Source organism: Rhodococcus sp. 14-2483-1-2 (genome assembly GCF_002259405.1).
Lineage (GTDB): Bacteria > Actinomycetota > Actinomycetes > Mycobacteriales > Mycobacteriaceae > Rhodococcoides.
This window is the reverse complement of record NZ_NPFW01000004.1, coordinates 1-56,759: the sequence shown is the minus strand read 5'-3', so window position 1 is coordinate 56,759 and position 56,759 is coordinate 1. Positions and strand designations below refer to the sequence as shown.

Annotated in this window: 57 protein-coding genes and 2 tRNA genes (1 of these 59 running past the window's edge); 35 read left to right on the top strand and 24 right to left on the bottom strand. The window is 64.8% G+C overall.

Going from position 1 to position 56,759, the window contains the following annotated elements:
- The 11 genes from CH295_RS02855 to CH295_RS02810 form a co-directional block, all read left to right on the top strand.
- A protein-coding gene (locus tag CH295_RS02855) for a GNAT family N-acetyltransferase (protein ID WP_037191969.1) crosses the window boundary here: on the top strand, positions 1–80 show its end. 568 nt of this gene lie to the left of the window's left edge; only the last 80 of its 648 coding nucleotides appear in the window; the start codon falls outside the window, past its left edge; the stop codon is at positions 78–80.
- Positions 81–230: 150 nt separating this feature from the next.
- Positions 231–1,100 carry a divisome protein SepX/GlpR gene (gene sepX / locus CH295_RS02850; protein ID WP_037191973.1) on the top strand — a complete coding sequence of 290 codons (870 nt, stop codon included), beginning with the start codon at positions 231–233 and terminating at the stop codon, positions 1,098–1,100.
- A 55-nt stretch (positions 1,101–1,155) separates the two neighbouring features.
- Positions 1,156–1,228: transfer RNA gene (locus tag CH295_RS02845), tRNA-Ala, on the top strand.
- Positions 1,229–1,579: 351 nt separating this feature from the next.
- Entirely contained in the window at positions 1,580–2,422 is an 843-nt protein-coding gene (locus CH295_RS02840) for a glycosyltransferase family 2 protein (RefSeq protein WP_094739737.1), read from the top strand.
- Complete coding sequence (locus CH295_RS02835) at positions 2,419–3,063, top strand: acyltransferase (RefSeq protein WP_252341883.1); 645 nt, start codon at positions 2,419–2,421, stop codon at positions 3,061–3,063. The genes CH295_RS02840 and CH295_RS02835 overlap by 4 nt, the downstream gene beginning before the upstream one ends.
- Positions 3,064–3,229: 166 nt before the next feature.
- Positions 3,230–4,093 carry a glycosyltransferase family 2 protein gene (locus CH295_RS02830; protein ID WP_141216939.1) on the top strand — a complete coding sequence of 288 codons (864 nt, stop codon included), beginning with the start codon at positions 3,230–3,232 and terminating at the stop codon, positions 4,091–4,093.
- A gap of 384 nt (positions 4,094–4,477) precedes the next feature.
- Complete coding sequence (locus CH295_RS02825) at positions 4,478–4,930, top strand: GyrI-like domain-containing protein (RefSeq protein ID WP_037191977.1); 453 nt, start codon at positions 4,478–4,480, stop codon at positions 4,928–4,930.
- Complete coding sequence (locus CH295_RS02820; protein WP_094739802.1) at positions 4,930–5,364, top strand: effector binding domain-containing protein; 435 nt, start codon at positions 4,930–4,932, stop codon at positions 5,362–5,364. Before CH295_RS02825 ends, CH295_RS02820 begins: the two co-directional genes overlap by 1 nt.
- A gap of 189 nt (positions 5,365–5,553) precedes the next feature.
- Positions 5,554–6,228 (top strand): ScbR family autoregulator-binding transcription factor, encoded by a 675-nt coding sequence (locus tag CH295_RS02815; protein ID WP_037191979.1) that lies wholly within the window; start codon positions 5,554–5,556, stop codon positions 6,226–6,228.
- Between the two features lie 58 nt (positions 6,229–6,286).
- Positions 6,287–6,457, top strand: a complete 171-nt coding sequence (locus tag CH295_RS27660) for a hypothetical protein (RefSeq protein ID WP_170945719.1) — start codon at positions 6,287–6,289, stop codon at positions 6,455–6,457.
- A gap of 75 nt (positions 6,458–6,532) precedes the next feature.
- The gene (locus CH295_RS02810; RefSeq protein WP_037191981.1) at positions 6,533–7,435 is read left to right on the top strand and encodes an SDR family oxidoreductase; all 903 of its coding nucleotides are present in this window, start codon (positions 6,533–6,535) and stop codon (positions 7,433–7,435) included.
- On the opposite strand, the gene soxR is transcribed toward CH295_RS02810, so the two are convergent.
- Entirely contained in the window at positions 7,351–7,851 is a 501-nt protein-coding gene (soxR, locus tag CH295_RS02805; protein ID WP_082323715.1) for a redox-sensitive transcriptional activator SoxR, read from the bottom strand. The genes CH295_RS02810 and soxR overlap by 85 nt on opposite strands.
- A 64-nt stretch (positions 7,852–7,915) precedes the next feature.
- On the opposite strand from soxR, the gene CH295_RS02800 reads away from it, so the two are divergent.
- Complete coding sequence (locus CH295_RS02800) at positions 7,916–9,154, top strand: arginine deiminase (RefSeq protein ID WP_094633124.1); 1,239 nt, start codon at positions 7,916–7,918, stop codon at positions 9,152–9,154.
- Positions 9,155–9,158: 4 nt separating this feature from the next.
- Here the strand turns inward: CH295_RS02800 and arsC are convergent, their stop codons facing one another.
- Positions 9,159–9,506: an arsenate reductase (glutaredoxin) gene (arsC, locus tag CH295_RS02795; protein WP_037191985.1), complete on the bottom strand. Its 348-nt coding sequence runs from the start codon at positions 9,504–9,506 to the stop codon at positions 9,159–9,161.
- Positions 9,507–9,570: 64 nt separating this feature from the next.
- On the opposite strand from arsC, the gene CH295_RS02790 reads away from it, so the two are divergent.
- The 3 genes from CH295_RS02790 (at position 9,571) to CH295_RS02780 (ending at position 11,107) form a co-directional block, all read left to right on the top strand.
- The gene (locus CH295_RS02790; protein ID WP_094739735.1) at positions 9,571–10,239 is read left to right on the top strand and encodes an SDR family oxidoreductase; all 669 of its coding nucleotides are present in this window, start codon (positions 9,571–9,573) and stop codon (positions 10,237–10,239) included.
- Between the two features lie 10 nt (positions 10,240–10,249).
- Positions 10,250–10,618, top strand: coding sequence for a GntR family transcriptional regulator (locus tag CH295_RS02785; protein ID WP_037191990.1), 369 nt, complete (start codon positions 10,250–10,252; stop codon positions 10,616–10,618).
- Positions 10,619–10,684: 66 nt separating this feature from the next.
- Complete coding sequence (locus CH295_RS02780; RefSeq protein ID WP_094739734.1) at positions 10,685–11,107, top strand: DoxX family protein; 423 nt, start codon at positions 10,685–10,687, stop codon at positions 11,105–11,107.
- A 37-nt stretch (positions 11,108–11,144) separates the two neighbouring features.
- Here the strand turns inward: CH295_RS02780 and CH295_RS02775 are convergent, their stop codons facing one another.
- A complete protein-coding gene (locus CH295_RS02775) occupies positions 11,145–12,656 on the bottom strand; it encodes a dolichyl-phosphate-mannose--protein mannosyltransferase (RefSeq protein WP_094633224.1) in 1,512 nt (503 codons plus the stop codon).
- A 107-nt stretch (positions 12,657–12,763) separates the two neighbouring features.
- Between CH295_RS02775 and rsmI the strand changes: the two genes are divergently transcribed.
- Positions 12,764–13,588 (top strand): 16S rRNA (cytidine(1402)-2'-O)-methyltransferase, encoded by an 825-nt coding sequence (rsmI, locus tag CH295_RS02770; protein ID WP_252341882.1) that lies wholly within the window; start codon positions 12,764–12,766, stop codon positions 13,586–13,588.
- Between the two features lie 3 nt (positions 13,589–13,591).
- On the opposite strand, the gene CH295_RS02765 is transcribed toward rsmI, so the two are convergent.
- Positions 13,592–14,020, bottom strand: coding sequence for an SRPBCC family protein (locus CH295_RS02765; RefSeq protein ID WP_037191993.1), 429 nt, complete (start codon positions 14,018–14,020; stop codon positions 13,592–13,594).
- Between the two features lie 14 nt (positions 14,021–14,034).
- Positions 14,035–15,054: an alpha/beta hydrolase gene (locus CH295_RS02760; RefSeq protein WP_094739733.1), complete on the bottom strand. Its 1,020-nt coding sequence runs from the start codon at positions 15,052–15,054 to the stop codon at positions 14,035–14,037.
- Between the two features lie 171 nt (positions 15,055–15,225).
- Here CH295_RS02760 and CH295_RS02755 point away from each other — a divergent pair, with 171 nt between their 5' ends.
- A complete protein-coding gene (locus CH295_RS02755; RefSeq protein ID WP_037192253.1) occupies positions 15,226–16,605 on the top strand; it encodes a WS/DGAT/MGAT family O-acyltransferase in 1,380 nt (459 codons plus the stop codon).
- Between the two features lie 15 nt (positions 16,606–16,620).
- Here the strand turns inward: CH295_RS02755 and metG are convergent, their stop codons facing one another.
- Complete coding sequence (gene metG, locus CH295_RS02750; protein WP_094739732.1) at positions 16,621–18,165, bottom strand: methionine--tRNA ligase; 1,545 nt, start codon at positions 18,163–18,165, stop codon at positions 16,621–16,623.
- Between the two features lie 21 nt (positions 18,166–18,186).
- On the opposite strand from metG, the gene CH295_RS02745 reads away from it, so the two are divergent.
- The 3 genes from CH295_RS02745 (at position 18,187) to rsmA (ending at position 21,138) form a co-directional block, all read left to right on the top strand.
- The gene (locus tag CH295_RS02745; RefSeq protein ID WP_037191999.1) at positions 18,187–19,014 is read left to right on the top strand and encodes a TatD family hydrolase; all 828 of its coding nucleotides are present in this window, start codon (positions 18,187–18,189) and stop codon (positions 19,012–19,014) included.
- 102 nt (positions 19,015–19,116) lie between these two features.
- Positions 19,117–20,244, top strand: a complete 1,128-nt coding sequence (locus CH295_RS02740; RefSeq protein ID WP_094633130.1) for a resuscitation-promoting factor — start codon at positions 19,117–19,119, stop codon at positions 20,242–20,244.
- Between the two features lie 18 nt (positions 20,245–20,262).
- Positions 20,263–21,138 (top strand): 16S rRNA (adenine(1518)-N(6)/adenine(1519)-N(6))-dimethyltransferase RsmA, encoded by an 876-nt coding sequence (gene rsmA, locus CH295_RS02735; RefSeq protein ID WP_094739731.1) that lies wholly within the window; start codon positions 20,263–20,265, stop codon positions 21,136–21,138.
- An 8-nt stretch (positions 21,139–21,146) separates the two neighbouring features.
- On the opposite strand, the gene CH295_RS02730 is transcribed toward rsmA, so the two are convergent.
- Both CH295_RS02730 and CH295_RS02725 read right to left on the bottom strand, forming a co-directional pair.
- Positions 21,147–21,962 (bottom strand): DNA/RNA non-specific endonuclease, encoded by an 816-nt coding sequence (locus CH295_RS02730; protein ID WP_094739730.1) that lies wholly within the window; start codon positions 21,960–21,962, stop codon positions 21,147–21,149.
- Positions 21,963–21,974: 12 nt separating this feature from the next.
- Positions 21,975–22,964: a helix-turn-helix transcriptional regulator gene (locus tag CH295_RS02725; RefSeq protein ID WP_094739729.1), complete on the bottom strand. Its 990-nt coding sequence runs from the start codon at positions 22,962–22,964 to the stop codon at positions 21,975–21,977.
- Positions 22,965–23,114: 150 nt separating this feature from the next.
- Between CH295_RS02725 and CH295_RS02720 the strand changes: the two genes are divergently transcribed.
- From CH295_RS02720 to CH295_RS02705, 4 genes are all read left to right on the top strand, one after another.
- Positions 23,115–24,050, top strand: a complete 936-nt coding sequence (locus CH295_RS02720) for a 4-(cytidine 5'-diphospho)-2-C-methyl-D-erythritol kinase (RefSeq protein ID WP_094633226.1) — start codon at positions 23,115–23,117, stop codon at positions 24,048–24,050.
- Positions 24,050–25,846 (top strand): ABC-F family ATP-binding cassette domain-containing protein, encoded by a 1,797-nt coding sequence (locus CH295_RS02715; RefSeq protein WP_037192012.1) that lies wholly within the window; start codon positions 24,050–24,052, stop codon positions 25,844–25,846. The genes CH295_RS02720 and CH295_RS02715 overlap by 1 nt, the downstream gene beginning before the upstream one ends.
- 141 nt (positions 25,847–25,987) lie before the next feature.
- On the top strand, positions 25,988–26,671 hold the full coding sequence (locus tag CH295_RS02710) for a DUF4166 domain-containing protein (RefSeq protein WP_094739728.1): 684 nt from the start codon (positions 25,988–25,990) through the stop codon (positions 26,669–26,671).
- A 45-nt stretch (positions 26,672–26,716) separates the two neighbouring features.
- Complete coding sequence (locus CH295_RS02705) at positions 26,717–27,715, top strand: enoyl-CoA hydratase/isomerase family protein (RefSeq protein ID WP_094739727.1); 999 nt, start codon at positions 26,717–26,719, stop codon at positions 27,713–27,715.
- A 10-nt stretch (positions 27,716–27,725) separates the two neighbouring features.
- Here the strand turns inward: CH295_RS02705 and CH295_RS28200 are convergent, their stop codons facing one another.
- Positions 27,726–28,079 (bottom strand): hypothetical protein, encoded by a 354-nt coding sequence (locus tag CH295_RS28200; RefSeq protein WP_252341880.1) that lies wholly within the window; start codon positions 28,077–28,079, stop codon positions 27,726–27,728.
- A 70-nt stretch (positions 28,080–28,149) separates the two neighbouring features.
- Between CH295_RS28200 and CH295_RS28195 the strand changes: the two genes are divergently transcribed.
- Positions 28,150–28,374: a hypothetical protein gene (locus CH295_RS28195; RefSeq protein WP_252341879.1), complete on the top strand. Its 225-nt coding sequence runs from the start codon at positions 28,150–28,152 to the stop codon at positions 28,372–28,374.
- A gap of 163 nt (positions 28,375–28,537) precedes the next feature.
- On the opposite strand, the gene pnuC is transcribed toward CH295_RS28195, so the two are convergent.
- Together pnuC and CH295_RS02690 are read right to left on the bottom strand one after the other, a co-directional pair.
- Positions 28,538–29,191, bottom strand: coding sequence for a nicotinamide riboside transporter PnuC (gene pnuC / locus CH295_RS02695; protein WP_037192018.1), 654 nt, complete (start codon positions 29,189–29,191; stop codon positions 28,538–28,540).
- A gap of 24 nt (positions 29,192–29,215) precedes the next feature.
- Positions 29,216–30,910 carry a peptide chain release factor 3 gene (locus CH295_RS02690; RefSeq protein WP_037192020.1) on the bottom strand — a complete coding sequence of 565 codons (1,695 nt, stop codon included), beginning with the start codon at positions 30,908–30,910 and terminating at the stop codon, positions 29,216–29,218.
- Positions 30,911–31,056: 146 nt separating this feature from the next.
- Between CH295_RS02690 and CH295_RS02685 the strand changes: the two genes are divergently transcribed.
- Positions 31,057–32,691, top strand: coding sequence for a fatty acyl-AMP ligase (locus CH295_RS02685; protein WP_094633135.1), 1,635 nt, complete (start codon positions 31,057–31,059; stop codon positions 32,689–32,691).
- Positions 32,692–32,793: 102 nt separating this feature from the next.
- On the opposite strand, the gene pth is transcribed toward CH295_RS02685, so the two are convergent.
- The 3 genes from pth to CH295_RS02670 form a co-directional block, all read right to left on the bottom strand.
- Entirely contained in the window at positions 32,794–33,399 is a 606-nt protein-coding gene (gene pth, locus CH295_RS02680; RefSeq protein WP_094739726.1) for an aminoacyl-tRNA hydrolase, read from the bottom strand.
- 81 nt (positions 33,400–33,480) lie between these two features.
- Complete coding sequence (locus CH295_RS02675) at positions 33,481–34,143, bottom strand: 50S ribosomal protein L25/general stress protein Ctc (protein WP_037192026.1); 663 nt, start codon at positions 34,141–34,143, stop codon at positions 33,481–33,483.
- A gap of 179 nt (positions 34,144–34,322) precedes the next feature.
- Entirely contained in the window at positions 34,323–34,931 is a 609-nt protein-coding gene (locus CH295_RS02670; RefSeq protein ID WP_094739725.1) for a TetR/AcrR family transcriptional regulator, read from the bottom strand.
- A gap of 73 nt (positions 34,932–35,004) precedes the next feature.
- On the opposite strand from CH295_RS02670, the gene CH295_RS02665 reads away from it, so the two are divergent.
- Entirely contained in the window at positions 35,005–35,970 is a 966-nt protein-coding gene (locus tag CH295_RS02665; RefSeq protein WP_094739724.1) for a DMT family transporter, read from the top strand.
- Here the strand turns inward: CH295_RS02665 and CH295_RS02660 are convergent.
- Complete coding sequence (locus CH295_RS02660; protein ID WP_094739723.1) at positions 35,913–37,082, bottom strand: aminotransferase class V-fold PLP-dependent enzyme; 1,170 nt, start codon at positions 37,080–37,082, stop codon at positions 35,913–35,915. The two genes, CH295_RS02665 and CH295_RS02660, sit on opposite strands and share 58 nt — an antisense overlap.
- A gap of 146 nt (positions 37,083–37,228) precedes the next feature.
- On the opposite strand from CH295_RS02660, the gene egtA reads away from it, so the two are divergent.
- From egtA to egtD, 4 genes are read left to right on the top strand one after another with little or no spacing between them, the layout of a single operon-like run.
- On the top strand, positions 37,229–38,485 hold the full coding sequence (gene egtA / locus CH295_RS02655; RefSeq protein WP_094739722.1) for an ergothioneine biosynthesis glutamate--cysteine ligase EgtA: 1,257 nt from the start codon (positions 37,229–37,231) through the stop codon (positions 38,483–38,485).
- Positions 38,482–39,786, top strand: a complete 1,305-nt coding sequence (egtB, locus tag CH295_RS02650; protein WP_094739721.1) for an ergothioneine biosynthesis protein EgtB — start codon at positions 38,482–38,484, stop codon at positions 39,784–39,786. The genes egtA and egtB overlap by 4 nt, the downstream gene beginning before the upstream one ends.
- The gene (gene egtC, locus CH295_RS02645; protein WP_094739720.1) at positions 39,787–40,527 is read left to right on the top strand and encodes an ergothioneine biosynthesis protein EgtC; all 741 of its coding nucleotides are present in this window, start codon (positions 39,787–39,789) and stop codon (positions 40,525–40,527) included.
- A gap of 9 nt (positions 40,528–40,536) precedes the next feature.
- Entirely contained in the window at positions 40,537–41,502 is a 966-nt protein-coding gene (egtD, locus tag CH295_RS02640) for an L-histidine N(alpha)-methyltransferase (RefSeq protein WP_094739719.1), read from the top strand.
- 115 nt (positions 41,503–41,617) lie between these two features.
- Here egtD and CH295_RS02635 read toward each other — a convergent pair whose 3' ends face one another.
- The 9 genes from CH295_RS02635 to CH295_RS02595 form a co-directional block, all read right to left on the bottom strand.
- Positions 41,618–42,475, bottom strand: a complete 858-nt coding sequence (locus tag CH295_RS02635; RefSeq protein ID WP_094633145.1) for a DUF559 domain-containing protein — start codon at positions 42,473–42,475, stop codon at positions 41,618–41,620.
- Between the two features lie 205 nt (positions 42,476–42,680).
- Positions 42,681–44,063 carry an ABC transporter permease gene (locus tag CH295_RS02630; RefSeq protein WP_094739718.1) on the bottom strand — a complete coding sequence of 461 codons (1,383 nt, stop codon included), beginning with the start codon at positions 44,061–44,063 and terminating at the stop codon, positions 42,681–42,683.
- Positions 44,060–44,812 carry an ABC transporter ATP-binding protein gene (locus tag CH295_RS02625; RefSeq protein WP_037192041.1) on the bottom strand — a complete coding sequence of 251 codons (753 nt, stop codon included), beginning with the start codon at positions 44,810–44,812 and terminating at the stop codon, positions 44,060–44,062. The genes CH295_RS02630 and CH295_RS02625 overlap by 4 nt, the downstream gene beginning before the upstream one ends.
- Before the next feature lie 81 nt (positions 44,813–44,893).
- Positions 44,894–45,553: a response regulator gene (locus CH295_RS02620; protein ID WP_094739717.1), complete on the bottom strand. Its 660-nt coding sequence runs from the start codon at positions 45,551–45,553 to the stop codon at positions 44,894–44,896.
- A complete protein-coding gene (locus tag CH295_RS02615) occupies positions 45,553–46,749 on the bottom strand; it encodes a sensor histidine kinase (RefSeq protein WP_094739716.1) in 1,197 nt (398 codons plus the stop codon). The genes CH295_RS02620 and CH295_RS02615 overlap by 1 nt, the downstream gene beginning before the upstream one ends.
- Positions 46,750–46,767: 18 nt before the next feature.
- Complete coding sequence (locus tag CH295_RS02610) at positions 46,768–47,397, bottom strand: hypothetical protein (protein ID WP_230596310.1); 630 nt, start codon at positions 47,395–47,397, stop codon at positions 46,768–46,770.
- Between the two features lie 147 nt (positions 47,398–47,544).
- Entirely contained in the window at positions 47,545–48,528 is a 984-nt protein-coding gene (locus tag CH295_RS02605; RefSeq protein ID WP_032395699.1) for a ribose-phosphate diphosphokinase, read from the bottom strand.
- Complete coding sequence (gene glmU, locus CH295_RS02600) at positions 48,525–49,997, bottom strand: bifunctional UDP-N-acetylglucosamine diphosphorylase/glucosamine-1-phosphate N-acetyltransferase GlmU (RefSeq protein WP_094739715.1); 1,473 nt, start codon at positions 49,995–49,997, stop codon at positions 48,525–48,527. Before glmU ends, CH295_RS02605 begins: the two co-directional genes overlap by 4 nt.
- A gap of 52 nt (positions 49,998–50,049) precedes the next feature.
- Positions 50,050–50,120 (bottom strand) — tRNA-Gln (locus CH295_RS02595).
- 255 nt (positions 50,121–50,375) lie between these two features.
- Between CH295_RS02595 and CH295_RS02590 the strand changes: the two genes are divergently transcribed.
- The 4 genes from CH295_RS02590 (at position 50,376) to CH295_RS02570 (ending at position 56,668) form a co-directional block, all read left to right on the top strand.
- Positions 50,376–51,014 (top strand): TetR/AcrR family transcriptional regulator, encoded by a 639-nt coding sequence (locus CH295_RS02590; RefSeq protein ID WP_094633149.1) that lies wholly within the window; start codon positions 50,376–50,378, stop codon positions 51,012–51,014.
- A gap of 187 nt (positions 51,015–51,201) precedes the next feature.
- A complete protein-coding gene (locus CH295_RS02585) occupies positions 51,202–51,846 on the top strand; it encodes a ScbR family autoregulator-binding transcription factor (RefSeq protein ID WP_037192051.1) in 645 nt (214 codons plus the stop codon).
- Between the two features lie 326 nt (positions 51,847–52,172).
- Positions 52,173–55,751 (top strand): transcription-repair coupling factor, encoded by a 3,579-nt coding sequence (gene mfd, locus CH295_RS02575; protein WP_252341890.1) that lies wholly within the window; start codon positions 52,173–52,175, stop codon positions 55,749–55,751.
- A 2-nt stretch (positions 55,752–55,753) separates the two neighbouring features.
- Positions 55,754–56,668: a nucleoside triphosphate pyrophosphohydrolase gene (locus CH295_RS02570; RefSeq protein WP_094739713.1), complete on the top strand. Its 915-nt coding sequence runs from the start codon at positions 55,754–55,756 to the stop codon at positions 56,666–56,668.
- Positions 56,669–56,759 lie beyond the last annotated feature (91 nt).

The following is a 56,759-nucleotide window of genomic DNA, read 5'->3' as shown; positions in this document are numbered from 1 at the left end:
TCGTCGCGATCACCTCGGGTGAGGTGCAGGGAACCGTCGTCGATCGGTTGGTTCGCGCGGGTCGGGCTGCGTGGGCCTGATTTCCGCTGCTTCGGCACGGGCACTCGTGTTGTCAAAGTGACAGGAGTGTAATTCGGGTCGGCGCGTCTGCATGGTTCTCGTTCGTCTTCCGCATAGCCTGAGAACGTCTTTCACTGTCGCCGTCGCCGAAAGGGAGGAGAACAACGCCGATGCCGAACTCGATCATCTGGATCGGTCTCGTGGCCGTCTGGCTCTTCGTTCTTCTGCCCATGCTGATGACCAAGCGTCCGCAGATCATGCAGACGACGGACGCTGCGCTCGCCACACGCGTGCTGCATCGGGGTGGCACGAAGCGAAAGCAGCGCGGCCCCGCGACCGGCCACCGCAGTGATCCCGACTGGCGACCGGAGGACGACCTGAGAGTCTCCGCGCCGGCTCGCGAGATCTTCGGCCCCACGATTGCGACTGTTCGTCCAGACTCACCCGATCTACCCGGTACCGCGGAGGACCCGATGGACACTCACGCAGCAGACAGCGACCTCGATCGCGAGGCACCGGACACGGATGCACCGCGTGGAAGTTCGCCCGCGCACGAACCCGGTGTCGTCGACGACGATTTCGTTCCTCGCCGACGCGGTCGCGGCGGCTTCGATCCCGAGGCCGACGCGATTGCCCGGGCCGCGCGCTACGCATTTCGGCAGCGCGCAGTTCTCGGGCTCGTGTTCGCGGCGATCACCACCGCGGCCCTGGCCTTCATCGTCTCCCCGACGATCTGGTGGCTGTGTGGACTGTCCGTCGCCGTCCTCGCCGGTTACCTGTACTACCTGCGTCGTCAGGTGCAGATCGAGGAAGAGGTGCGCAGGCGTCGGCTCACCCGGATGGGCCGATCCCGCCTCGGCGTCGAGTCGGAAACCGACGACGAGCTCGAGCTCGTCCCGCAACGTCTGCGTCGCCCCGGCGCGGTGGTACTCGAGATCGACGACGAGGATCCCGAATTCGAGCATCTCGATCACTACGAGGAGCCGTTCCAGGCACGTCGTGACGAGGACCGGGACATGCGCAGAGCCCAGGGCGCGTAGACAACGCCGGAAACGGCTTTGCTAGAGTTACCCAGCCGGTCGGCACGACGGCAAAGGGGCTGTGGCGCAGTTGGTAGCGCGTCTCGTTCGCATCGAGAAGGTCAGGGGTTCGATTCCCCTCAGCTCCACCCACACGAAGACCGTCACTCACCCGAGTGGCGGTTTTTTCGTTGTCCGGCAACGGCGGGACGAGTGCGACCGCGAAGTGAATTCTGAATGCATTTGTATCGACCGAACTAGGTGGTCGGTTCGGGATTCGATTCCAGAAGACTCGACTCGATAAACCCCGATTGCAGAATTGCCGCGCGAAACCTTCTATTCGATTGCTTGAAGCGGCGCGACCCGACTTGCAGAATCTTTCAGGGCGGTGAGCTGCGGATATGCAATGGGGACATCTTTAGGCAATTACCGGAACATGTCGTAGGTTCGAAGCCGTTGCTGTGCAGAATTGAAATGTCGAAATTTGTCAGGGGATCGAAATGAACACTCTCAGTGTGGTAATTCCGGTACTCGATGAGGTCGACCATCTGGGCGAATGCTTGACGCTGCTGCTCGATCAGGGCGACGCTATCGACAGCATCGTCGTCGTGGACAACGGGTCGACCGACGGCACGCTCGAGCTGGTGAACAACATTCGCGCGGTGACGAACAAGGTCGTGTTGGTGCACGAGCCCAATCGCGGCGTGGTCCATGCTCGCAACACCGGATTCGACCTGGTGGACTCGTCGATCATCGGTCGAATCGACGCCGATACTCGTGTTCGACCCGGGTGGGCGCGCTCGATCGTCGATTTCTTCGACGAGCATTCCTCCGTCGCCGCTACCGGCGGCCGAACGTTCCTGTACGAATCCCCCTGGGCTCGACCGCTCGCGTGGATGCACTCGCGCGCCGAACGACGTGAGCCGTCGGTGCGCTCGGCCCTCGCGGTATCGGGCAACAACTTCGCGATCCGCGCATCCGCCTGGCGTGCGGTTCGCGGTGCGGTCAGTGAGCGAACCTGCGTGCACGAAGACATCGACCTGTGCCTGTGCCTGGCCGCCGAGCGTCTGCCTGTTGCTCAGAACGGGTGGATGAAGGCCGCGGTATCCGGTCGGCGCGCGACGACATCGCCGGCGAAGTACGTCCACTATGCGTTGGCGGGCTACCGCTCGTACAAGGCGCACGGTCTCGCGTCGCGCAAGCTCGGTCGCATCGTGGCCATGGACTGGCTGATGCACACACTGCGGTGGCCGATCTCACGACTGTTCGCAGCAGTACCGTGCCGGGCATTGCCGGTCGACGATCGAGCCGAGTCCGACGAACGGATGCGAGCCGCCGCGTGACGGCCGGCGCGCGTGTCCGCGACTGGATGCGTAGCCCGTCGGACGTCCGCTGGGCCCTGGCTCAGATGCGTCAGGCGACCTTCGTCTCGTTGGCAAATGTGCCGTTCCTGCCTGCTGTGCTGCGCGCATCGGTCATGCGGCCCGCCGGGGTGCGGACAACCGGTCCGTGCCTGATGTACGGCGGCTCGATGATTCAAGGACAGGCATCGGTTCGGTTGGGCACCGGCGTGTTCGTGAACTTCGGCTGCTACTTCGACACCGTTGCCGACATCGTGATCGGTGATCATGTCTTCATCGCGGATCACGTTCGCATTCTCACCAGTACTCACGAGACCGGGCCGTCGGGTCACCGCGCAGGCGCATTGCGGGGAGAGTCGGTGGTGATCGGTCCGGGAGCGTGGATCGGGTCCGGCGTCGTCGTGATGCCGGGCGTACACATCGGTGCCGGATGCATCATCGGGGCGAACTCGCTGGTGACGCGAGATTGTGAACCGGACGGTGTGTACGTCGGCTCTCCGGCGCGTCGTCGCCGAGAGTTGAACGACCTTCCCGCAGCGGAGCAATGGATCGGGGACAACGCCGATTTTCGCGATTGGGAGGCAATGCAAAGATTGATACTTCCGCCGAATTCTGAATTCTGATCCATAAAGTCCGAATAATTCGACGGGTTCTTTTCTTGAAGTAATGATGTAGCATCGTCAACGTCAGCGGCTCGAAATCAAATGCGTTCACCGTGTGAGGAAATCGAGCTACACGATTGCCAAAAATGTGTCAGGGGTTGGCGTTGTGAATAGTCTTTCCATTGTTGTGCCTGCGTTCGACGAGTCGGCTCATATGCGCGAATGCCTGGATGCATTGCTCGTTCAGCGCGAACGCATTCGCGAAATCATTGTCGTCGACAACAATTCGACCGACGACACCGCGGCCATCGTCGCAGAATACGCGCGGCGATTTCCGCAGGTGGTTCTGCTGCGGGAGTCCGAGCGCGGCGTCGTACACGCACGTAACACCGGTTTCGATCACGCTTCCGGGTCGATCATCGGCCGCATCGACGCCGATACCCGGGTCGAGGCCGGCTGGGTCGACTCGGTACTCGACTTCTTCGATCGCCGACTCGACTACGTCGCAGTCACCGGGCCGATCTACCTCTACGACTCCCCGTGGGCACGACCGTACCGGGCGTTCGTCGACCGTTCCGTCCGTAACAGGCCTTCCGAGCAGTGGGTTTCTGCCGCATCGGGCAACAATTTCGCGATCCGCAGATCTGCGTGGGAAGCCGTTCGCGGTCGTACGAGCCTGCGTACCGACCTGCACGAGGACATCGATCTGTCGCTGTGCCTGAACAAGGGAGGTCTGCGGATCGCGCAGATCGAGCCGATGCGCGTGAAGGTGTCCGGACGCAGGCTGCTGACGCCACCGCTCGAGTACCGGCACTACGTCCAGAGCTCGTATCGCACGTGGGCCCATCATGGGCTGGCCAATGGTTGGTTGCGCAGATTGCTGATTTCGGACCTGATTCTGCACACGGCGCATTGGCCACTGACACGAATTCTGTCCTCATGCGAATCTCGAATTCTCCCGGTCTCGCATTCCGAAGTTGGCGCTACATCTGTGGGCGATCTGTCAAGCATTCGCGACGAGAGTTATGCTGCCGCGGCGCGCGGAAAATAAATTCATCGACAATTCTCCCGTTCCTACCTCGGGGAATGCGGGGTCACGGAAACGGGTCGTTCGCGGGATCGATGGTCCGTACCGGTTTTCGGGTGTCGCGTATTCGACAAGTGCAGGCACGGGACGAGTTATCGGTGCTGAAATCGAACGTGCACGGTAGGACGTACGACGCGGTAGGCCGGTCGAGGGGCTCCGACGCCACCTCGTGATCTCGGGAAGAGGAACCGTCGGCGGCGGCTGTTGCGGGGATCGAAACGGGTGCGAAGTATGGTTGACCGATTGACGGTCCACCCACCAGTCGCGCCGGTAGATTGACGGGCGATATTGTGAACGGGCCGGTTCCGAACACAGGATCTGCCCCTGCAACTTCTCTACGGAGTGTGAATGTCGTTCGAGATCGTCGACCTCGCTGAAACGTGGGTCGCGGGTCTTCCCGTTCGCAGCCCCAAACGGGCGCTGGGACGCCTCAACGACCCGGCACTCGATCAAGCGTGGTCCGCGGTTCTCAATCAGGAGACCTCCGGTCCGCTCGCTTCCATTTACACCGACTTCGCCCCCGGTATCGGCTCGTACAATACGCAGGTAGTCGGTTATCTGTGTACTTCGCTCGGTCAAGTTGCGCGCGGACATCTGGTCGCGAAAGTGCCCGCGGCGAAATATGCGCGTTTTTCTGCGGTGGGCTATTTCCCCGAGGTTCTCACCCGATTGTGGACTCAGATCGATCATGCCGAAGAGCAGGGCGATATCGTGCGATCGTTCACCGGCGATTACGAGTGCTATCCGCACGCGTACAAGATCGACCTCTATCTGGCGATCACAGCGCCCGGCGGTTCGTGATGACCTTCCGCGTCACGGCACGCAGCGCAGAGCTGTTCAGTGGGTTGGTGGCTCCGCGCGTGGAGCCCGGCGCGGAATCGAGCGGCAGCGAATGGATGCGTTTTCTGCGAGACCGGGTGCGCGAGAAGCATACCGACGCAACCCAGGTGAGCACGGTGTACGTCCCGGATCCGCACGGCACGGTCAATGCGGTTGTCGCGGTCTCGGTGGACTCGCCCGGTGACGTCGCCGTCGGGGATGTGTTCGTCTCGGTACCGACCGGCGTGTTCGCAGTGTTCGTGCCCAGCGGCACTCTGGCGGATCCGATCGAGGACGTGTGGGCTCAGGTCGACGAGTGCGTTATGTCCGGATCGATATTTCGCGCCTACAAAGAGGAAGTCGAAGTCGTTACGAATACTGGAGAAGTGGAACTTTTCATTTCAATCGTTTTGTAATCGAGCCCTTCTTCATGTAATTGTCACTTTCGAATCACAAAGTCGCCACCGAACCGGTTACTATAGGCGAGCGCTGACAGTCCGATATGGCGAAGTGAATTCGATGTTCACCTCGATCGGCCGACGGATGGCCAGCGCGTACAGAGCGTCGATGTCATGGCAAGGTCGACAGAGCAGGGGTGTTCCAACATGGTGAGACAACTCAGGGCAGAAGCCACACGAGCGGCCGCACTGCGCGCTGCAGCAGATCTCTTTCTCGAGGTGGGGCACGCAAATGCCACGCTGAGTCAGGTGTCAGCGCAGTCCGGTGTGACCAAGGGTGCGCTGTACTTCCATTTCGCGTCCAAGGAAGAGCTGGCCCGTGCGATCGTCGACGAGGGTCACGAGCGCGTGTCCACTGCATGCGCCGGCTTGGTCGACAGTCGCAGCCCGGCCCTCGAGTCCGTCATCGGAATCTCGTATTCGGTACTCGAACTGGCGGCATCGGACCCCCTGGTTCGCGTCATGTACCGGTTGCAGATGGAGATCGACGGATCCGACACCGCCCGCGGCAGCGTGTTCGGCACCTGGGGAAACATCTTCGAGCATCTCTTCGAGCGGGCCATCGAGCACGGTGACGTCGCCGACCATCTGGACGCGGGCAATGCGGCATTGCTGGTGTGCGAGATGCTCGCCGGAGTCCTGATGGTGTCCGAGGCTCAGTCGCGCCTCGAGGATGCCCCCTCACGCATGGAGAGGGTGTGGAACACCGTCCTACCCTCGCTGGTGCCCACCGACAAACTCGCTTACTTCCGTGAATTCGCGGCGCGGAGTCTGTCCAGTTTCGTACGCGAGAACATCACGTCGGGATCCGTCACCGTCTGAGGATGTCGTGATCTCGGTGTGCTTGCCGCACCCGAGTTTGCCGGGCACACTGTGTGACATGGAACACACTGTGCAGCAACCGCGGATGTCGGACAACGAGCTCCGGAAGGCGATCGGCACCCTGCAGCAGCGCGCGGACGACGCACGCAAACATGGAGCCGACGACGATGCTGCGCGCATCGAGCGCACCATCGCCGACTACCGAGACGAGATGTCGCAAAGATTGTGACGACCCTCCCGGTCGTCACCGCGTAGGGTCGAAATCGAACTGACACGTGGCAACCGCTGGGGGATACAAGCTTCGATGGCTACATACGATCTGCGCGGCAAGAAGACGTTGATCACTGGAGCAGGTAGCGGAATCGGCCGAGCAACGGCCATCGCTGCTGCGGGAGTGGGAGCCGAGCTCTTCCTCACCGATATCAACGGCACCGGTTTGGCCGAGACGGTGGACCTGGTCGGTCGCGCGGGCGGTACCGTCAGTCACTCGTTGGCCTTCGACGTGTCCGATTTCGAGGCCGTCACCGCATTCGCGGACGACATTCATGCCGAGTTCGGCAGCCTGGACGTCGTGATGAACGTCGCCGGTATCTCGGCGTGGGGAACCGTCGAGAATCTCGAGCACCGGCACTGGAAGTCGATGGTCGACGTCAACCTGATGGGGCCGATTCACATCATCGAGAAGTTCCTGCCGCCGATGATCGAGGCTGGACGCGGTGGCCATCTGGTCAACGTCTCGTCTGCCGCCGGATTGATCCCCCTGCCGTGGCACGCTGCCTACAGCGCCAGCAAGTACGGCTTGCGTGGAGTGTCCGAGGTGCTCAAGTACGACCTCAAGCGTCACGGAATCGGCGTCAGCCTGGTGGTGCCCGGTGGCGTCAAGACCGGACTGGTGCAGACACTGCAGATCGCCGGCGTCGATCGTGACGATCCGCGCGTGCAGAAGTTGCAACACCGTTTCGAGAAGCGTGCCGTCGAACCGTCGGTTGTCGCCGATGCCATTCTCGCCGGAATAGCCAAGCGCAAGTATCTCGTCTACTCCTCCAACGACATCAGATTCGGATACTGGGTCGCGAGAAAGTTCGCCCCGCCCTACGAGTTCGTACTGCAGAAGGCAAACGATCAGTTCTCCAAACTGCTCGAGCCGCGTCGAGTCGAGGGTTCGTCGAAATCGACGTCCAACGTGCGCGCACCCGGTCCCGAGTAGGACAGCTCGTCGTGCGGATTGGCCAGCGCACAGCCGGCCAGCGACAGACAACCGCAGCCGATGCACCCGGTCAAGTTGTCCCGAAGTCGGGTCAATTGCTCTATCCGAGAGTCGAGTTCGCGATGCCACTGCGTCGAGAGCCTGGCCCAGTCCTCGCGCGTCGGCGTCCGCTCGTCCGGTAGTTCGCTCAACGCCTGCCGGATGTTCGCCAGTGGGATCCCGACCTTCTGCGAGATCCGGATGAAGGCGACCCGTCGCAGAGTTTCGCGGTGGAATCTGCGCTGGTTACCCGAGGTTCGGCGGCTGCTGATCAGTCCCTGTTTCTCGTAGAAGTGCAGCGCCGAGACCGCAACTCCGCTGCGCTCGGACAGCTGGCCGGGGGTCAATTCGCGGACGTTCCACTCGGGCATCGGCACGACCTCGACAATACTTCAGGTCCTGATCCCAGCGGCGGCACACGAATGGGTTTACCGTTCGTTCATGAGTGTCGATGCGGCTGCGGGCCCATTGGGTGCGAACTCCGAGGTAGGGGTGCTGCGCACCGTCATGCTGCACCGGCCGGGGGACGAGCTTCGACGCCTCACGCCGCGAAACAACGACCAGCTGCTGTTCGACGGTTTGCCGTGGGTCGATCGAGCACAGGACGAGCACGACGCGTTCGCCGATCTCCTGCGTGGTCGTGGGGTCACGGTACTGCTCCTCGGCGATCTCCTCACCGAGGCCATGACGGTCAGCGGCGCAGCACGAATGCAGGGTATCTCCGCCGCCGTCGATGCCCGACGGCTCGGCCGGTCGCTCGCCGAGGACCTGGCCCAACATCTGCGGGGTGTGCCCGCGGCCGAGTTGGCGCAGATCCTGATGGCAGGCATGACATTCGACGAATTGCTCGAGGCGGAGACGGGGGAGCCGCAACCGATCGGGGCATCGCTGGTTCGGCGAATGCATCACGGTGGGGACTTCGTCATCGATCCGCTGCCGAACCTGTTGTTCACCCGCGACTCGTCGTTCTGGATAGACGATCGAGTGGCGATCACCTCGCTGGCTCTGCCTGCCCGAGTCCGGGAGACATCGCTGACCGATCTGATCTACGCATTCCATCCGATGTTCCGGGGCGTGCGGCGCGCCTACGAGTCGCGGACGGCTCCGGTCGAGGGTGGTGACGTGTTGCTGCTCGCCCCGGGTGTGGTGGCCGTAGGAGTGGGGGAGCGCACCACGCCCGCCGGTGCAGAAGCGTTGGCGCGCAGCCTGTTCGAGGACAACCTGGCGCACAGCGTGCTGGTGGTGCCGATCGCGCAGGAGCGCGCGTCGATGCACCTGGACACGGTGTGCACCATGGTGGACACCGACGCGGTGGTGATGTACCCGGCAATTCAGGACACGTTGTCCGCCTTCACCATTCACCGCGAGGACACAGGCGTCAGTATTCGCGGGGCCGACCCGTTTCTCGAGGCGGCCGCCGATGCGATGGGCATCGGCAAGCTGCGGTTGATCGATACCGGACTCGACCATGTCACCGCCGAGCGCGAACAATGGGACGACGGAAACAACACGCTGGCCATTGCGCCGGGAGTCGTCGTCGCGTACGAGCGCAACGTCGAAACGAATGCACGGCTCGAGGCGTCGGGCATCGAGGTGCTGCGGATCTCCGGATCGGAACTGGGCTCGGGGCGAGGCGGTCCCCGATGCATGTCGTGCCCGGTGTCGCGCGAGAGGTTGTAGCGCTCTAGAGGACCGTCTGCACCTTGTCGGCGGGGCGAGCGAGCACAGTGCCCTTGTCGGTCACCACGATCGGGCGCTCGATGAGAATCGGATGCTGGGCCATCGCCGCGATCAGTGTGTCGGCGTCCGCGCCTGCGAGTCCCAGTTCCTTGTAGATGCTCTCGCGAGTTCGAATGGCCTGACGCGGTTCGAGGCCGGCGTCGGCGAGAAGCGTGCGGAGTTCGTCCTCGGTGGGTGGCGTCTCCAGGTATCGGATCACCCGCGGCACCACCCCGGCTTCCTCGATCATCTTCAGCGCTGTGCGAGAGGTGTTGCACCGCGGATTGTGGTAGACGGTTGCCGAACGGGTCATGTTTGTAATCCTGCCACGCGGGTAGCCACCCCGACAGATTCACGCCAGGAACGGAGTAGTCGATATGACCGACAAGCGCATTGTCATCGCAGGTGGCCACGGCCAGATCGCCCAACATCTGACTCAGGTGCTCACAGCGCACGGAGATCGTGCGGTGTCGCTGATTCGTAACAGCGACCACGTCGATGCCGTCACCGCGCTGGGCGCGCTGCCGCAGGTGATCGATCTCGAATCGGCTTCGGTCGAGGAGGTGGCCGCAGTGCTGGCAGGTGCCGACGCGGTCGTGTTCGCGGCAGGTGCAGGGCCCAACAGTGGCCCCGAGCGAAAGGACACGGTCGATCGTGCAGGTGCCGTGCTGCTGGCCGATGCCGCCGAGAAAGCCGGTGTTCGCCGCTATGTCCTGATCAGCTCGTTCGGTGCCGGAGAGCCGGTCGCCGAGGACTTGGACGCCGGTTGGAAGGCCTACATCAAGGCCAAAACCGCTGCGGAAGAGGATGTTTCGGCTCGAAGCGGTCTGGACTGGACAATTCTGCGACCGGGCAAGCTGACGGATGACGATCCCACCGACTCGGTGTCCCTGACCGAGCCGCCGCTGGACTCGGGCGAGGTCACTCGCGCCGACGTGGCCGCCGTGATCGCTCGGTTGCTGGAAACCGATGCAGCAGTGGGCAAGACGCTGATGTTGACGTCCGGTCCGACGTCGATCGTCGACGCAGTCGACGCGCTCGGATAGGGCATCGACCGTGCGCGTACACATCGATTCGTCGAACACCACCCCGGTGTTCGAGCAACTGCGAATGCAGATTCTGGGCCTGGTGAGATCCGGCGATCTCATTGCCGGTACCAAGATTCCGACGGTCAGGGGTCTGGCCGAGGAACTCAAGATCGCGCCGAACACGGTGGCGAAGACCTACCGCGAACTCGAGCAGCAGGGGATCATCGAGACGAGGGGCCGATCCGGTTCGTTCGTCGCGTCGGGCGGCGATCCGTCACGCGACATCGCGGCTCGGGCGGCGACGGAGTTCGTCAGGACGGTCCGGTCCATCGGCCTGGACGACGACCAGGCTCGTTCGTTCCTCGAATCTGCCCTCAAAGGTGCGAGCGGTAGTTGAGTTGACGCTTCAACTTACTTCTGTCAGGGTTGGTCTGCCCGTATAGCCCTGTCAGAAGGATGTGTCATGAATTCCACCGTCGTCCGCGACGCCGTTGCCCTCGTAGCTCGAATCGGCCTGGGTATCGTTTTCATCGCCCACGGCTGGCAGAAGCTCAACACCTACGGACTCGACGGCACCGCCGCGAGCTTCGAGATGATGAACATCCCGCTGCCCACAGCGTCCGCCTACTTCGCCACGTTCGTCGAACTCGTCGGCGGCGGTGCGCTCGTACTGGGTATCTTCACTCCCATCGCCGGCCTGCTGTTGTTCTTGGACATGCTCGGTGCTGCCGTCTTCGTCCACTTCGAGAACGGCGTCTTCGCCACGGAGAACGGATACGAACTGGTCGTCGCTCTCGGCGTCGGCGCGCTGCTGCTCGCCGCATTCGGTGCCGGACGCATCAGCATCGACGGACTCACCAAGGGCAAGACGGCGCTGCTTGCTTAGGTCGTTCCGCAGGCTCCACTCCCGCTGTCGTGATCGCTCAGCGCCAGCTCGGCAGCCACAACTGTTGCTGCCACATCTGCGGCGTGATCGGCATAGCGGTCAGAATCGGCCATAGCCAGACGAAGTTGGCTATCACCACGGCGAGGTACAAGGACACCAGTAGTAGTCCGGTACCTCGCCGTTCGGCCGACGCGGTGGCTTTGCCGATGATGTCGCCCAGCACCAATGCGAAGCCCATCACCATGAACGGCGCGAGCGCCACCGCGTAGAAGTAGTACATCTGTCGGTCGAGTGTGGTGAACCAGGGCAGTAGCGCTGCGGAGTACGCGACGAGCACTGTTGCGTAACGCCAGTCGCGTCGGACGAACACCGACCAGATCACCCAGGCCAGCATCGGCAGTGCCAGCCACCACATCGCGGGCGTGCCGATCAGCATGATCGCCTTCACGCACGAGGACGCCGAGCAGCCGGACACACTCTCGCCGTCGGCGAAGTAGTACAGCATCGGGCGCAGGCCCATCGGCCAGGTCCACGGCTTCGATTCCCAGGGGTGGCGGTTGCCGGCCGAATTGGTCAGGCCCTCATGGAATTGCAGCACGCTGCTGCTGTAGAACCACAGGGACCGCAGCGCGTCGGGCACGAACGAGAACGGACCGCCTGCGCCGACGCCACTGCCGACCTCGTGTCGATACACGCCGGTCTCGGAGGTGAACCACGCCCACCAGGTCATCAGATACACCGCGATCGGAACGATCACCAGCGCGTACAGCGCAGGACCGATGTCGCGCAACGCTGTTCCGCGCCACGGGCGTGCGACGCCGTAGGACCGCCGCGCCGCCACATCGAATGCCACACTGAGCAATCCGAAGAACGCGATGAAGTACAAACCCGACCACTTGGTGCCGCAGGCGAGACCCAGCATGACGCCGGCCCCGAATCTCCACCAGCGCACGCCCATTCGCGGCCCCAGCACACTGGCATCGATTCGACCTTCGGCCCGCACCCTCGACAGACGCCGTCGCATGTCGTCGCGGTCGACCACCAAGCAGCCCAGTGCAGCAGTGACGAAGAGAGCGAGAAAGATGTCCAGCATGCCTATTCGGCTGCTGACGAACGTCACGCCGTCGACGGTCAGCAGAATCCCTGCGATCGCACCGACGAGAGTCGATCGGGCGAGCCGTCGCACGATCCGAATGACCAGCAGTACCAACAGGGTTCCGGCCACGGCCGACGAGAAACGCCAACCCCACCCGTTGTAGCCGAACAACGCTTCCCCGACGGCGATCAACTGTTTGCCGACCGGCGGATGTACCACGAGGCCGTACGCTGGGTTGTCCTCGAGGCCGCCGCCGGTCAGTACCTGATACCCCTGCGGTGCGTAGTGCTTCTCGTCGAAGACCGGGGTTCCCGCGTCGGTGGGGTAACGCAACATCGTGAACCGAGTGATCGCGCAGATGACGGTGATGACGACGGTGACGATCCAACCGCGTCGGGCATCGGTGTCGTGGAACCAGTCGCGCGCGGCAACGGTGGGCCCGGGACTGACCATCGACCGGTCGCCGGAGCGCTCAGAGGTCGTCAAGGTCACGTACCGATCGTAGGCGTTGATCGGCAGTGCCCGACACGCCGCTGTATCGCATGCGGGACACTGGAGGCATGCTCATCCTTGCCGCCACCCCGATGGGCGACGTCGGTGATGCCTCGCAGCGCCTGCGTGATGCCCTCGGCAGTGCCGAGATCGTCGCTGCCGAGGACACCCGGCGCACCAAACAACTCGCCTCGGCCCTCGGCGTGGCGATCACGGGCAGGGTCGTCAGTTTCTACGATCAGGTCGAGACGGCCCGCCTTCCGGCTCTCGTCGAGGCCGTGGCCGAGGGCAGGACGGTGCTGTTGGTCACCGACGCCGGGATGCCGTCGGTGAGCGATCCCGGATATCGCCTCGTGGCGGCATGCGTCGAGGCCGATCTGCCGGTGACGTGTCTGCCCGGTCCGTCGGCGGTGACGACCGCGCTCGCGTTGTCCGGCCTGCCCGTCGAACGGTTCTGCTTCGACGGGTTCGCGCCACGCAAGCAGGGCCAGCGTCGTACCTATTTCCGGTCGGTGCTCGCCGAACCCCGCGCCATCGTCTTCTTCGAGGCACCGCATCGTCTCGTCGCCTGCCTCGAGGACGCTGTTCACGTACTCGGTCCCGACCGGCGGGCGGCGGTGTGCCGAGAGCTCACCAAGACCTACGAGGAGGTCCGACGCGGCGGCCTCGGCGAGCTGCTCGAATGGTCGCGAGACGGAGTGCGCGGCGAGATCACCGTTGTGCTCGAAGGTGCCGTCGCCGTCGCTGAGGAACCCGAGGACCTCGTTGCCGACGTCGAGACGTTGGTGGCGTCGGGCATGCGGTTGAAGGACGCCTGCGCCCAGGTTGCCGTCGACGGCGTCTCCAAGCGTGAGGTCTACGAGGCCGTTCTCGCCGCTCGAAAAGAGCAGTAGGGGTCAGCCCACCACTTGCTGTCGCAGGCCCTCGGTGGCCGCTTCGATGATCGTCTTGGTTCCCTTCTTCACGAGGAAGCCGGGTAGCGGTATCTTCGGGTCGACCGTCAGCTCGAACTCGACGTGGGTGCTGTTTCCCTTGGGCGTCAACGTGTATCGGCCGTCCTGGGCCTTCTGCTGAGTGCTCTCGACGAGAGTCCACGACACCTCGTTCTCGGACCAGGTGTATTCGACGAGCTGCTCGTCGTTGACGCCGATGATCGAGACGTGCATCTTGACGTGGTGCGGCTTGCCGTCGTCGAAACGATCGACCACCTCGCACTTCTTGTGGACCGGGGACCACGAGGGCAGGCCCTCGACGTCGGCGAGAACTTCGAGGATCGCCGATGCATCTGCGTCGATGTCGACTGACTTGTTCGCTGTGACTGCCATGGGGAGAAGGTATCTCAGCTTTCTCTGCTGGGGCTGACGTTCCGCGCGAACTCGCCGATCGCTCTGAGTGCGCGACGGGCCTCGGGAACGAAATCGGCTGCCTGGAACACGTGCACCTGATCCTCGTACACCTGGAGTTCGCACTCGACTCCGGCGACAGCGAGGCGCTCGGCCATGAGTTCTGCGTCGGCATAGACCATTTCGGTGGAACCGACCTGAATCAGCACCGGCGGCATGCCGGTGAGATCACCGTCGACGGGCGAGACTCGCGGGCCCCGTCGGCCGTCGACGACGATGCGCGCGTCGACGCGATCGGCCAGTGCGGTCAGCGCCGGAACTGCGTCGGCCGGAAAGACCGAACACTTCGATGCGTTCTCGTGCTCGAGCTTGCCGGAAGGGTCCATATCGGTGAGCGGAGACATGGTGAAGATCCCTGCGGGGGCGGGCAAACCGACGGTGCGCAGCGCCAGGGTGACCATGAACGCGAGGTATCCGCCTGCCGAGTCGCCGCCCAGGACGATCTGCTCCGGTCGGTAGCCGGAATCGAGCAGGAAGCGGTACGCGTCGACGCCGTCCTCGACGGCATGGCTGATCGGGTTGCGCGGCATCATCCGGTAGTTCACCGACAGCACCGAGCCGTCGACGCTCTTCGACACGCGCGAGGTCATCCGGCGGTGGGTGCGCAGACCGCAGCAGACGAATGCGCCGCCGTGCATGTAGAGGACCACGCGATCGGTGCCGGTGCCCTCGGCGCGAATCCATTCGGCCTCGCATTCGGCCAGCATGACGCGGCTGCGGGTGGTGCCGCTGATCTGGGGGACGAGCAGTCCGGCGTAGTCGACCAACCCCATCGGCCATGGAAGCGACGGTGCCTGAGCCCAGACCGTCAGGAACGGACGCACTGTGAACTGCAGGTACTTGGACAGAATCTGCGACTGCAGGCTCGCGCCGCGGATGTCGCGTCGGCGTGCGGTGGCTGCCGGGTCGGTCGATTTCACTACGGTGAGCGCCGGATTCATAGCCGTCGCCTCCATCCCCGTCGTCGGTGCGCGGCGCGTGTGCGCCGTGCGTCGGAACCCCGCTCTATTTGGAACCCCTGGTAACGGACAATAGCGGGTACCTTTTCGTGACCGGACGTAAGGTCGTGTTCTGAGTCACATTCGGTGCAGTACCGTGACCGAAAACGAATGGAAAAGGGACAGCTCATGGCACTCATGCCCATCACGGAATCGATGTTTCTGATCGCCGAGTCACGGGAACACCCGATGCACGTGGGCGGTCTGGAGTTGTTCGTACCGCCCGGTGATCCGCACGACTTCGCCGAGGAAGTGCACCGCAAGTTCACCACCGGGGAGGTGCACGAACTCTTCCGCAAGCGGCCGTCGCGTCCGGTACAGATCATGGGCAATCTGGCCTGGGCCTTCGACCCGGATGTGGACTTCGAGTACCACGTTCGGCGTACGGTGCTGCCTGCTCCCGGTCGCATTCGTGAGCTGTTCCAATTCCTGTCGCTCAATCACAGTGCACCGCTCGATCGCTACCGTCCGATGTGGGAGCTGCACATCATCGAGGGACTGGCGGACGGCCGAATTGCGTTGTACACCAAGGTGCACCACTCACTGGTCGACGGCGTCAGCGCGCTGAAGCTGATGCAGCGCACGCTCACCACCGATCCCGACGATCGAAACGGCGTCGCAACGTGGGACCCGTCGCTGTTCGGTCGACGCAAGAAGCAGGCCGCCGTCGAGCAGCCAGGACGGCTTGCTCAGCTGGGCACCGGGCTCTCGATGGGACGCAAGATTGTCGGGGACCTGGTCGACTTCGCACCCGCTTCGGCGCGAATCGGGTTGCGCGCGTTGAAGAAAGAAGGAGCGCAGCTGCCGTTGCGAGCGCCGCGCACCATGTTCAACGTGCCCATCGGCGGGGCGCGCCGCTTCGCCGCCGAGAGCTGGTCGATCGAGCGCATCCGCACGGTCGGTACGGCACTGGATGCGACGCTCAACGACATGGTGCTCGCGATGTGCGCCGGGGCGCTGCGGGCGTACCTCATCGATCAGAACGCATTGCCCGAGGAACCGCTGATCGCGATGGTGCCGGTCTCGCTCCGCAAGGAGGGCGACGACAGGGAGGCCGGTAACTCGGTGACGGTCATCCTGTGCAATCTGGGCACCGACGAATCCGATCCGATCCTGCGGCTGGAGCGAATCAAGGATTCGACCGTCAAGGGCAAGCAGATGATGAGCGAACTCAACACTCTCGAGGCGCTCACCGTCGGCGCAATCACCATGGCCCCGTTGCTGTTCGGCCCGGTGCCGGGATTCGTCGACTACACCCCGCCGCCGTTCAACGTCATCATCTCCAACGTGCCCGGATCCAAGGAAGATCTGTACTGGAACGGTGCGAAACTCGACGGCATCTACCCGGCATCGATCGTGGCCGACGGGCAGGCGCTCAACATCACCGTCGCCAGCAACGGCGATTCGTTGAACTTCGGGCTCATCGGATGTCGACGCAGTGTGCCGCACCTGCAGCGCATGCTGACGCATCTGGAGAACACGTTGGAGGAGCTCGAAAAGACCTTGTGAGAGCGGCGGAGTGCTCTACTCGTACTTGGGGAACACCGGCGTCGGGGTCGGCAGTGCAGTACCGGGCACCGAACGTGTTGCGATGTCGGTGAATTCGCGATTCGACGCACCGAGCAGGTCGAGGATGCGCGACGCGGAATCGGGCATGACGGGCTGGGTCAGGATGCTCACGATGCGCAGCACCTCGATCGTCACGTACAGCACGGTGGCCATACGATCGGGGTCGGTCTTGCGCAGTACCCACGGTTGCTGCAGCGAGAAGTAGCGGTTGGTCTCACCGAGCACCGACCAGATCGCTTCGAGCGCGGAATGGATTGCCTGAACGTCGAATTCGCGTCGGCAGATCTCGAGGAGTGCATCCGCGCGAGCCAGCATCGCCTCGTCCTCGGCAGTGAATTCTCCCGGGGTCGGGAGCGCTCCGTCGAGGTTCTTGGCGACCATCGTCAGCGAACGCTGCGCGAGGTTGCCGAGTTCGTTGGACAGGTCGGCGTTGACGCGGGCGACGATGGCCTCGTGGCTGTAGCTGCCGTCCTGACCGAACGAGACCTCACGCAGGAAGAAGAAGCGCACCGGATCGAGACCGTAGTTCTCCACCAACGACTTCGGGTCGAGAACGTTGCCGAGAGACTTGGACATCTTCTCGCCCTTGACGTTCAGGAACCCGTGCACGAACACCCGCTTGGGAAGCTCGATGCCCGCGGACATCAGGAACGCAGGCCAGTAGACGGTGTGGAAGCGGGTGATGTCCTTGCCGATGATGTGCAGATCGGCCGGCCAGAACTTCCGGTACGACTCCGACTCGATGTCGGGATAGCCGGCACCGGTGAGGTAGTTGGTGAGTGCGTCGACCCACACGTACATCACGTGCGCGGGATCGCCGGGCACCGGCACACCCCAGTCGAACGTGGTTCGGGAGATCGACAGGTCGCGCAGGCCACCCTTGACGAAATTCACGATCTCGTTGCGGCGCGTGTTCGGTGCGATGAAGTCCGGCGACGCGTCGTACAGCTCGAGCAGTTTGTCCTGGTACTGCGACAGCTTGAAGAAGTACGACGACTCCTCGGTCCACTCGACCGGAGTGTTCGTCTCCGTCGCGACGCGCGAGCCGTCCTCGCCGAGAGTGGTCTCGGCCTCGGTGTAGAACGCCTCGTCTCGCACCGAGTACCAGCCGGAGTAGGAGTCGAGGTAGATGTCGCCGTTCGCTTCCATCCGCTTCCACAGTTCCTGGCTGGCGGCGTGGTGATCGGCGTCGGTGGTGCGGATGAAGCGTCCGTACGAGATTTTCAGCAGATCCTGCGCAGTCTGGAATGCGTCGGAGTTGCGCGCCGCGAGCTCGCGCACGTCCACGCCCTCGGTCTGTGCGGTCTGCTGCATCTTCAGGCCGTGCTCGTCGGTGCCCGTCAGGAATCGCACGTCGTAGCCGTCGAGGCGCTTGAAGCGCGCGATGGTGTCGGTGGCGATGTACTCGTAGGCGTGTCCGATGTGGGGAGCGCCGTTGGGGTAGGCGATCGCCGTGGTGACGTAGAAGGGTGGCCGAGAGGCATCAGCTGGCGCAGTCATGGTGCGCCTACTCTAACGATCGTGAGTAGAGACCGTCCCGCACCACCGTTGCCCGAGCCCGTCGGCACCCTCGTCGACGCCCACACCCACCTCGATGCGTGTGGGGCGACCGACGCGGCGAGTGTGGCCGCGATCGTGGACAAGGCCGAGTCCGTCGGTGTCACGCGCGTGGTTACGATCGCCGACGATCTCGAGGCCGCGCGCTTCGCCGTCGACGCGGCGTCCTGGGATCCGCGGGTCTGGGCCGCGGTCGCGATTCATCCCACCCGCGCGAACGTGCTCGACGACGCAGCCAAGGCCGAGATCGAGCGGTTGGCGTCCGACCCTCGTGTGGTCGCCGTGGGGGAGACCGGGCTGGACTACTACTGGCCCGGCAAGCTCGACGGGTGCGCGACGGTGGCCGAGCAGCACGAGGGATTTCGCTGGCACATCGACCTGGCGAAGCGGCTGGGCAAGCCGTTGATGATTCACAACCGCGAGGCCGACGAGGACCTACTGGCCGTTCTGACGGCGGAGGGCGCTCCCGAGACGGTGATCTTCCACTGCTTCTCCGGCGGTCCCGAGACCGCGAAGGCGTGCGTCGACGCCGGCTACGTTCTCAGCTTCTCCGGGACGGTCAGTTTCAAGAACGCGCACGCGCTTCGGGAGGCCGCGGTGCTGGTACCGAACGAGCTGGTGTTGGTGGAGACCGACGCACCCTTCCTCACTCCGCATCCGTTCCGTGGTGCCCCCAACGAGTCGTACTGCCTGCCGTACACGGCCCGGGCGTTGGCCGAGATTCGTGGCCAGGATCCGGCAGAGCTCGCTGCGCACGCCACGGCAAATGCCGAGAGGGTGTACGGCCTCTAGCTGCTGAAGTTGCGGCGTGGGTACTAATTCGTTACCGTACCGTGACCGAACTCGGGCGTTTCCACGCCGAAGTCACGCTCGCAACCGCCAGGAATACGAAACTTGTCGACTATCAGACGCCTCAACTCCGCCCGTTCGACCACTCTCTACCTGGTCATCGCGGCCCTGTTGATGACGCTCGTCGCCGGCGGTGTGATGGCCGTGAGCCGTCACAAGACCGTGACCATCGACGTCGACGGCGACATGATTTCGCTGAGCACGATGAAAACCGACGTCAACAGCGCTCTCGTCGACGCCGGCTATGCCCCGTCGGACAAGGATCTGGTGGTTCCCGCTCCCGATTCCGGTCTGAGCGACGGCGACACCGTGGTCCTGCGCCGCGCCCGCGAGATCACGCTGAACGTCGACGGCAAGCCCGAGGACATCTGGACCACCGCGTTGACCGTCGAAGAAGCACTGCAGCAGACCGGCCTGGCCGAGGACGTGCACGTGTCCGCCTCGCGCTCGGAGCGGCTGCCTCTCGACGGCACCGAGTTGGACGTGGCGCTGCCCAAGCAGGTCTCGCTGGTCGACGGCGGAGCCCCCGCCGCGCCGGTCACCCTGGCCGCACCGACCGTGCGTGAATTTCTCGAAGCAGCCGGAGCGCCGCTCGAGGAAGCCGACACCGTCAGCCCCGATCCCGACGCCACCGTCACCGACGGCGCCGAGATCGTCGTCACCCGTGACCGCACGGTCACCAAGACCGAGACCACCGATACCGATGCTCCCGAGCAGCGCATCGAAGATCCGACGATGAACATGAGCCGTACCGTCGTCGAGAACCCGGGTGCTCCTGGCGTCTCCGACATCACCTGGAAGATCAACATGGTGAACGGCGTCGAGGTCGGTCGCGAGAAGGTCGACGAGACGGTTCAGGTACCCGCGCAGCCGAAGACCGTTCGCGTCGGAGCCAAGCCGGGCACCGAGGTGCCGCCGGTGGAGAACGGTGCGATCTGGGACGCGCTCGCGCAGTGCGAAGCGACCGGCAACTGGGCCATCAACACCGGCAACGGTTTCTACGGTGGCGTGCAGTTCGACCAGAACACCTGGGAACGTCAGGGCGGCCTCAAATACGCCCCGCGGGCCGACCTCGCCACCCGCGAAGAGCAGATCGCCATCGCGTCGGTGACGCAGAAGTCCCAGGGCTGGGGCGCATGGCCCGCATGCACCTCGCGCTTGGGTTATCGCTAGTCACGTAGAGTTTCCGCCGTGTCAGAACATGTGAGGGGAGCTGCGGCTCTGCTCGGCCCCGCCGAGGTGCGCTCCCTCGCCGCCGAGCTCGATGTGCGTCCCACCAAGCAGCTCGGACAGAACTTCGTGCACGACGCCAATACCGTTCGACGCATCGTCGCCTCCGCGGGCGTGGGCCCGCAGGACACGGTCCTCGAGGTCGGCCCCGGCCTCGGATCGCTGACACTCGCGCTGCTCGATGTCGCCGAGGCCGTCATCGCCGTCGAGATCGACCCCAAGCTCGCGACCCGTCTGCCGACCACGGTGGCCGATCGGGCCCCCACTCTGGTCGAGCGCCTGACGGTGATCGAGGCCGACGCCCTTCGCATTCGTGCCGCGGACATCGCCGGGGAGCCGACCGCCTTGGTGGCGAACCTGCCCTACAACGTCGCGGTTCCCGTGCTGATTCATCTGTTCTCGGAACTGCCGAGTCTTCGCGTCGCCGTGGTGATGGTCCAGGCCGAGGTGGCCGATCGGCTCGCCGCGGTGCCGGGAAGCAAGATCTACGGCATCCCCAGCGTCAAGGCCCGATTCTTCGGTGACGTCAAAAGGGCAGGCGCAGTGGGTCGTTCGGTGTTCTGGCCGGTACCCAAGGTCGAATCGGGACTGGTGCGCATCGATCGGTACGCCGAGCCGCCGTGGCCCACCGACACCGCGCATCGCAAGGCCGTGTTCGCGGTGATCGATGCCGCATTCGCGCAGCGACGCAAGACTCTACGGGCAGCTCTCGCCGGTTGGGCAGGCTCACCGGTGGCAGCCGAACGCCGGTTGCGTGAGGCCGGAATCGACCCCACGGCGCGAGGCGAAACCATCGACGCCGCAGCGTTCGTCCGCTTGGCCGCCACCGAAGCCTGAGGCCCTCTCTACAGGTGGATGTCCGACAGTCGCGTCAGCTCGGTCCACCTCGACGCTTCGGCACGGGCTGCGGCCACCGGTGCGTAGCGATCGGCCTCGATCAGGACATCCAGCTCGAGACCGGTCATCGACGCGATGTCGGCCACCGGTACCTGGAAGGTCCGGTACGGGCCGAGCGGTGGGGGATCGGTCTCGAGCCGCAGCGGCTTCTCGAGAATCGGGTCGAGAGACGGCGACTGATCGAGCACGTATCCGGTGCATGCGGGAGTCGAATCCTGCGACCACGCCGCGATCTTGAAGAACTGCCGTGGAATGGCGACGCCTCGGTAGATCGGATCGTTTTCGGCGAAGATGCAGCCGCTGAAGACCGAGAGCTTTCGGCCGTACTGCTCGGCGTTTTCCAGGACGTAGTCCTCGAGCCCGAGCCACAGTGTCTTCGACTGGTTCAGCGTGGCCGTCTGCGGCGCGCACACGGTGTAGTGGAACGTGTCCTCGTTGGCGCGCTCGGCCACCGCACGCTCACCCCACACCGGATCTCGCCTCCGAACCAGATGCCCGCGATCGAGATCGTTGTTCTTGTACAACTCGTTGCCGGCCTGCTGCGCAGCCGGTAGCCGATCGTCGAGTCGCCAATTGTCTCCCCGATCGACGTCCTTCAGGCTCGCGCCGTCGATGTTGACGCCGGTGACCGCGGCGAGGCGTCGGGCAGGGTCGATGGACACCGAGAAGTGGGTGTACGGCAGTACCACCACGTCAGCGCGGTCGGGCAACGGAACGTCGATGTCGGCCAGGAACTTCGGGTCGAAACCGAGTGGTGTCGTCATCTGCCCATTGACTCACGTACCGGTTACCGGAGGGTGAACCGCCGCGAGGTATCGCTCGTTCAGCCTCGCGTGCCGCTCGGCCACGACGCGGCATTCCTCGCGCAGTTCCGGCGGATCGAGCACCGTGAAATCGGTGTCGAACGCCGCCAGCCACCGCGCGATCGACGGCAGTGAATCTCCGGCCAACACCACCGCGCAGGTGCGCTCGTCGATGGATTCGAGTGTGCCCCATTGCTCGTCGATCATCGGAGCGATCGTTTCGAGGGGCGCGTGCAACGCGATCCGGGCCTGAACTCGGGCGAACGCACTATCGATCCCCTTCGAGACGAACGCCGCCGCACCGCCCGGCGGCAGCTGCCGGGGTGTGAACCGCGGACCCGTCGGAATCTTCGGAATCAGGCGATCCACCCGATACGACCGCCAATCCTCCCTCAGCACATCCCAACCCAGTAGATACCAGCGCGCCCCCGCCCGTACCAGGCTGTACGGCTCCACCTCGCGCCTGGACTCGGAACCGTCGTGCTTGCGGTAGTCGAACCGCAACCGCTCGTGTGCGTGGCATACCGCCGCCACCGTGGACAGCACCGACGCATCCACCGCCGAACGCGGCGTCTGTTCCACCACGTCGATGCGCAACGCGTCGAGCCGATGCTGGAGGCGTGAGGGCATCACCTGCCGCAGCTTCGTCAACGCCCGCAACGACGCCTCCCCGATACCCGCCACCGAGCCACCCGCCGCGGACTGCAACCCGAACGCCACCGCCAGCGCTTCGTCGTCGTCGAGCAGTAGTGGGGGCATCTCGGCACCGGGACCGAGTTGATAGCCGCCTCCGACTCCCGGCGTCGCATTGACCGGGTAACCGATGTCGCGCAGCTTGTCCACATCGCGCCGCAGCGTGCGAGGAGTGACGTCGAGCCGCTCGGCCAGTTCCGCGCCCGCCCAGTCACGACGCGTCTGCAACAGAGACAACAATCGCAACAACCGAGCCGATGTTTCCTTCATGACGTCACGATGCCACGCAATGCGGACAATTACAGTCCGCATTGGCCCATCATCCCCGCCCCCGAAGTCCACTGAACGTGACATCGAGTACCCCGGGCGTCCGCCCAGGTGGTGAACTCCATGGCTGTTTCTCCACTACTGTGGTTACTCGTGCTGTCTGTCGTTCCCACACCCGTCGTCGTTCGGGCCCCGTCGAAGGTGAATCTGCATCTGTCGGTCGGTGACCTGCGTCCCGACGGCTTCCACGAGCTGACGACGGTGTTCCAGGCGCTCTCGCTCTCGGACGAACTGTCGGTGGTTCCGGCCAAGACGCTCTCGGTTAGGGTGCGCGGCGACGACGCGAGGGTGGTTCCCACCGATTCGCGGAATCTGGTGTGGAAGGCCGCCGAGTTGCTGGGGCATCGGGTGGGGCGAGAGCCGTCGGTGGAGATCACCATCGACAAGGGAATTCCGGTGGCCGGTGGCATGGCGGGCGGAAGTGCCGATGCCGCCGCGACTCTGGTGGCACTGAACGCGATGTGGCATCTCGATCTCTCGCGTGACGAGCTCGACGAGGTGGCGGCCCAACTCGGCAGCGACGTGCCGTTCTCGTTGCACGGCGGAACCGCGGTCGGAACCGGTCGCGGGGAGAAGCTGCTTCCGGTGCTCTCGCGCAACAGTTTTCACTGGGTGTTGGCGTTGGCGAAGGGCGGTCTGCAGACGCCCGCCGTCTACAACGAACTCGACGAACTGCGTGCCAAGGGTGATCCGCCTCGCCTCGGCGGCACCGAGGATCTGATGCATGCGCTGGCGTCCGGCGATGCGCGTGCGCTCGCGCCGCTGCTCGGCAACGATCTGCAGGCCGCTGCGGTGTCGCTGATGCCGCAGTTGCGTCGCACGCTGCGTGCGGGAGTCACCGCCGGGGCGTTGGCGGGCATCGTGTCCGGCTCGGGCCCCACCTGTGCGTTCCTGTGCGCCGACGCCGACGCGGCGGTGTCGGTGAGCGCTGAATTGTCCGGTGCCGGTGTGTGCCGCACCGTCCGTGTTGCGAGTGGGCCGGTTCCCGGTGCTCGTGTTGTCACTAGTGAATCGATTGGTTTTTCCTGATGGTCAATCTCGTCAATCTCGAAAACGTCAGCAAGTCCTTCGGCGTCAAGCCGCTGCTCGACGGCGTCTCCCTCGGCGTGCAGGAGGGTGAACGGATCGGCATGGTCGGCCTCAACGGCGGCGGTAAGACCACGACGCTCGAGGTGCTCGCCGGCATCGAGCCGCCCGATTCGGGACGCGTCAGCCGCGTCAACGGTCTGCGGATGGCCGTCGTGACGCAGCGCGGCGTGTTGCCTCCCGGTTCGACCGTCGGCCAGGTTGTCCTCGACCCACTCGGAATGGCCGAGCACGAGTGGGCGGGTGACTCTCGGGTGCGAAACATCCTGACGGGCATCGGTATTGCCGATCTCGGGCCTGCAGGAAGTTCGGGACTCGACGCGCCGATCGACAACCTCTCGGGCGGCGAGCGTCGACGAGTGGCGTTGGCAGCGGCCCTGGTTCAGGATCTCGACCTGCTGGTGCTCGACGAGCCGACCAACCACCTCGACGTCGAGGGCGTGCAGTGGTTGGCAGCGCACCTGGTCAGCCGTCGCAGTGCGCTGGTGGTCGTCACCCACGATCGCTGGTTCCTCGACACCGTCGCCAATCGCACGTGGGAAGTGGTCGGCGGTGGCGTCGAAGCCTACGAGGGTGGCTACAACGACTGGGTGTTCGCGCGTGCCGAGCGGTCCCGCCAGGCGGACGCGTCCGAGGAGCGTCGACGCAACCTCGCGCGCAAGGAGTTGGCGTGGCTGCGCCGCGGTGCCCCGGCCCGCACGTCCAAGCCGAAGTACCGCATCGAGGCGGCCGAGGCTCTGATCGCCGACGTTCCCGCCCCACGTGACTCCGTCGCGTTGTCCTCGTTCGCTCAGCGCCGTCTCGGCAAGGTCGTCATCGAGCTCGAGGACGCGCGCCTCGAGACCCCCGACGGCCGCGAATTGGTGAAGGACTTCACCTGGCGTCTGGCTCCCGGTGAGCGCGTCGGTCTCGTCGGCGTCAACGGTTCGGGTAAGACGACGATGCTCCGCACGCTCGCCGGTGAACTGCAGCCTGCCGCAGGTAAGCGCATCCAGGGCCAGACCGTCAAGATCGGTTGGCTGAAGCAGGAATTGGACGACCTGCCCAAGAAGCTGCGTGTTCTCGACGCGGTCAAGGAAGTGGCCGAGCGGATCACCCTGGGCGACAGAGAGATCTCTGCCGGCCAGCTCGCGGAGCGGCTCGGCTTCACCCCGGCGCGTCAGCGCACCCCCGTCGGAGATCTCTCCGGTGGCGAGCGTCGTCGGCTCCAGCTCACTCGCGTGTTGATGGCCGAGCCGAACGTGCTGCTGCTCGACGAGCCGACCAACGATCTGGACATCGACACCCTGCAGCAGCTCGAGGACATCCTCGACGGCTGGGCGGGCACCCTCGTCGTCATCAGTCACGATCGATACCTGATCGAGCGCATCTGTGATTCGACGTGGGCATTGTTCGGCGACGGCAAGCTCACCAACCTTCCCGGCGGCATCGAGGAGTACCTGCGCAGGCGGGCCATCCTCGCCGCCGACGCGACGCCGGACTCGTTGACCACCGGCGGGGCACCGCGCAAGGCCACCCGTGATGCGGCCTCCGAGCGCGCGGCCCGCAAGGAACTCAGCAAGCTCGAGAAGCTCGTCCTTCGGCTCTCCAAGCGTGAGGTCGAGTTGCACGCCGAACTCGTCGACGCGTCCACCGAGCAGGGCAAGCTCGTCGCCCTCGACACCGAGCTCAAGCAGGTCCTCGCCGACAAGGATGTCGCCGAGGAACGATGGATGGAACTGGCCGCGGAGCTGGAGTAGAGCCTGCGGCATGTGACTGGCTGAGTAATGAGTCGTTCCGCAGGCTCCACTCTGAGTAATGGGTCGTTCCGCAGGCTCCACTCCTGGCTTCGTAGCCCACTACGACGTTTCGCTCACGTGCCCGATGCGCATACTGGAGACATGGCATCGGTGGTCGCGGAAGTACTCGGTTCGGATTTTGCCCGTCTGCATCCCAAGGTTCAGTGGCGCTTCGGATTGCAGTCCTCGGACGATCTCGCTCAGTTCGGGGTGGGCGTGATGGAGGAGATGACGCATTCTCGGCTCGTGCCGCCGCCGCTGCTGTGGGCCGGACGCAAGCGCGGTCTCTTTCCCGCCGGTGTCGGCAAGGACGTGCCGTTCACCATTGCCAACTATGCGTATGTCGACGAACTGGGCCGCGAGACACTGTCTTTCGTGCGTCGCTTCGCTTTCGCGGGCCGCCCGCAGGGGATGAATTCGGTGATGGTGTCCTCCGCGGAGTCCAACGACTATGCCCTCGACTACCTGGGTTTCTCCTCGGACATGGTGGTGCACACCAGGTGTGAGGTCGATGCCGACGGTGGCCTGGTGCTCGAGAGCGAGGTGCCGCGATTCCTGCTCGGCCCACTTGCGCCGAAGTTGCCCAAGGTGGCGTCGGCAGTGACGATCGGTCGGGAGTGGTGGGACGCGGCCGAGGAGCGGCATCGCATCGAGATCGAGGTGAAGAGCCCGGTGCTCGGACAGCTCTTTCTCTATCGCGGTTGGTTCACTGCGGAAGAGCGGCCCTGCCTGTCCGCCGACATTCCCGGTGACGCGCGTCCGCGGTCGGTCGAGTCTCGCGAATAGCGCTACTCTTACGCGTCGAACGATCCGCGTGTGAAGGAGTCAACAGTGGCCGTTGTCGAAGCCGAGATCGTCGGTGCCGTAGGGCATATCGTCCTGAACCGGCCGGAGGCTCTGAACTCGTTGAACGGTGCGATGATCGAGGGCATCCGCGCCGCACTCGATGCGTGGCGCGACGACGACGCGGTCACTTCCGTTCTGGTGACGAGCAGTTCACCTCGGGCCTTCTGCGCGGGCGGCGACATCAAGGCGATTCGGCAGGCCGTCGTCGACGGTGACCACGAGGCCGGGCCGGCGTACTTCGCGGCGGAGTACGACCTCGACGAGCTGATCGCGAACTACCCCAAGCCCTACATCGCCGTCATCGAAGCGGCGGCCTTCGGCGGTGGACTGGGTATCTCGATTCACGGCAGCATCCGCATCGTCACCGAGAACGCCGTGTTGGCAATGCCGGAGACGGCGATCGGTTTTGTGCCGGACGTGGGATCGAGCTACTTTCTCTCGCGCCTGCCGGGCCATGTCGGACGGTACCTGGCGCTGACGGGAACTCGTATCACCGGATCCGACGCGCTTGCACTGGGATTGGCGACGCATTTCTGCCCGAGTGACGCGGTGGACGGTCTGAAAGCCGACATCCTCGGCGGCATTGCCATCGACGAGGTGTTGGATCGATACACCACTGCGCCGGCGACGACCGAGCTGTCGTTCGACGCGGAGGCGGTGGCAGCAGTGTTCGAGAGGAACTCACTCGTCGACATCATCGACGCGCTGGTGTGCGACACCCCCTGGTCGCGGACGACGAAGACTCAGTTGGCGACGCTGTCGCCGACATCCCTGATGGCCACCGACGCGCTGATCACGCGCGGAGCGGACAGTACCTTGCGTGAATGTCTCGATCGGGAGTTGCGGATGGCGACGTGGATCATCACCGAACCGGACTTCGCCGAGGGTGTTCGCGCAGTGTTGGTCGACAAGGACCGAGCGCCGCAATGGAAGCCTCTGGTACTCGAGATGGTGCGACCAGAGGCATTCCAGCAGCTGTTGTGACCGATAGGGGTCAGCGGTAGCCCTTGGCGGGGTTCTGCAGGTCCAGCACGATGGTCTGGCCGTTGGAGCGCACGTGGATCTCGGGGTTCTGCAGGCCACCCGAGACGAGGTACTCGCCGAGGAGCTGGAGCAGCTCGTCGGGGCCCACGGAGGTGTCGGGGGTGCGGATGTCGCCGGTGCGGCTGCCGAGCTCGTTCTGGGTCAAGCGTCCTGCGATGCGTACCGAAGCGACACCCATGGCGGTGCGACGGTCGGGTCCCTGGCCGCGGCCGAGCGACGGCGAGGAGCCGGCGGTGGAGCCGTGAGACGTGGAGCGGCCGTTGGTAGGCAGGCCGTGTTCTGAGATCTGATCGCTTGTAGTCACTTCAACCTCGTTCGATTCCGTGGCGGGCTTCTCTGGACGACGTCGATCCGCGTGGGGGGTCGTTGAATCCGTGGCGGACGACGTTGCTGGTGCAGGCGTTGTTGCGGACGCCTTCTCGGTGGACGTGACCACTGCCTCCGACTTCTCGGTGGTAGCAGTCTCGACTGCCTTCTCGGCGGGCGCTGCCGCCGAAGAATCGGTGCGGACAACGGCGGGTGAAGCGGAGTCGGACTTCGGCGGCGTCGCCAAACGATGCGCGGGAGCGCCACCGACCTTGATCCCGGCCAATGGGTAGTTCGATCCCTTAGTCATGTCGTTTTCCACTTCATCGTGATTCCCAGGTGATTCCGCGCCGAGATGTCACGATCGGGTATCGATCAGGACGGTCTGGTCGGCGTCGAGCACGCAAAACGTACTCGAAGTTTGTTCGGACACGCTGAGAGTAGCATCACGATTGTTTACGACGCCATTTTTTGACCGAAGCTCTTGTTCTGGATCCTGAACCACACGGCGAATCCCCAGGCCACGAACGCGGCATACACGAGGTAGAGAACCGCGGACGGATAGAACCCGGCGACGATCAGCAGTGGTACGCCCACGATGTCCACCGCAATCCAGATCAGCCAGAACTCGGTGAGGCCACGCGCCATTCCGAAGGTCGCCAGCATGGATCCGGTGAAGATCCATGCGTCGGCCCACTTGCCGAACGAGCCGAGGTAGCCGAACAGTTGCGCGAACACCACCGTGCCGACGATCGCGACGACGATCATCGCCGTCCGCTCCCGCGCCGTGCCCCACCTCGGCACGACCGCGGCCCCCGAACGCTTCGAATCGCGCAGCCAGCGCATCAACCCGTAGACGCTCACGGCGATGAACATCAGCTGTCGCCCGGCCTGGCCGTACAGATCGAGCGCCTGCGGAGTATGGAACACGCCGCCGAGAAAGACGGTGAACAGCAACGCATTTCCGATGATGCCCACCGGCCACGCCCACACGACGCGTCGCATCCCACCGATCGCCGAGAGCAGGCCGAAACCGTTGCCGACCACCTCACGCCACAGAATCGGGTGCCCGAGAACGGAGAATTCCGCGTCGAGCAGGTCGATCAGCACGAGCCCGCAACGAGCGAGTGCAAGCTACTGATCACCGGCGGCGACGAGTGGTTCGAGGGTCAGTTCGGGCATTTCCTTCTGGATGTACTGCAGACGCCACTTGTCGCTCACCAGCGCGAGCAGCGCGCCGTCGGTGCGGGTGAAGACCTCGACACCGCGTTGGCGACCCAACTCGACGGCCGAGGCCGCGTCGGTGCGTCGAGCAAGGGAGTATCCGAGTGGTTCCATGCGAGCATCGACGCCGAACTCGGTCTTCATCCGTGCGGTGACGACCTCGAACTGCATGGGTCCGACGGCGGCGAGCACGGGGGACGCGTCGCCGCGAATGTCGTTGCGCAGCACCTGAACGACGCCCTCGGAGTCGAGTTGCTCGACGGCCCGACGGAACTTCTTGTACTTGTCGGCGCTGTCGACGCGCAGTGCCGAGAAGTGCTCGGGTGCGAACGACGGGATGGGCGGGAACTCGACCTTCTTGTCGGTGTAGAGCGTGTGACCGGGGGCCAGTGCGGTCGCGTTGACGAGGCCGACGATGTCTCCCGGGTAGGCGTTCTCGACGGTCGTACGGTCGCGACCGAACACCGTCAACGCGTACTTGGTGGTGAACGGCTTCTTGGTCTGCGAGTGGGTGACGACCATGCCGCGCTCGAACACTCCGGAGACGACGCGCATGAATGCCAGCCGGTCGCGGTGCGCGGTGTCCATGCCCGCCTGCACCTTGAACACGACCGCGCTGAACGGATCGGTGACCTCGCGTACGCCGCCGGAGACGTCGTCACGCGGGCCGGGTGACGGAGCGAGGGCCACGAGTGTGTCGAGAATCTGCCGGACGCCGAAGTTGAGCATCGCGGAGCCGAAGATCACCGGCGACGTCTGACCGGCCAGGAACATCTCCTGATCGTGCTGCTGACCGCTCGAGATCAGCAGATCGCTCTCCTCGACGGCGGTGTCCCAGTCGACGCCCTCACGTTCGGCCGCGGCCTCGGCCGTCATGAATTCCTCGGGCGCGATGGTCGCACCACCGGCGGTGCGGGTGAAACGGATGTAGCTGCCGTCCTGTACGTCGAGCAGGCCGCGGAAGTCACCGGCGATCCCGACGGGCCAGTAGAGAGGCGTCGGCGTGAGGCCGATCCGCGACTCGATCTCGTCGAGGAGCTCGAGCGGCGACTGGCCCGGGCGGTCCCACTTGTTGATGACGGTGATGACCGGGATGCCGAACTGGCGGCACACCTGGAACAGCTTGAGGGTCTGCGGCTCGAGGCCTTTGGCGGCGTCGATCAACATCACTGCCGCGTCGACGGCGGTCAGCACGCGGTAGGTGTCCTCGGAGAAGTCGGCGTGGCCGGGGGTGTCGACGAGGTTGATGACGTTGGTGATCTCGGCGTCGGGGGAGGTCTGGTAATTGAACTGCAGCGCAGTCGAACTCACCGAGATACCGCGGGCCTTCTCCATCTCCATCCAGTCGGAGACGGTGGAGCGACGGCCGGCTTTGCCGTGGATGGCACCGGCCTCGGAGATGACACGTGCATGCAGGGCGAGGGCCTCGGTGAGCGTCGACTTACCGGCGTCGGGGTGCGAGATCACCGCGAATGTTCGACGCCTCGCGACCTCGGTCTCGAGCTCTTTGGCCTGACCTCGGGTGGTCCCGGACTCGTCGAGCGCTGCCGGTCCGGACCCTTCGAGCGTTGCGTCGACGTCGGGGGTGCTGGACGGGGTACTCACGAAGACCTCATTCTCGTAGCAAGGGCGGCACCGAAAGAGTGGCCGGGGCAAAATTAAAGGATACGCGGCCCGTTGTTCCCCTCGGTCGGGGCGGGAGTGCCTACTGTGAACGGTGGGCCGGGAGATCCCTCACGAGGAGATGCGCGTTGAGCAAGTTCACCGAAGAGATGTTCGAGACCGCGAGCACCAGCAAGCACGGTCTGGTCACCGGCGAGCCCGACGAGGCGCTTCGGCAGTCCTGGGGTGAGATCCATGAGCAGGCGCGGCGCATGGCCGGCGCCTTGGCCGACGCAGGCGTCGAACACGGGGACGCGATCGGGATCCTGGCCGGTCAGCCGGTCGACATCGCGCCCGCGTGCCAGGCGACGTGGATGCGCGGGGGATCGGTGACGATGCTGCACCAGCCCACTCCTCGGACCGACCTCGCCGTCTGGGGTGAAGATACCGAGACCGTCGTGCGGATGATCGAGGCCAAGGCCGTGATTCTCGGGGCTCCGTTCGACATCGCCGCACCGGTGCTCGAGGAGCGCGGCATCACCGTGCTGAAGATCGAGGACATGAAGACCGGTCGCGACATCGATCCGGTGCCGACGGCCGAGTCCGATATCGCGCTGCAGCAACTCACGTCCGGCTCGACCGGTTCGCCGAAGGCCGTGCGGATCACGCACGAGAACTTCTACGTCAATGCCTACGCCATGATCGATCGCATCGAATTCGATGTCGATTCCGATGTGATGGTCAGCTGGTTGCCACTGTTCCACGACATGGGGATGGTGGGCTTTCTGTCGGTGCCGATGCAGGTCGGTGCCGAGGTCGTCAGCATCACGCCACTGGACTTCCTGCGCTCGCCGCTGCTGTGGGCCAAGCTGATTCACAAGTACCGCGGAACCGTCACCGCAGCACCCAACTTCGCGTACTCGCTGCTGGCGCGGCGGTTGAGTCAGGCCGAGGACGATCTGGATCTCGATCTGTCGACTCTGCGCTACGCCTGGAACGGAGCCGAGCCGGTCGATCCGGACACCATGACCGCGCTCGCCGAGGCCGGGGCCCGGTACAAGCTGAACCCGCTGGCTCTGGCTCCGGTCTACGGAATGGCGGAAACGACTCTCGCAGTGTCGATTCCGGATCCCGCTCAGGGGCAGGTGATCGACGTGGTCGACGCGGACCTGCTCGAGACCCTCGGTCGCGCCGTCCCGTCCACCCGTGGCAACACCCGTTCCCTCGCGACGCTCGGCAAGTTCGTTCCCGGGTTGGAGGGACGCGTCGTCGACAAGGAGGGGCAGGTGCTCACCGCGCGCGGCGTCGGCATCATCGAGGTGCGAGGCAAGGCCGTCACGCCCGGATACATCACCGTGGAGGGTCCGGTGTCGACGCTCGACGAGGACGGTTGGCTCGATACCGGTGACGTCGGCTACATCACCGAGGACGAACTGGTGGTCGTCTGCGGACGTATCAAGGACGTCATCATCATGGGTGGTCGCAACATCTATCCCACCGACATCGAACGGGCCGCGGGCACCGTTGCGGGTGTGCGGCCGGGCAATGCCGTCGCCATTCGGCTCGATGCCGGTGACAAGCGCGAAAGTTTCGCGGTGGCAGTGGAAACCAACGACATCGACAACCCTGACGAGGTCAAGCGCATCGAACGCGAAGTGATCCACGCGGTGCACTCGGAGGTGGGTGTACGGCCCCGAACGGTTGCGGTGCTGGGGCCGGGCAGTATTCCGAAGACGTCGAGCGGCAAACTGCGTCGGGCGAATTCGGCGTCGCTGCTGAACTGAAACGGGCTGCAGACCTCACACCCTTTCTGCGGGGTGCGCGCCCACGCTCGGACGCGAGAGACGGCGCGCGCCTCACAACAGGGGTGTGAGGTTCGCTCTCGATCAGCGCGGGTGCACCCTGTTCTGGGCGGCTTCGAGGCCGGCCGAGAGCAGGAGCTCCGCGGCATCGGCGGCTTCCTCGACGACGACGCCGAGGTCCTTGCGCTCGGGTGCGGAGAACGGCTTGAGCACGAACGACGCCGGATCCATTCGCCCCGGTGGCCGCCCGACGCCGACGCGCACCCGCAGGTAGTCCTTGGTGCTCAGGTGCTGCGAGATCGAGCGGAGGCCGTTGTGGCCGCCTTCGCCGCCGCCGAGTTTGAGTCGCAGAGCACCGAAGTCGATGTCCAGCTCGTCGTGCACCACCACGATGTTCGCAGGCTCGATCGAGAAGAAACGCGCCAACGCAGCCACCGGCTGACCCGAGAGATTCATGAAGGTACGCGGCTTGGCGATGATCACCGAGCGACTGCCGAGACGGGCCTGCACGATGTCGGAGTTGGACTTCTTGTGCGAGGAGAACGACCCGCCGATGCGTCCGGCAAGGGCGTCGGCCACCATGAATCCCACGTTGTGACGGGTCTTTTCGTACTGCGGACCGGGGTTTCCCAGGCCGACGATCAGTGCGGGCCCGTCGAGGGGTGCAGGTTCGGTGCTCACGTGCGTCATTCTCTCATCGGCTATTCGAAGGCGAACGGCGCGCCACCTCCCGTGGGAAGTGGCGCGCCGTTCGACGTGCGGGGGTGAGTATCAGCTCTCGTCGGAGCTTTCCTCGTCCTTGGACTCGGCTTCTTCCTGAGTCTCGGCCTCGCCCTCTTCGGAGATGGGCTCGGTGCCTTCGCCGTCGGCCTCGAGGTCTTCCTCGGACGGAGCCTCGACGACGTTGACGAGCAGCGTCTCGCCATCGGAGACCAGCGTGACGCCGGACGGAAGGTCCAGGTCGGCTGCGGTGATCTGGGTACCGATCTGAGCCTCTTCGACGGAGACGACGAAGTTCTCCGGGATCTCCAGTGCGTCGGCCTCGATCTCGACCGCGGTCGAGTCGGTGGTGACGAGGGTGCCCGGTGCGGCGTCGCCCTCGACGATGATGTTGACCTCGACGGTGACGCGCTCGCCCTTCTTCAGGACGAGGAGGTCGGCGTGCTCGATGCTGCGACGGATCGGGTGCACGACGATCGACTTGGTCAGAGCCAGCTGGGACTTGCCGTCGATGTCGAGGGTCAGCACGGCGTTGGTGCCGTCGTTACGCAGCACCGCTGCGAACGCGCGTGCGTCCAGCGCGAGGTGCTGGGGGTCGGTGGCGTGTCCGTACAGAACGGCGGGAACGAGGCCGTCGCGACGGGTGCGGCGAGCAGCGCCCTTGCCGAATTCGGTGCGGACCAGCGCGGTGAGATTGTTTACCTTCGATGCCATGGTGCTAGGTGCTCCTGATAAATGTGGTTCTTGCGGCGTACTTCGTCGGGCGGTCAAGCTCGTCGGGGCGGACACGAACGAGCGCGGCCAACGGGGCCGAGCCGCGTCGATAACGGTGGATCCGAAGATTTCCGGATCTACCCTCGCCGAGACAACCTGGGAAACAATACACGACCACGTCAGGTGCGTGGAAGCTCGACCCCTGCTGCGAACGTGCGTGCACCTGCGAGTGCAGCGAGCAGGTCGGACGCGATGCCCCGCGCGACCACTATCGCGTCGTCGCGAGCTCCCGCCGTCCCCATCACCACCGCGCCCTCGTGCAACACCGACAGTCGGGTTCCCAGCTGTTCGGCGTCGGGGTATCCGGCTTCGCCGGCCAGTCGCGCGAACAACGATCTCGTCCAGTTCTTCTCGGACTCGATGATCGCGAGCACCGGGCTGTCGGTGCCGCCGAACTCCGCGAAGGCGTTGACGAATCCGCAGCCGCGGTGGTTGTCGCGCATCCAGACGTCCAGGGCGTCGTACACCCCGAGGATGCGTGCGTCGCCGGGTTCGAGGGATTCGACGTACTGCGTCACGTGGTCGCACCACAGTCCGTACCGGCGGGTGAGGTATCGCTGCACCAGACCGTCCTTGGAGCCGAATCGGTCGTACAGGGTCTTCTTCGTGGTGCCGGCCTCCTCCGCGATGAGGTCGACTCCGACTGCTCGGATGCCGCGAGCGTAGAACAGTTCGCTGGCGACGGTCAGGATGCGTTCTCCGGCGGGGGTGAGTGGCTTGTCGAGCATGGTTGCCTTTCGAAAGCGCTGGTGAGCGACGGGTGCACTGCAAGTATACAGACCTGTATGTTTACATCGATTCATGAGACCACGCGTCGACGCCATCGCAGGTACGGCACTGGTGGTGCTGTGGAGTTCGGGCTTCATCGGAGCCGAGCTCGGAACCGCCGAGGCTCCGGCCCACACCCTTCTGGCCTGGCGCTACCTCGCCGCCGTTGTGCTGCTGATCGCGTGGTGCCGGTATCGAGGGCTGACCCCCACCTGGCATGCCATCCGAATCCACGCAGTCCTCGGCCTGTTCTGTCAGTTCCTCTACCTCGGAGCCACCATCACCGGAATCGGGATGGGCGTGCCACCCGGTGTCGCCGCGTTGATCGCCGCACTGCAGCCGCTGGTGGTCGCGATGGCGTCGAGCAGGGTCTTCGGCGAACGCGTCGGAGGACGGCAGACCCTGGGACTGGTCGTCGGGATCGTCGGGGTATCGCTGGTAGTGGTGGGGGACATGTCCGGTGCCGACCTCGCCTGGCCCGTCTATCTACTACCGGCTGCGGGCATGCTGGCACTGTCGGTGGGCACGATCGGTCAACGGCTACTGGACCCCACAGAGCCGATCCCCCTCGCGATGGCGATCCAATGTTCCATCAGTGCAGTCGGATTCATGACGTGGAGCGCGCTGGCCGGCGATGTCGCACCGCCGATGACGACGGGCTTCGTCGCGGCTGTCGCCTGGACGGTGGTGCTCTCGACCTTCGGGGCGTACGGCGCGTACCTGTTCGTGGTGCGTCGCAACGGCCCCACTCGCGCCAGCGTGCTGCTCTACCTGACACCGCCGACGACGATGTTGTGGGCATTCGTGATGTTCGGCGACGCGATCACCTGGCTCGGAGTGGGTGGACTCGTGGTCTCGGCGATCGGGGTTGCTGCCTATGTGAGCGACGGTTCGACGGGTCGTTCCGCCGGCTCCACTCCTGCCGGCTCTGCTACGAAGTGTCACTCACCTGCGAGCGCAGCGAGCATCGTGTCCAGTTCCGCGAACGTGACGAAATAGTGGGGAGATGCGCGCACGACGGCGTCGAGTCCCCGGCTCGTCATGTCCAGTTGTGTCGAGCTGCGGTAGCTGACTCGCACCGTCACTTCCCGGCCCCAGAGCCGGTCACGGACAGCCTCGGGCTCTTCACCGTCCACTGTGAACGAGACGATGCCGTTCTTGCGGTCGCCCAGGTCGTGCACGGTCACCCCGGGGATCGCCCGGAGCCCGGCCCGAAGGTATTCGGCACGTTCGACAACGGCCTCTTCCACCTGGTCGATACCGAGCTCGAGGAGATAGTCCACGGCCGCTCCGAGGGCGAGCCTGGCCGCGACGTCGCACTCCCAGAACTCGAATCGCGTGGCGTCGTCGGCCATTCGATACGTCTGCCGGTCGACCCATTGGGCGCTGTGCAAGTCGAGGGCAGGGGGATGCAGCGTCGACGCCAATCCCGGCCGCAGGTAGAGGAAGCCGGTTCCGCGGGGGCCGCGCAGCCATTTGCGGCCGGTGGCCGAGAGCGCATCGACTCCCAACTCCTCGACGTCGACGCGCATCTGCCCGATGGACTGGCAGGCGTCGAGCAGGACCAGTGCACCGTGGCGGTGCGCGAGATCGGCGACGGCACGGGCGGGATTGATCAGACCGCCGTTGGTGGGGGCGTGTACCACCGAGATCAGTTTCACTCGGTCGTCGAGCATCGATTCCAGTGCGTGCACGTCGATGCGTCCCGATTCGTCACTCGGGACGATCTCCACCGTTGCACCGGTGACCTCGGCGCGGTGGAGGGCGGAGATCGCGTTGCTGGCGTATTCGGCCTCGCACAGCAGGATTCGGTCGCCGTGGGACAGCGGTACCGAGTAGAAGAAGTCGGTCCAGGCCCGCGTTGCCGAATCGCTCAGTGCGATGCTGGACGCCGCGGCTCCGATCAAGGTTCCGATCGAGGTCTTGACTGCGTCGAGGTCGTTCCGGCGTTCTGCCGCAGCCTGGTAGCCACCGATTTCTGCTTCCCGGCGCAGGTGCGCGATCGCGGTATCGAGGACGACGGTCGGAGGTAACGAGGATCCGGCGCTGTCGAGAAACACCCGGCCCGACGCACTCGGGGTGTCGCGTCGAATGCGGTCGTGATCGAGCATCGGTCGTCCTTTCGGTAGCGAACTCTCGGGCACCAGAGTTCCACAATCGGTAGCCTCGACGAGACGAGGGATCGCGGCGTTTTCGATCCTCGCAGCTGGGTACGTTCGGTAGCGGAGAACGTGTTGAGTGCGGAAAGAAGGAATGAGTGTCGTCCAACGAGAAGTCTCTCGGGCTGAGCTCGCGCCCGGCAGCAGAGGCATATGTGTCGAAGGTGTGTTTCAAGCTGGGGCCACCGGCTCTCGTCGGTGCCGAACTCGAGTGGCTCACCGCCCTCGACGACGGAACGCGTCCGACCCTCTCGGCTCTGGCCGCTGCGCTCGGTGATCATTCCCCGCGCAGTATCGATCCCGAGTCACCCGCCCTGTCGTTGCCGGGCGGAAGCATTGTCACCGTCGAACCCGGCGGTCAGGTCGAATTGTCCAGTTCGCCTTATACATCCGTTTCTCGACTCGCACCGATGCTCGACGCCGATGCGCGGCTGTTGCGGAACATTCTCGGTGATGCAGGCATCGACATCGCATCTGTTCCGGCAGATACCTCTCGGGCACCCGAACGCCTCCTCGTTCTACCGCGGTACTGCGCGATGGAGAATCGGTTCACCACCATCGGCCCCTTCGGCAAGTTGATGATGTGCAACACCGCTGCGGCTCAGGTGAGTGTCGATGCCGGCCGTGATCGCGCCGAGGTCGCCGCGCGCTGGCACATGCTCCACGTCATCGGTCCCGCCTTCGTGGCTGCGTTCGCGCGCTCTCCCGAACTCGCGGGTGCACCCGCGGGGCGGTGGGCATCCCAGCGGATGCGGACCTGGCTCGAACTCGATTCCAGCAGAACCGATTCGAGCAGGACTGCGGTTCCGAACACCGGAGACCCGATTGCCGACTACGCACGCTGGGCACTCGACGTTCCGCTGCTCTGCATCCAAGGCGTCGACCAGAACTGGGAAGCGCCTGCGGGTACGACGTTCGCACAGTGGTTGGACGATCCGGGCGTTGTGGGGCGCGCCCCCACGCACGGAGATCTCGACTACCACCTGACCACCTTGTTCCCCCAGGTGCGCGCCTGCGGGCACCTCGAGATTCGTTATCTCGACGCGCAGCCGGACGGCCAGTGGGTGGTTCCGGCGGCGGCATTCGAGGCACTGCTGTCCACACCCGAACTGGTCGCCCGCGCCACCGAGATCGGCGGCGGGACGGCCGGACGGTGGCTCGACGCGGCCCGCGTCGGGCTGACAGATGGCGACCTATGCACGGCCGCAACCGAATTGCTCGACCTCGCAGCGGAGTTCGGCGGGGAGTTCACCGAACAGCTGTGGGCAGCATCTCGGCGGTGCCGAGCCGGGCTGCCGCCCGACGAGTTCGACGCCCTGTCGCCGACGAGTCACAGTCGAAAGGAATCGGTGTGAGCGCCGAACAACTCAGGAGCAGGATCGAAACGGTCCTCACTCGCAGCCGAGCCCGTAGTGCATCGCTGACCGATTGTGTCGACGAGACCGAATTGATGGCGCAGCACTCGCCGCTGATGAGTCCGCTGGTCTGGGATCTCGCCCACATCGGTAGTCAGGAAGAACTCTGGCTCGTACGCGATGTCGGTGGTCGAGATCCGGTGCGCCCCGACATCGACGAACTGTACGACGCGTTCAAGCACTCGCGTTCCTCACGCACGTCGCTTCCGCTGCTCACGCCGGACGAGGCGCGCGTCTACGTGCAGACCGTCCGCGACAAGGCCTGGGATGTGCTGGACCGCAGCACGTTCGAGGGTAGGCCGGTCGAGAAGCACGGTTTTGCGTTCGGCATGATCGCCCAGCACGAGCAGCAGCACGACGAGACCATGCTCGCGACCCATCAATTGCGTTCGGGACCTGCGGTTCTGACGGCTCCTGCTCCACCGGCCTCGGTGGTGCCGGTGTCGGGTGAGGCCGTCATCGCCGGCGGCACGTTCTCGATGGGGACCTCGCTCGACCCGTGGGCACTGGACAACGAGCGACCGGCTCATGCCGTGCACGTGCCGACCTTCGCCATCGACCGAGCCCCGATCACCAACGCGCAGTTCGTGGACTTCATTGCCGACGGTGGTTACGAACGCCGTGAACTGTGGACCGAGAAGGGTTGGCTGCATCGCGTCGACGCCGATCTGACCGCGCCGCAGTTCTGGGAGGCCGACTCCGATGGCACGTGGTGGCGTCGCAACTTCGGCGTGCGAAAGCCGGTGCGCCCGCATCAGCCCGTGGTGCACGTCAGCTGGTTCGAGGCCGACGCCTACGCGCGCTGGGCAGGCAAGCGTCTGCCGACGGAGGCGGAGTGGGAGAAAGCCGCGCGTTTCGACGCCGACACTCGAACCATCAACGCGTACCCGTGGGGCGACGCCGAACCCACTGCCGCACATGCCAATCTGAACCAGCGGCATCTGGAACCGGCAGATGTCGGGGCGTATCCCGACGGTGCCTCCTCGGCCGGTGTGCATCACCTGATCGGTGACGTGTGGGAGTGGACCTCCTCGGATTTCGAGCCGTACCCAGGGTTCGAGGCGTTCCCGTACGCGGAGTACTCCGAGGTGTTTCTCCGCGGCGACTACAAGGTGTTGCGCGGCGGCTCGTTCGGCACCGACGAGGTGGCGTGTCGAGGCACGTTCCGCAACTGGGACCATCCGATCCGCCGCCAGATCTTCAGCGGATTCAGGTTGGCCCGCGACGTCGAGCCCAGCTGAATGTGCCGTCATCTCGGGTATCTGGGCGCTGCAACCTCTGTCGGATCGCTGCTGACACAGGGTGATCACTCACTGCGCACCCAATCCTTCGCACCGAACGACATGCGCGGTGGCGGCACCGTCAACGCCGATGGATTCGGTGTCGCGTGGTGGGACGGCGACGCAGGGTTGCACAGCTACCGCAACCCGATGCCGATCTGGACCGACCCGGCAGTGGACGATGTTCTGCCGCAGATCGATTCGACGTCGGTGATCGCGGCGGTGCGATCGGCGACCGTCGGGATGCCGGTCGAGCGCAGCGCCTGCGCCCCGTTCACCGACGGCCACTGGGCCTTCAGCCACAACGGTGTGGTGTTCGGCTGGCCGCAGTCGATGGCCGACCTGTGGTCGGAGGTACCGCCCATCGACGCGCTCGCGTTGCCCGCGCCCACCGATGCCGCCGCCCTGTGGGTCGTGCTGCGGAACCTGCTGCGCACCCACGATCCCGAGTCGGCCCTGCGCGTGCTGGTCCGCAGGGTCCTCGCGACGTCGCCCAAGGCTCGCCTGAATTTTCTGCTGTCGGACGGCGAGAGCATGTACGCCACGGCGGTGCATCATTCGTTGTCGGTTCTGCGGACCGAGGATTCGGTGACGATCGCCTCCGAACCCCTCGACGATCGACCCGACTGGATTTTCGTCGACGACCGACGCATGGTCGTCGCCACCACAGCCGATCTCACCATTTCCAGCCTGGAATCGTAAAGGAGCGCCATGAGCACGGTGGATGTACATCTGGCCGACACAGCATTGCTCGACGAGTTGCGCAAGGACGTGCGGGACGGTCTCACTGCCGATCCGAAGTGGCTCTCGCCCAAGTACTTCTACGACGCTCTGGGCAGCGAGCTCTTCGAGCAGATCACGGTGCTGCCGGAGTACTACCCGACGCGCACCGAGCGCGCCCTCCTCGAAGAGCATGCTCTGGATGTCGCCGAGGCAACCGAATCCACGATGTTGATCGAGCTCGGTTCCGGCTCCTCGGAGAAGACGAAGTTGCTGCTCTCCGCCGGAGTCAAGCACGGATCACTGAAAACGTATGTGCCACAGGATGTATCCATCTCGGCGCTCGAGGGTGCCATCGAGCAGATCGCGCAGGAGTTCCCGGCGCTCGAGGTGCGCGGCATCGTCAGCGATTTCACCGATACTCTGCACAATCTTCCGGGCGGAGATCGCCGGACCATCGCTTTTCTCGGCGGAACGCTCGGCAATCTGATTCCCGAGGAGCGCGAAGAATTCCTGAAGGCCATCGCCGACGCCCTTGATCCGGGCGAGTATCTGTTGCTCGGTGTCGGTCTGGTGATCGATCCGAAGGTTCTCGTTCCGGCGTACGACGACGCCGCTGGAGTGACCGCGAAGTTCAATCGAAACGTGTTGTCGGTGATCAACTCTCGCCTGGGCGGCAACTTCGATCCCGACGCCTTCGAGCATGTTGCGCTGTGGAATGCCGAGCAGGAGTGGATCGAGATGCGACTGCGGGCGACGTCGCCGCAGGAGGTGTATCTCGCCGATCTCGATCTGCACGTGCACTTCGAGGCGGGTGAGGACCTACGCACCGAGATCTCGGCGAAATTCCGGCCCGAGGGCATCACCGCAGAACTCGCTGCAGCAGGATTCGACGTCGACCATCTGTGGTCCGACGCCGAATCCCGCTTCGCGCTCATCCTCGCTCGCAAGAGCTAGGCATCCGCTGACGGGTGCACCGGAGTGGGCACCAGTGCACGCTACGACTGCCGATCGACGGGATACCGTCGATCGGCGTCGGTAGTGTGCAACCCTGCCCGCCGCAGCCGCGTGTTCACGGGAGTCGACGGTCCGTTGCTGCGATCGACTTCCGGCGACGCCGCACCACGGTGATGATTTCGTCCACGACGCGATCGAGGTCGGCAAGCGCCGTGGCCGCCGAGTATCGAAGCACCAACCATCCATCGAGCACCAACTCGTTCTGCCGTCGACGATCGTTGTTGAACGTTGCGGAATCCGTATGGAACTCTCGGCCATCGATTTCGACGATGACTCGTGCTCGATAATCGACCAGGTCGCCGTAGAACTTCCCCACGCGCGCATTGATCTCCATCGTGAAGTTGCGAGCGGTCAACGCCCGCGCTACCACGCGCTCCGGCTCGGATCGTGTTCTCGGGCAGCACGTTCGAAGCTGCTTCCGGACGGCAGCCATCCCGTGCATTCGCTGTGCCGTGTCACACAGTGTGGCGACCCGTCGCCACGGCAGATGATGGTCGATGGCGTTGTCGAAGAACTTCTCGAGATCGGGCGTCGACAGCGAGGTCGCGACGTCGACGAATGTCTGCTCCAGTGACACCACTCGCAGGCCTCGGTGGAGCTGGACCTCGACGAGGCGTCGGCGATGTATTCGAACCCACGGCACCGACCTCGACTGGACGTTCGGGGCCACCGTGACGTCGACCAGACGCGGTTCGTACTCGATCAGTCCCCACAACCAGGCCGCACTTTCGTGGCTCAACACGGCGTCCGGTTTCCACAGAGTCACACCGGTGCACAGTCCGAAGTAGTCCGGTTTCTCCGTCGCGTAGACCTTCGGCAGCAGGCGCACGAGCTCTCCCGACTGCGATCGTCTCGAAATGCCGCTCGTACTGAGCCCTTGCGCCATCAACTGCTGCACCGTGTAGACCCCCATTGGTACACCGTTGCGGCTGGGGGAGCCCGTGCAACAGTGGCAATCTTGCAATTGTGGATAACTCGATGACGTTATCCACAGGCAGGCCCGGCAGAGTGGGCACCGGTGCACGCTACGGACGCCGATCGACTTCGATTCCGTCGATCGGCGTCGGTAGTGTGCAGCCCTGCCCGGCCGTCGTCGCCCAGCATTGGCGACATCGGGTTCAGGCATCCGCCAACGCGACCACCGGCGAAATTTGATTCGCTCGTCGTGCCGGAGTCAGTGAGGCCCCGAGCGCGAGGAGTCCACCGCACAGCACGGTTCCGGCGATCACGGCCCAGGGCAGAGTGGGAGCAGTGAGTCCGCGTGAATCCAGTGATCCGAGCAGCGATTGTGCTGCGGCCCAGCCGTATCCGATGCCGAGAATCAGACCGAAGCCCATCGAGGCGATCACCATCTGACTGCTCTCCGAGACGATCATCGCCCGAATCTGAGTGCGGGTAAATCCGAGTGCACGCAACAGACCGATCTCTCGGGTGCGCTGCAGAATGCTCAGCAGCAGGTTGTTCACCATCCCGACCGCCGCGATGACGGCCGAGAACCCGATCAGCCCGGTCATGATTCCCACTGTCACGGTGAGGACCTGGTCGACGGAGGCTTCGTCGTACTCGTTGACGAGCATCGACCGGTAGCTGTACATCGCGACGGCGAACGTGGTCACCAGCGTCACCCCGATGAGCAGTCCCACCGCGGTGCGGGTGCTGCGATCCGGATAGCGAACTGCGTTGGCCGAGGCCAATCTCGCCGCAGGTCCACGGCCGAACAGTTTCCCGACCAGCCTCAGCGTCGCGGGCAGAATTCGATAGGCACCGACCATGATGCCGGTGAACGATGCGACACCGCCGAGGAACGCGACCAGAACACCGCTCGGGTTCACCATCCCGATCAGAATCCCGAGCCCGAGCAGCGCCACACCGCCTGCGATCAGCACGATCGACAGCGCTGTACGCACCCGCCGCGATCGGGGCGTCTCCACTCCCGTGTCCACGGCACCGCCGGTTGCCTGAACAGGAGTCACGTCCAGTACTTTTCGAGACCCGACGTAGGACGCGAGCGTCGTCGTCAGCACCACGATCACCACCGGAAGGATCACCAGCGGCTGGACGGACGTGTACGCCACATCGGGCAACTGACCCGCCGAGACCGCAACGGCACGCGCGAGATGGCTGGCACCGACACCGAGAACCAAACCGACTGCACCACCGAACAATCCGACGACGAAGCCTTCCTTCGCCAAAGATCGACGCAGGTCACGTGCCCGGGCGCCCAACAGTCGAAGGAGGGCGATGGTCCGGGTGCGGCCCGCGACGATCGTCGCGAACGTGTTCGAGGTGACCACCGCCGCGACATACAGAGCAAGACCGATGAACACCAGCGCCACGCTGTACAGCGCGGTGATGGCTGCGCCGCCTTCCCCGCCGCCGAAGATGTCAACCAGGAACGCCGTCGCCTGAATCAACACCACACCGAAGAACGACGCCAGCGACGTCACCAGAAGACTGGCACCGTGCTCTTTCGACGCCTGAGCCGACGTCAACCCACTCATCGGACGCTCTCCATTCCCAGCATGTAGCTCGAGATCTGTTCTGCACTCGAACGCCCGAGTTCGTTGACGATTCGCCCGTCGGCGAGGAAGACGATGCGATCGGCGTAACTTGCTGCGATGGGGTCGTGCGTGACCATCACGATCGACTGGCCGTACTCGCGTACCGCTGCGGCCAGGAGGCCGAGAACCTCACGGCCGGTGCGGGAATCGAGGTTTCCGGTGGGTTCGTCGGCAAAGATGAGATGCGGCCGCGTGCCGAGCGCGCGGGCGATCGCGACGCGCTGCTGCTGCCCACCCGAGAGCTGATGCGGGCGGTGGCTCACCCTCGCCTGCAAGCCCAGAGTGTCGATGAGCTGCTCGATCCACGCCGCCTCCTCGGCGGTGGGCACGCGGCCGTCGAGCTCGAACGGCAGCAGTATGTTGCCCCGAACATCGAGGGTGGGAACGAGATTGAACGACTGGAAGATGAAGCCGACCTGCGTGCGGCGCAGCGTGGTCAGTGCGTCGTCGTTGGCCGCGGTGATGTCGGCACCGGCCAGCATCAGATGTCCGGAGCTGGCGTTGTCCAGTCCTGCCATCACATGCATCAGGGTCGACTTGCCGGAACCGGACGGTCCCATGATGGCGGTGAACTGGCCACCGTGAATGTCGAGAGACACGTTGTCGAGGGCGCTCACCGGATTGGACGAGTCACCGAAATACTTGCTTACCTGGAATGCCCGGGCGACCGGGGGGAGCGTTGTTGTCATGCCCACAACGCTATGAATCGAACGGTCCCGAGTAATCAGGCTCGAGTAGTCGACCACTACATCTGCAGGATGACTTCGGCGTCAGTCTCCGGTGAGTCCGTGCTCGAAGGCGTAGACCACCAATTGCACTCGATCACGCAATTGAAGCTTGGCGAAGATGCGACTGATGTGTGTTTTCACCGTCGCCTCGCTCAAGAACTCCATCGCGGCGATCTCGGAGTTGCTCAGCCCGCGCGCGGTGAGTCGGAAGAGCTCCTTCTCCCGTGCGGTGAGGGTGGCGAACTCGGCAGGGACCTTCGGCACCACCGGTGTGGGGGTGAAGTGCGCCAGCAGCCCCGTTGTCGCCGACGCGGCGATCACCGAATTGCCCGCATGCACCGTTCGTATCGCCGCGAGCAGAAATTCCGGGTCCGCGTCCTTGAGCACGAATCCACTTGCCCCCGACCGAATCGCTCGCGCCGCACTCTCGTCGAGATCGAACGTCGTGAGCACCAGAATGCGCGGTGGAGTATCGGACGCGGCCACGATCTGCTCGGTGGCGGCGATACCGTCGAGCACCGGCATCCGGACGTCCATGAGCATCACGTCGGGCCGCGCCGACGCGGCGAGCTCGACGGCTTCTTTCCCGTTGCCCGCCTCACCGACGAACTCCAGATCTGGCTGCGAGGAGATGAGCATGCGAATGCCGGCCCTGAACAGCTGCTGATCATCGACCAGAGCCACCTTGATTCGATCGGACATCAGTTGATTCCCTTCGTCGACGAGCCGGCCGCGGGAAGCCAGGCAGTCACGGTCCACGACGAGCCGTCGCCGGACGCGGTGCACATGCCACCGGCGAGGCTGGCGCGTTCCTTCATGCCGGCGATTCCGTGGCCGCCCGATTCCGACGCCGACCGCACCGAGGACACACTGTTGCGCACCGCCAGTTCTGTGCCGGCGGAGTCGGATTCGATGGTGACCGTCACCGGCTTGTCGGGGTCGCCGTGACGTAGGGCATTGGTCAGCGATTCCTGCGCGATCCGGTAGAGCGCCAGGTGCGCACCGGCTCCCAACGACACCGATGTGGTGTCGATCGAGGAGTCGATGGTCAGTCCGGTCGCACGCACTTGGTCGAACAGGCGCTCGAGATCGTCGGGTGTCGGGTTCGGTAGATCGCCTTGACTGTGCCGAAGCTGTCCGAGCAACACTCGAACGTCGGACAGTGCCTCGCGCGCGGTGTCGGAGATGGTCGTCAGTGCAGTGTCGACGGCAGCGGGATCGACGGCGCGCACATACCGCGCACCGTCGGCCTGCGCGATCACGACGGCGAGCGAATGCGCCACGATGTCGTGCATGTCGCGGGCAATTCTGTTGCGCTCCTGCTCGATTGCCACTTCGTGTTCGGCGCGGGCCTGATGTACCTCGGCAAGCTCGCGCGCGTGTGCGGATTCGATGGCGGTACGCCTGGCGTAGGCGAGCCGGCCGAGAGCCCAGGACAACCCGAGCATGGCCCACAGGCCTGCGAGAAGAAGCGCGAACTGCGCGATTCGAGGTTCCTGGTAGCCCTCTTCCGTCGCCGGGCCGAACGGATTGCCGTCCACGTACGCCAGATACAGCGCCGCGATCACTCCGCCGCCGACGGCCGACGCGAGCCCGAAGCGTCGCACGACGCTGTCGCCGTACGCGGCCGAGCAGTAAAGAATCGCGAAGATCGCGGTGTCTGCCGCGAGGGGGAGTACCCCGCCGACCATCTGTACGACGGCCACTACCCAGGCGAGAGCCAACGACAGCCGTGGTGACCGGCGACGAACTGCCAGCGCGACGCCGAATCCAGCCAGGACGCCCACGCCAGGAGAACCGTAGGAACCGCTCAGAGTGGACGGCAGCAGGAGCAGAACGAAGACGACGGCGTAGGTGACATCGAGCACCTGCCGTGAGATCGAACGCTTGCGTAGCACTCGATCAGACTACGTGGATCAGTTGGTGCGGCGACGAGCCTTCTCGAGCGCGGCCAGAGTCGACAGCACGGTTGTCCGCTGCCGTTCGAGATCCTTCATGCGCGCACGGGCAGGCAGGCCTTGCACGCCGTCGAGAGCGCTGATCTGCTCATCGACGGAGGTGAGCTGGCCGAGCAGCTTCTGCACACGGGACTGCAGTTCGATCGCATCGATCCCGGTCACGCCGGCCTGCGACTTCTTCGTCGGTGCCTTCGCCGGTGCTCCGGACGTCGGCGAGGCCGGTGCGTTGCCCGCAGCAGCGGCCCTGGGACGCAACGCTTTGCGGACGGCGGCCGGATCGGGCAGCTTCTCGAGCCGAATACGGTTGAGCACCTCACGCGCATCCCGAGCGGTGACGCGGTACTCGCGCTCCTCCTCGTCCTCGGACGCCAGCGTGCCGCCCAAGGGCCGCAGGCCGTACATCCCGATGAAGTGCTTGGCCTCGTCGATGACGGCTTCCTTCTCGCGGCACAGGCCGCAGCGCGGCTCGTTTCGGAATTCCTCGACGCTGTCGGTACTGCCGCACCAGACGCACCCGCCCGGCGTCCATCGGGCAATTCTGACCGTAGTAGTTCCAGCCGGGCCGTGGGGAGAGTCTGCGTCGATCACGACGAGTCATCTTAGGTGACAACAAAACCCGCCCCGCACACCCCCGTCTCGCGAGCTGCATGTTCCGGTCACGGACGTGACGTAGTTCATGCGGCGCGGACGGAAGGTGGGCGGGGCGGGTTCCGGTCGAGCGAAACAGACCTATTGTTATGCGCTGCCGTTGAAAAGGCTGGTGACGGAACCGTTTTCGAAGACCTCGCGGATGGTGCGGGCCAGCAGCGGTGCGATCGAGAGCTCGGTCAGCGTTGCGAAGCGCTTCTCGTCGCTGATCGGCAGGGTGTTGGTGACGACGACTTCCTTGGCACCGCAGTTCGCGAGACGCTCGGCGGCCGGGTTGGACAGAACGCCGTGGGTGGCGGCGATGACGACGTCACCGGCTCCGGCCTCCTTGAGCACCTTCACAGCTCCGGCGATGGTGCCGCCGGTGTCGATCATGTCGTCGATGAGAATGCAGGTGCGGCCTTCGACGTCACCGACGACGCGATTGGACTTGACCTGGTTGGGCACCAACGGGTCACGCGTCTTGTGGATGAACGCCAGCGGTGCGCCGTCGAACGAGTCGGCCCACTTCTCGGCGACGCGCACGCGGCCGGAGTCGGGGGAGACCACGGTGATGTGCTCGAGGCTGTAGGTCGCCCGGATGTGATCGGCGAGCTGGCTGTGTGCGTGCATGTGATCGACGGGGCCGTCGAAGAAGCCCTGGATCTGATCGGTGTGCAGGTCGACGGTGATGATGCGGTCAGCACCGGCGGTCTTGAGCAGATCCGCGACCAGGCGAGCGGAGATGGGCTCGCGTCCCCGGTGCTTCTTGTCCTGACGGGCGTAGGGGTAGAACGGCAGGATCGCGGTGATGCGCTTGGCCGATCCGCGCTTGAGCGCGTCGATCATGATGAGCTGTTCCATCAGCCACGTGTTGAGCGGGAACGGATGCGACTGAAGCACGAAGGCGTCCGATCCGCGGACCGACTCCTCGAAGCGAACGAAGATCTCGCCGTTGGCGAAGTCACGCGCGGTCTGCGGGGTGACGTCGATCCCGAGTTCCTTGGCGACCTGCTCGGCCAACTCCGGATGTGCTCGACCAGAAAACAACATCAGGTTCTTCTGGTTGTCGATCCAATTAGGGGTGGTCACTGCTGTTCGCCGTCCTTTTGTTCTTGCCGATCACGATCTGCGAGCGCCGCTGCTTTCGCAGCTTCGGTTCCGGGCCTGTTGTCCAGGACCCAGCCTTCGATATTGCGTTGCTTGCCACCGGAGACGGCCAGTGCGCCGGGAGGAACATCGTCCCGAACCACTGTTCCTGCACCGGTGTAAGCGCCGTCGCCCACATGTACGGGAGCGACGAACGTCGAGTCGGAACCGGTCCGTACGTGGGATCCGATTTCCGTGCGGCTCTTGTTGACGCCGTCGTAGTTGGCGAAGACGTTGGAGCAACCGATGTTGCTGTGGTCGCCGATCGTGGCATCGCCGACATAGGTGAGGTGCGGGACCTTGGTGTGGCGCCCGATCGTCGCGTTCTTGGTCTCGACGTAGGCACCGAGTTTGCCGCCTTCGCCCAGCACCGTGCCTGGACGCAGGTAGGTGAACGGTCCGACGGTGGCGTCCGGTCCGATCACGGCCTGCTCGGCGTGGGTCCGTACGACCGACGCGCGCTCGCCGATCTCGACGTCACGCAGCGTCGAGTCCGGTCCGACGATCGCGTCGTCGGCGATGTGGGTCTTGCCGTGGAGTTGGACGCCGGGTTCGAGGCGGACGTCCGCGCCGAGGGTGACGTCGATGTCGATCCAGGTGGTCGACGGATCCACGACGGTGACTCCGGCGCGCATGTGTCGTTCGACGATGTGACGGTTCAACACGGAGGTGACGTGCGCCAGCTGGACGCGGTCGTTGACGCCCACCACCAGATCGGGATCGGCGAGCTGGGTGCCGTAGACCGCTTTGCCGTCGGCCTTGCTGATCTTGACGACATCGGTCAGATACAGCTCGTGCTGAGCGTTGGCGGTGCTGAGCTTGCCGAGGGCGGTGCGCAACGCCACGGCATCGAAGGCGTACACGCCGGAGTTGACCTCACCGATCAGCACCTGAGCGGGGGTGGCGTCGGCGTGCTCGACGATCTCGGCCACCTCGCCGTCGTCGGTGCGGACGATACGGCCGTAGCCGTTGGCATCGTCGGGAAGAAAGGTCAGAACCGTGGCCGCCGCAGGCCGGGGGGCGCTCAGATGCTCGTCGAGCAGAGCCTTGAGCGTGTGGCCGTCGAGCAGGGGAACGTCGGCTGCGGTGACGAGGATCGTGCCCTCGAAATCGTCGGGCAGGGCAGCAAGACCGCACTGGACTGCGTGTCCGGTGCCGAGCTGGCGATCCTGGACGGCGGTGTGAATCGTGCGACCGAACGTGGCTGCGAGGTCCTGGACGGCCTCGGTCACTCGTTCGCGATCGTGTCCGACGACGGTCACGAGATGGTCGGGACCCAGGTCGGCGGCCGCGTGGAGGGCGTGCGCGAGCATGGTGCGTCCGGCGAGGGGATGCAGAACTTTCGGAGTCTTCGACCGCATTCGGGTACCTGCACCCGCAGCGAGAACGACCACGGCGGTCTGCACAGGCATTGAGCTCCTCAGGCGGTGACGCAAAGACGGTATGCACGAATGATGTTGCTCGCTCCGCCGCCAGGACTCGAACCTGAACTATCTGAACCAAAATCAGAGGTGCTGCCATTACACCACGGCGGATAAACGGCCAGCGGTTTCACCAGTGGCCGACGAATCGAACGACTCATTCGTTTGCCGCTGCGCTCCCACTGAGCGCAACGATCCTCGCACGCGAGGTGGTGGTGAGTCGAACCGCGATGCAGATACCGCCCTCCAGGTCGTTCCTGCAGGCTCCACTCCCGCAGGGACAAACGGATGGATCGGACATCGCTAGTGTGGGGGAGGCGTCGATTCCGGCGTCGGGAAATGCAGGGTAGGTAACGGGAGCGGTTTTCCATGACAGGCGCAGCCTCCGAGCAGGAACGCGCACCTCGGGTCCGAATGACCGGGACGCAACGGCGTGAGCAGTTGATCGAGGTGGGCCGCACTCTGTTCGCCGAACGCGGATACGAGGCCTCGTCGGTCGAGGAGATCGCCGGCCGCGCGAATGTGTCCAAGCCGGTCGTCTACGAGCACTTCGGCGGTAAGGAAGGTCTCTACGCCGTCATCGTCGACCGTGAGATGTCGACTCTGCTCGGCATGATCACCAAATCACTCGACCTCAACCGCTCACGGATTCGCGTCGAACGCGTCGCACTTGCACTGCTGACCTACATCGAGGACCGAACCGACGGATTCCGCATTCTCGTGCGCGATTCCCCTGCGGCTGCCGAGGACGGCAAGTACTCGTCGTTGCTCAACGAGGCCATCGGTCGCGTCGGGCACATGCTGGCCGGAGACTTCTCGCGCCGGGGACTCGATCCCGAGTTCGCCCCGATGTACGCCCAGGCGCTGGTCGGAATGGTGTCGATGACGGCGCAATGGTGGCTCGACGTGCGAACACCGTCGAAAGAAGTGGTTGCCGCGCACGTCGTCAACCTGTGCTGGAACGGACTGACGAATCTGGAGGCCGACCCTCGATTGACCGAGGAATGAGACTCGGTTTCGACTCTCGCCTGGGAAAGGAGGGGTATCGTCCCCTTTGTCGGCCATGAGAGCTACGTCACCCACGGTGGGGTTATCAATCGGACCGATGCATGTTGGCACCAGACGTAAAGCCACTCAGTGGTACCGTTCGGGCGTAATTTGCGCAGTGGCAGTTCTTATTGCGAAGGCGGATCCCATGGTCAGGCAGGCCCGCGCCGAGATCACTCGCGACACCGTGCTTGCTGGCGCAGCGAATGTGTTTCTGCGCCTCGGGTACGCGAACGCGAGCCTCAGCGAAATCATTTCCCAGTCCCAGGTCACCAAGGGCGCTCTGTACTTCCATTTCGGTTCCAAGGAAGAACTCGCACGTGCGGTCATCGACGAGGGCAACACTCGGCTGACCACTGCATGCCAGCAGTTCAACGACGGACGCATCCCCGCACTCGAAGCGGCGATCGGCATCTCCTACATCGTCGTCGACCTCTCGGTCAGCGACCCCATGGTCTCGGCCATGCTCCGGCTGAGCCATCAGATCGGTGACTACCGCGGCACCGAGGGCAATGTCATGGCCGGGTGGAGCGAGTCGTTCGACAGGCTCGCCGCCAAGGCCATCGCGCAGGGCGACATCGATCCCAACTCGGATTCGCGCACCATCGGATCGCTCGTGCTCGAGATCCTCACCGGCGTGCACATGGTCGCTGTTGCCACCTCCACCACCGAGGAACTGCCCTCGCGCATGGAGCGCCTCTGGTACTACCTGCTGCCGGCGTTGGTTCCCGCCAACAAGCTCGACTACTTCCGCGAGTTCGCGGCGCGTCGAGTCATCCGCTTCGGACCGTAACTACCGGTACCGCATCACGAAGTCTGCGATGTCGTCGCGCAGTCGGTCCGGATACTCGCCGTTGACGGCATGTGAGGCGTCGGGACAGAGCCGGGGCCTTGCCGTCGACGAGCCCGCCGTCTCCCGCCCGCCGGGCTGTCGGTGTGCTCCCATAGACTCGCCGAGGACTGTGCGTAAGCAGCCGTCGTCTCGACACGCTTGTAGGAGCATTGCTGTTGTCTTCCGATTCCCTGCCCGCCGTTTCTCCATCCGGGCCGGCCCCGATCGTTCCCGACGCGGCGCTGCAACTCTCGGGTCTGGCCAGCGTCGCGCTGACGGATTCGTCCATGGTGGCCGTCGCCGATGCGATCGGAACCGCCGAGCACACGCTCATCGGGCCGCACTCGGTTCGCCCGTTCGTCGCCGCCGCGATCGCCCAGCACACTCAGCTGTTGATCGTCACCGCCACCGGGCGTGAAGCGGACGATCTCACCGACGAACTCCGCCAGATCCTCGGCGGCGGAGTGGTGATGTTCCCGTCGTGGGAGACGCTTCCGCACGAGCGACTCTCACCGAGCGCAGACACCGTCGGCAAGCGACTGGACGTACTCCGCCGGCTGGCTCGTCCCGGCGACAGGGATTACGGCGATCCTCTGCGCGTCATCGTCACCACCGTCCGCTCGCTGGTGCAGCCGATGGCACCCGGTCTCGGCGAGATCGAACCCGTGACCCTCAAGGTCGGTCTGGACATCGACTTCGACGGCCTGATCCACCGACTCGTCGAGTTCGGCTACCTGCGCGTGGACATGGTCGGCAAGCGCGGTGAGTTCGCCGTCCGCGGCGGCATCCTCGACCTCTTCTCGCCGACGGCGGATCACCCGGTGCGTGTGGAATTCTGGGGCGACGAGATCACCGAGCTCCGCGCGTTCGCGGTCTCCGATCAGCGTTCGCTGCCCGATCACGAGGTCGATCTCGTCATCGCGCCGCCGTGCCGCGAACTGCTTCTCACGCAGGAAGTTCGCGACCGCGCCGCTGTTCTCGCAGCCGACAACGCCGGCGACACCGCGTTGGTCGAGATGCTCGACAAGCTGTCCGCCGGTGTCCCGGTGGAGGGCATGGAGGCGTTGCTGCCGCTGCTGCAGCCCGGCGAATTGCAGTTGCTCGCCGATACTCTCCCCGCGGGAACGCACGTATTGCTCTGCGACCCCGAGCGGATCCGCACGCGCGCAACAGATCTGGTGCGCACGGGCCAGGAGTTCCTCGAAGCATCCTGGACGGCAGCATCGATCGGCGGAGCTGCGCCCCTCGATACCTCCACCCTCGACACCTCCAGTCTCGAAGGTGCGTCACTGGATCTCGGTGCCTCGGCCTACCGTTCGCTTCGACAGGTTCGCGAGTCCGCGCAGGTTCACGGCCGTCCGTGGTGGACCATCAGCCCGCTCGCCTCCGGCAACGGCGAAGAAGTCGAACTCGCTGTCGATTCGGTCCCGGAGGTCCGTGGGTCCGAGGAAGCACTGACGGCGCTGTTCGCCACCCTGCGAGCCCATATCGCCACCGGTGGTCGTGCGGTTATCTCCGTCGCGGGCGCAGGTACCGCCACCCGCATCATCGAGCGTCTCGCCGAGGCCGAAGTGCCTGCGGCACATCTCGACTCCGGTGCGGTCCCGGTCGCCGACGTCGTGAACGTCCTGTGCGGATCGTTGCACGACGGTCTTGTGTTTCCCGACGCGAAACTCGTGGTCGTCACCGAGAGCGACCTGACCGGCAACCGTGTGGCCGCAGCGGGCGAGGGACGCAAGCTCCCGGCGAAGCGTCGCAACCAGGTCGATCCGCTCGCGCTCGTCGCCGGCGACAGTGTCGTCCACGATCAGCACGGCATCGGTCGATTCGTCGAGATGGTCGAGCGCACCATCGGCGGTGCCCGACGCGAATATCTCGTCGTCGAGTACGCACCCAGCAAGCGGGGCCATCCCGGAGACCGACTCTTCGTCCCGATGGACTCGCTCGATCAGCTCTCGCGTTACGTCGGTGGTGAGCTGCCGTCTCTGAGCAAGCTCGGCGGATCCGACTGGGCCAACACCAAACGCAAGGCGCGCAAGGCAGTTCGCGAGATCGCCGGCGAGCTGGTGCAGCTGTACGCCGCTCGTCAGGCAGCTCCCGGGCACGCCTTCGGACCCGACACCCCGTGGCAGCTCGAGATGGAAGATGCGTTCGGCTTCACCGAGACGGTCGACCAGATGACGGCCATCACCGACGTCAAGGCCGACATGGAGAAAGCGGTTCCGATGGACCGCGTCATTCTCGGTGACGTCGGTTACGGCAAGACCGAGATCGCGGTTCGCGCCGCGTTCAAGGCGGTGCAGGACGGCAAGCAGGTCGCCGTGCTGGTGCCGACAACGCTTCTGGCGCAACAGCATCTGCAGACCTTCACCGCGCGGATGGCGTCGTTCCCGGTGACCGTCAAGGGGCTCTCCCGCTTCACCCATGGCTCCGAATCCAAGGAGGTCATGGCCGGGCTGGCCGACGGCACGGTCGACATCGTCGTCGGTACGCACCGGTTGCTGCAGACCGGTGTCGCCTGGAAGGACCTCGGGTTGGTCATCGTCGACGAGGAGCAGCGCTTCGGCGTCGAGCACAAGGAGCACATCAAGTCGCTCCGCACCCACGTCGATGTCCTGACGATGTCTGCGACTCCGATTCCGCGAACGCTCGAGATGAGCCTCGCCGGAATCCGTGAGATGTCGACCATCCTCACCCCGCCCGAGGAGCGGCACCCGGTGCTCACCTACGTGGGTGCGTACAACGACAAGCAGGTCGCCGCGGCCGTCCGGCGTGAGCTACTGCGCGACGGCCAGGTGTTCTTCGTGCACAACCGAGTCAGCTCGATCGACAAGGCTGCCAAGAAGATTCGCGATCTGGTGCCCGAGGCCAGGGTGGCGACGGCGCACGGGCAGATGAACGAGGAGACACTCGAGCGCACCGTGCAGGGATTCTGGCAGCGCGAGACCGACGTGCTGGTGTGCACCACCATCATCGAGACCGGCCTCGACATCTCCAACGCCAACACGCTGATCGTCGAGCGGTCCGATTCGCTCGGCCTGTCGCAGCTACACCAGCTCCGTGGTCGCGTCGGCCGTAGCCGTGAACGTGGCTACGCATACTTCCTGTACCCGCCGGAGAAGCCGCTCACCGAGACCGCCTACGACCGGCTGGCGACCATCTCGCAGAACTCCGACCTCGGTGCCGGTATGGCCGTGGCGATGAAGGACCTCGAAATCCGTGGTGCCGGAAACGTTCTGGGTGCAGAGCAGTCCGGCCACGTCGCAGGCGTCGGATTCGACCTGTACGTGCGGCTCGTCGGTGAAGCGGTCGAGGCGTACCGCGCGGCCGCCGACGGAAAGCCCATCACCACCGACGAGGCTCCCAAGGAAGTGCGCATCGACCTCCCCGTCGACGCCAACATCCCACCCGACTACGTCACCAGCGATCGGTTGCGCCTCGAGGGCTATCGAAAGCTCGCTGCCGCAGCCGATTCCGAGGGCATCGACGCGGTCATCGAAGAACTCGTCGACCGGTACGGTCCGCTGCCCGAGGAGGTCGGTCGACTGGTCTCCATCGCCAAGCTGCGTCTGATCGCCAAGGAATACGGCCTGACGGACGTCAATGTTGCCGGAACACAGGTGAAGCTGGCTCCGATGGACCTACCCGATTCCAAACAGATCCGCCTCAAGCGGCTCTACCCGAGCGCTGCGTACCGGGCCACCACCGGAGTGGTGCAGTTGCCGCTGCCGCGTGTCGAAGGCGGCGGCGTGGGGGCGGCGCGCGTGCGCGACGTCGAATTGGTGCAGTTCATCGCCGATCTCATCCTATCCTTGGACGGGAAGCCATCTCGGTCGGTGTTGTTGGAGCAAACAGTGGGGGTGTAGCGGTGACGGTAGTTCTGCTCGACCCTGTTCGACCCACACAAGTGCCGGTGGATGCTGTCGAATTTCTCGGCGGTGCAGTGCAATTCACCGAAGAAGTGCCGGTGCGAGTGCGGTGGCTGTTCTCGGGAACCGCTGCGCCCGACGCCGTCGACGCAGTGCTGGTGAGCACCGATCCCGCCAACCCCGACGTCCAGGAACGGATCGCCCACGGAGAGCGGGTCATCGCCGCCGAGAAGCTTCCCGGTGACGACCTCATCGCGGCAGTCCGGCTGATGGATCGGCTGCGCACCCTCGGCGGATGGGAAGCGCAGCAGACCCACGAGTCGTTGCGCGGTTACCTCCTCGAAGAGACGTACGAGCTGCTCGACGCCATCGCCGCGGGCAACCTGGTGGATCTGCGCGAAGAACTCGGAGACCTGTTGCTGCAGGTGCTCTTCCATTCCAGAATCGCTGAGGACGCAGCCGAGAACGCGTTCGATGTCGACGACGTCGCCGCAGGACTCGTCGCCAAGCTCACCCACCGCAGCCCGCACCTCGGTCGAACGGGCAACGGCCCCATCGACATCGCCGAACAAGAGCGAGCCTGGGAAGAGAAGAAGGCAGCGGAGAAGGCACGCGGATCCTGTGTCGACGGAATCGCCCTGTCTCAGCCGTCACTCGCCCTGGCGCAGAAAGTGATCGGACGAGCCACCAAGGCCGGCCTGCCCGACGAGCTGATTCCCGACGGCCTACGCGTCGTACACATCGGGGTCGATCACTCGCACGGTGGAGACAGTGCCGAGGACCTGCTGAGGCGTCGGGTACTGGATTTCGCGTCCCTGATCCGCAACGCCGAGGCGTCGGCACGCAACGCCGGCATCGCGCCGGGGGAGATGTCCGCACTCGACTGGATCGAGCACTGGGGTCTGCGGGGCTGACGCTTCCCATCCAACCCTCGTACCTCGATCCGGACCTGCTACCTGCGCCAGAACAAATGATGCGTGACGCCGCTGCTGCTGGGGATTTGGC

Excerpts from the sequence above, each read along its gene's own strand:
- rsmI (WP_252341882.1), top strand. The coding sequence starts at position 12,764 with ATGCTCATCCTTGCCGCCACCCCGATGGGCGACGTCGGTGATGCCTCG.
- CH295_RS02665 (WP_094739724.1), top strand. The coding sequence starts at position 35,005 with ATGAGACCACGCGTCGACGCCATCGCAGGTACGGCACTGGTGGTGCTG.
- CH295_RS02800 (WP_094633124.1), top strand. The coding sequence starts at position 7,916 with ATGAGTGTCGATGCGGCTGCGGGCCCATTGGGTGCGAACTCCGAGGTA.
- CH295_RS02585 (WP_037192051.1), top strand. The coding sequence starts at position 51,202 with ATGGTCAGGCAGGCCCGCGCCGAGATCACTCGCGACACCGTGCTTGCT.
- CH295_RS02620 (WP_094739717.1), bottom strand. The coding sequence starts at position 45,553 with ATGTCCGATCGAATCAAGGTGGCTCTGGTCGATGATCAGCAGCTGTTC.
- sepX (WP_037191973.1), top strand. The coding sequence starts at position 231 with ATGCCGAACTCGATCATCTGGATCGGTCTCGTGGCCGTCTGGCTCTTC.
- CH295_RS02630 (WP_094739718.1), bottom strand. The coding sequence starts at position 44,063 with ATGAGTGGGTTGACGTCGGCTCAGGCGTCGAAAGAGCACGGTGCCAGT.
- CH295_RS02810 (WP_037191981.1), top strand. The coding sequence starts at position 6,533 with ATGGCTACATACGATCTGCGCGGCAAGAAGACGTTGATCACTGGAGCA.
- egtC (WP_094739720.1), top strand. The coding sequence starts at position 39,787 with ATGTGCCGTCATCTCGGGTATCTGGGCGCTGCAACCTCTGTCGGATCG.
- CH295_RS27660 (WP_170945719.1), top strand. The coding sequence starts at position 6,287 with ATGGAACACACTGTGCAGCAACCGCGGATGTCGGACAACGAGCTCCGG.
- CH295_RS02710 (WP_094739728.1), top strand. The coding sequence starts at position 25,988 with ATGGCATCGGTGGTCGCGGAAGTACTCGGTTCGGATTTTGCCCGTCTG.
- CH295_RS02780 (WP_094739734.1), top strand. The coding sequence starts at position 10,685 with ATGAATTCCACCGTCGTCCGCGACGCCGTTGCCCTCGTAGCTCGAATC.
- CH295_RS02725 (WP_094739729.1), bottom strand. The coding sequence starts at position 22,964 with ATGAAGGAAACATCGGCTCGGTTGTTGCGATTGTTGTCTCTGTTGCAG.
- arsC (WP_037191985.1), bottom strand. The coding sequence starts at position 9,506 with ATGACCCGTTCGGCAACCGTCTACCACAATCCGCGGTGCAACACCTCT.
- CH295_RS02625 (WP_037192041.1), bottom strand. The coding sequence starts at position 44,812 with ATGACAACAACGCTCCCCCCGGTCGCCCGGGCATTCCAGGTAAGCAAG.
- CH295_RS02730 (WP_094739730.1), bottom strand. The coding sequence starts at position 21,962 with ATGACGACACCACTCGGTTTCGACCCGAAGTTCCTGGCCGACATCGAC.
- CH295_RS02660 (WP_094739723.1), bottom strand. The coding sequence starts at position 37,082 with ATGCTCGATCACGACCGCATTCGACGCGACACCCCGAGTGCGTCGGGC.
- CH295_RS02590 (WP_094633149.1), top strand. The coding sequence starts at position 50,376 with ATGACAGGCGCAGCCTCCGAGCAGGAACGCGCACCTCGGGTCCGAATG.
- CH295_RS02840 (WP_094739737.1), top strand. The coding sequence starts at position 1,580 with ATGAACACTCTCAGTGTGGTAATTCCGGTACTCGATGAGGTCGACCAT.
- CH295_RS02760 (WP_094739733.1), bottom strand. The coding sequence starts at position 15,054 with ATGGAGGCGACGGCTATGAATCCGGCGCTCACCGTAGTGAAATCGACC.
- glmU (WP_094739715.1), bottom strand. The coding sequence starts at position 49,997 with ATGCCTGTGCAGACCGCCGTGGTCGTTCTCGCTGCGGGTGCAGGTACC.
- egtD (WP_094739719.1), top strand. The coding sequence starts at position 40,537 with ATGAGCACGGTGGATGTACATCTGGCCGACACAGCATTGCTCGACGAG.
- CH295_RS02815 (WP_037191979.1), top strand. The coding sequence starts at position 5,554 with ATGGTGAGACAACTCAGGGCAGAAGCCACACGAGCGGCCGCACTGCGC.
- pth (WP_094739726.1), bottom strand. The coding sequence starts at position 33,399 with ATGACGCACGTGAGCACCGAACCTGCACCCCTCGACGGGCCCGCACTG.
- CH295_RS02675 (WP_037192026.1), bottom strand. The coding sequence starts at position 34,143 with ATGGCATCGAAGGTAAACAATCTCACCGCGCTGGTCCGCACCGAATTC.
- CH295_RS02755 (WP_037192253.1), top strand. The coding sequence starts at position 15,226 with ATGGCACTCATGCCCATCACGGAATCGATGTTTCTGATCGCCGAGTCA.
- CH295_RS02790 (WP_094739735.1), top strand. The coding sequence starts at position 9,571 with ATGACCGACAAGCGCATTGTCATCGCAGGTGGCCACGGCCAGATCGCC.
- metG (WP_094739732.1), bottom strand. The coding sequence starts at position 18,165 with ATGACTGCGCCAGCTGATGCCTCTCGGCCACCCTTCTACGTCACCACG.
- CH295_RS02715 (WP_037192012.1), top strand. The coding sequence starts at position 24,050 with ATGGTCAATCTCGTCAATCTCGAAAACGTCAGCAAGTCCTTCGGCGTC.
- CH295_RS02825 (WP_037191977.1), top strand. The coding sequence starts at position 4,478 with ATGTCGTTCGAGATCGTCGACCTCGCTGAAACGTGGGTCGCGGGTCTT.
- CH295_RS02765 (WP_037191993.1), bottom strand. The coding sequence starts at position 14,020 with ATGGCAGTCACAGCGAACAAGTCAGTCGACATCGACGCAGATGCATCG.
- CH295_RS02635 (WP_094633145.1), bottom strand. The coding sequence starts at position 42,475 with ATGGGGGTCTACACGGTGCAGCAGTTGATGGCGCAAGGGCTCAGTACG.
- CH295_RS02820 (WP_094739802.1), top strand. The coding sequence starts at position 4,930 with ATGACCTTCCGCGTCACGGCACGCAGCGCAGAGCTGTTCAGTGGGTTG.
- mfd (WP_252341890.1), top strand. The coding sequence starts at position 52,173 with ATGGTGGCCGTCGCCGATGCGATCGGAACCGCCGAGCACACGCTCATC.
- CH295_RS02775 (WP_094633224.1), bottom strand. The coding sequence starts at position 12,656 with ATGGTCAGTCCCGGGCCCACCGTTGCCGCGCGCGACTGGTTCCACGAC.
- CH295_RS02670 (WP_094739725.1), bottom strand. The coding sequence starts at position 34,931 with ATGCTCGACAAGCCACTCACCCCCGCCGGAGAACGCATCCTGACCGTC.